This window comes from Hydrotalea sp. AMD (genome assembly GCF_004100315.1).
GTDB classification, from domain to species: domain Bacteria; phylum Bacteroidota; class Bacteroidia; order Chitinophagales; family Chitinophagaceae; genus Hydrotalea; species Hydrotalea flava.
This window is the reverse complement of record NZ_SCKY01000001.1, coordinates 1-57,671: the sequence shown is the minus strand read 5'-3', so window position 1 is coordinate 57,671 and position 57,671 is coordinate 1. Positions and strand designations below refer to the sequence as shown.

Genomic DNA, 57,671 nt, shown 5'->3' with positions numbered 1-57,671 from the left:
TTTTCTATCCATTTATTTTTAATATCTAAACTTTGTGAATGCAGCGGCTTAAATGCAATCGTGCCATCATACACCATGTCGCCATTTTTATTCATCTTAAAACTTTCCAAATTCATCAATAACATATAACCCAGCGCCTCATTACTCACCATGAGGGGGCCATCAGCCAGCACATCTAAAATTTGTGTAGAATCGTTCCATTTAAATTTCAATGCATCAGAATTCAAAATTTCACATTGAGCAGCATAGTCCGCATGGCCCATAAAAAAGTTTTGGAATAACTGAAACCACTCTTTCCCATTTGCAGTACCGGAACCTATCCATACATTAAAACGGGCAGTATCCAACTGCGTCATTTCAAATCGGATTTGCGTTGGAATTTTTTGAGTGGTAATATGATAAGTTAAGGTTTCAAAACCTGCTTTGGTAGCAATCAAATCAGCTTCAATACCAGTAATATTATCCAAATCAAACTGACCGGCACTATTGGTGATGGTAAGATAGGTTGACTGATTCACATAAATATATACACCACTAACTGGCTGATGTGTAACAGCATTGATAACTATACCTTTAAGGGTATAGGCCAATGCATTCCGGCTGATTATACAACCTAAAATGATACAAACTACAATAGCAGCAATACGTTTCATAAAAAATTTAAGTATTGTAGATGCTGAAGCTCGCAGGTAAGCCTGATTATCCGTTTGCTACCATCATCTGTTCCTCATATCGTGGTGATGATATTAGTACAACATTCTCACTTTAATGGTATCTTTTACCTCTTTTAATAATGCCGCTGCTTTATTAGATAATTTTTTATCTACATCCAATACAACATAACCAATGGCATCATTTGTTTTTAAGTATTGGCCAACGATATTAATATGATGACTCGCCAAAGCACTATTGATGGCACTTAATACACCAGGTTTATTTCTGTGAATGTGTAAAATACGATGTGCGCCATCTATAGGAGGCAAACTAATGGCAGGAACGGTATGTGAGCCATTGGTAATACCTCTTTCAAGGTAATTAAACAATTTAACACTTACATCTTCACCAATGTTTTCCTGCGCTTCTTCGGTGGAACCACCAATATGTGGCGTTAGAATTACATTGGGTAACCCCTGCAAAGGCGTTTCAAAATGATCGCCGCTTTTTTCTGGTTCCCATGGGAATACATCAATGGCAGCTCCGCCAACTGCACCGGCTTTTATTGCTTCTGCCAACGCTTTCAAATCAACCACTTCACCACGTGCATAATTAATTAAAATGGTGCCCGGTTTAAAATTTTTAATGACCGCTTTTGTAATCAGATTTTTGGTTTGTGGTGTTTCCGGAACATGCAGGGTAATAATATCGGCTATACCCACCAATTCTTTCATGCTTTTACAGGCAATGGCATTACCTAATGGCAACTTGTTTTCAATATCATAAAAACGAACCTGCATACCCATTGCTTCGGCCAAAACGCTTACCTGCGAACCAATATTTCCATAGCCAATAATACCCAATGTTTTACCCCGTAATTCAAAACTGCCCTTCGACTCTTTGAGCCAAATACCTTCATGAGCTGCTTTATTTTTATCCGGAATTCTTCTTATCAACATAATTGATAATGCAATTACCAATTCGGCCACACTTCTTGTATTGCTGTAAGGCGCATTAAACACTACTACCCCATTATCGGTTGCTGCTTTCAGGTTTACCTGATTTACGCCAATACAAAAACATCCTATGGCCTGTAATTTTGTTGCGGCTTTTAATACATTTTCTGTTATTTTGGTTTTAGACCGAATGCCTAACAGATGTACATTTTTTACCGCATCTATTAATTGTTCTTCACTTAAAGCACCATTTAATTTTTTAACGTTTACATACCCGCTTTGTTTAAAATATTGCACTGCTTTATCACTGATGTTTTCTAAAAGCAGTATGTTAATTTTTTCTTTGGGGTAACTGGTTGGGTTGGTTGTTTGCTTATTCATAGCTGCTAAATTAAATTATATTCTCCAATTAATAGTTGATGCAAATTTTACTTTTGTTTTTGCTTAACGAAACTCGGCACATTATCCTTTATATTTGCGCCTTTTGAAACCATTGAGGCATGCACAAATTATTGATACTTTCATCTCTGTTTACATTGTTGTTTTTATCCTGCAAATCGCAGAAAGAAAAAAATGCCATACAGCAAGCTATTGCACCAGTTACTTTTCATTTCGATACACTGACCCCGCAACAGAAACAAGCCTATGCAAATGCCATTTCCTCATTGTATAAAAAAAATTTATTAGATAAAGATTTTAATGGCGCCATTTTAATGGCGAAGAACGGCGAAGTGGTTTTTGAAGATTACAATGGTTATTACAATTTTAAAACAAATGAAAAAATAACACCCGATGATCCTTTTCATTTGGCCTCAATTTCAAAAACTTTTACTGCCATGACACTTCTGCGATTATGGGAGCAAGGCAGAATTGAACTAACCGATACCATACAAAAATTTTTCCCAAGTTTTCCTTATCGTAATATAACCGTAACTGATTTACTATCGCACCGAAGCGGACTTCCCAATTATGTTTATTTCATGGATGAAAAGAAAGCAGTGGTTTCTTATGCAAGAAACAAAAGAGGGAAAAGAATTAAAATTGTACATCTGGTTCCTTCCGGGAATGAAGTAAAAGGCTTTCAAACCAATCAGGATGTATTAAACTATATGATTGCACATCAACCCGCTATCCTTTCCTTGCCCAATAAAAAATTTCATTACTGTAACACCAATTATGCACTACTGGCATTGATTATTGAAAAAATTACCAAAATGCCTTTTCCGCAATACATGAAAGACAGTGTGTTTAATGTTTTGGGCATGAAGCATACGTATGTATTCAGTATTGCAGATACCAATCGGTATATACCTTCTTTTCAACCCAATAAAGCACCATTTAAATTAGAAAAATTAGATTGTATTTATGGTGATAAAAATGTGTACAGTACGGTAAGAGACATGCTTTTATGGGATAAAGCCTTGTATGAAGGCAGTTTTGTAAAACCACAAACACTCTCAATGGCATTTGAGCCAAGAAGCCTTGAAATTAAATCGAACCACAATTATGGTATGGGATGGCGTATGTTGTTAGATGGCAGTAACGGCCCCATTATATACCATAATGGCTGGTGGCATGGCAACAATACCGTATTTACCCGATTAATTAATGATACGGCCACTTTAATTATATTAGGAAATAGGTATAATCGAAACATTTACAGTGCCAGAAAAATGACTTCAGTTTTCTCCGGCCAGTCAGACACTTCCCGCATTGAAGAATAATTTGATGATTTAGATTGTTTGTATTTGATTCTCATCAGATTATTGTTTTTCTGTAGATAGTTCCCTGAATTTATAATACATTCGGGTCTGAATAATAATGAAGCTTCGCCTATTCATTTTAGTAGCATTTCCTTTTTTCTTTGTTGCAGCATCAGCACAACAAAGACCCTATTATACGCAATACATTTTAAACAATTTTATTATTAATCCGGCAGTTGCCGGAATTGAAAATTATACCGATGTAAAATTGAGTCACCGTATTCAATGGGAAGGTTTAACAGATGCACCTGTTACTACTTATTTCACCATTCAGGGGCCATTGCATAAAAGCAGCTTTCCTGAAAAAACTGCAACCGGCTATCATACCCCTGGCGAAAACCCTCGTGGCAATGCCTATTGGCGAAATTACACCAGCGCACCCGCCCATGCAGGCGTTGGTTTAACCATTCTGAACGACAAGGCCGGATCACTGAACCGTTTTGCTGCTTATGCTACTTATGCCTATCATGTAGGATTAACTCCTAACACCAATTTGTCTGCCGGAATATCAGCCGGCATTTCGCAACTCAGTTTAAATACGTCCAACCTAAATTTTGCTGTACCGGTTGATCCGGCAGTAACCAATGCCAACACCATTAACCGGATAAAACCGGATATCAGTGCCGGTTTGTGGTTATATGCAGCCAATTATTTTTTGGGATTATCTGCACAGCAAATAATTCCCGACCAGATTTATTTTTCCAATCATCCTGTTGGTATTGTTCCGGGCAAATTGGTGCCCCATTTGTTTTTTACCGCCGGCTATCGGTATAGCCTTTCTGACGATATCAGTGCACTTCCTTCCTTCCAAATCCGATATATTCTACCATTGCCATTGGGGATAGATGTGAATGTAAAATTGCAATACAAGGATTTATTGTGGGCAGGCGTATCATTGCGTTATAAAAATGGATTTGCAGCCATGTTAGGCATCAATTTAAATCAATCGGTAAATATTGGTTATTCATACGATTACACCACCTCAGCATTAGGAACTGTTAGTAGTGGTACCCATGAAATTTTGATTGGCTTTTTATTAAACAATCGTTATGCTGACTGGTGCCCCAGAAGACTGTGGTGAGCATTATTAAATTTTATCATTTAATTGAATGAAACAACATCACAGGCAGTATCATTCATGATGGGCAATGGCTCTTCAAACCCATCAGATTGATTAGAAAACCAATACACATAATCCTCTTCAGGCATTTCATTATTAGCAGGATTCATAATCAGTAACATAAAATAGCCAGGCTCAAATTCTTTGCACCAATTGCTTTTTTGTACTTGAACCAAAAACATCTGACATGCAGAAATATTTAAAATACAGGCATTTTCATCGGAAATGTATTGATGAGCCATAACGGGAATGAATTGATGTATGGATTGTAACTCAATCTGTTGCTGTTGCATTTGATACAAGAGTGCTTTCATCCACCATTTCAGAGCAGTAGTCTTTATTAAATGCCGTTGATGTTGAATACTTGCGAAAAATTTCAGTGCATGCTGGTTTATATCATCTGCGGCAAACAATTTTAAAATGGATTGTGAAGTAGTGAGCCTGAATAGATTAAAATATATTTTAGCACTATTTTGTTGATTTGAATTTGAAGAAAGCAAATTTTTTGTTTGAATGAATGTAGTGCCTTCAGGCAATGTTGATGCTGCTTTATTTTCTGTTTGAACAACAGGCAAAGACTGGTCAATAATCAGGTTTGAAACAGGTACAGTTGCTTTAGGCAAATAGGAAGTTGCAGATTTTGAAACAGCAATCATTTTCTTGTCTGAATGTAGCTTTATTTTTTGTTTTTTGTATGTACGATGTACAGGTTCCATTGAAATTTTAAAGGGCTGAAGAATACTATTCTTATCAGCAACTGTATGAATAAATAGTTGATTTTGCTGCACCATCTCATTCGGATGCAATACCAATAAAGGCTGCTTTAATTGCATGGTATACACAAATACAAACCCTGCCATCATGAAAACTAAAACAGACAGCCATCTAAATACCAAACGACCTGAATATACTGCACGCTTATTTGCATACAATATATGTTTAATTCGAAACAACAATTCACCCTTATGCTGCACAGCCGGCATCGATAAAACGGGCAAGGAATAATTTTGTGATATTCGGGCTAATTGCAACAAGGTTTCAGCATACAATAACGGTTCATACTTTTGTTGCAACACATATTCATCACAACAAATTTCTCTGCTGCGTTCCATTTCCTTCACCAATAATCTGGCAAAAGGATTAAACCAGATGATTGACTGTAACAGCTGAACTAAGATATTGATGAGATAATCATTCCGCTTAATGTGTGCCAACTCATGCAACAAAATTGCTTCAACCGCTGTAGTTGACAAATGTGTAATTCCTGCAATCGGCAATAAAATAAATGGTTTAAAAAATCCAATAGTCATGGGGCTTTTAATACCTGAAATTATAAAAAGTCGAATGGATTTTTTTAAATGCAGCCACTGTTTTTTTGTTTCAATAAACTTTATAAATTCTTCCGGTAACGGTTGCAATGTATTTGCTAATAAATTTTTATGCTGCCGAAAAATTAATGGCCATCTAATCAGCTGTACCACCAACCATACTATATAGATTCCTGCTATTGCATTAAAAACATAATAAAAAATGGGTTTATTTGCTGCATGGGTTACCCCTTTTAAGGACTCAACAATAAAAACAGACAGTATTAATTGTTGATTAGCAACCGGATCAGCAATTGAAAGATAATGTATAAAAGAAAAAATAAAGAGAATGAAAACACCTGCAATGGCCATTATCGCAACATTGTAATGCATTGCAACTTTGTTGGGAAATAATATTTTAAAGAGCATAAACAATAACCAGACAATACTACCCTGCAGTACATTCCAAACAATAGCTGCTCCTAAATTGGTAAAAATAGCAGGTAACATGCCCATTATTTTGCACTTTTCAAATTATCCAATAAAGTTTGTATTGCCTGTAATTCTTCTGCATTTGGCTTATTTGTACCCAAAGCCTGCATAACCAAAGCAGTTGCCGAACCCCCAAATAAACTGTGTATCATTTTTCCTACTAACTGTTGCTGGGTGTTTTCTTTGCTTACATTCGGCTGATAGATATGTGTCTTATTTTGATCATTTCGAATCACCAATCCTTTCTCATACATAATTTGCATGAGTTTTAAAGTAGTAGTGTATCCCGAATCTTTGTGTAAACTTAGCACTTCATGCACTTCTCGAACGGTGGCATTACCCTTTTGCCATAATATCTGCAAAATTTCTAACTCACTTTCGGTAGGTTTTATTTTTTTCATATTTACTTGAGAATTTTGGGTGTAAAAACGAACAATCCAACAAAATCTATTGAACTGATAACTTTATCACTAAAACTTGGTATTCAATTTCACAATCATTGAAGTTGGTACGATTTCATTCGTAAGCAATTTACACAGCTTCGCTGTAAAAGAAAAGATAAAATAAGTTTAAAGCTTTTTTTCGGCAGAAGTCTGCCTTTTACGCAATTCGCTGGTAGTTTGGCTGTTGCCATCATGGCTCCAACCTGGAAGACCGAATAGATATCCCAAAATATGTTGTAAGCGGTGCGATTTTCGAAGATCACCCACAATTTTAATCCATTCAAAAAAAGCAATTCTAATTGGGTTAAACGTATTTACATTTTTGGTAAGGCCAAAAGTTGAGGTAAAAACTTCTTCCTGAAAAGTACCAAACATACGATCCCATATAATTAATGTACCGGCATGATTTTTATCTAAGTACAAAATATTGCTTCCATGGTGCACACGATGATGAGAAGGTGTATTAAAAATATACTCTACCCATTTGGATAATTTTTGAACGGTTTGGGTATGAATCCAAAACTGATATAACAAGCTTATCGATTGCATTAGTAAGATCATGACGGGATGAAATCCTACCAGTGGCATCCACGACCAAAAAATGAAAGAGCCGGTTAAATTACCTGTCCAAGTTTGTCTTAAAGCAGCAGCCAAATTATAATGTTCAGAAGAATGATGTACTACATGGCTTGCCCAAAACCAACGTACGGTGTGTGCCATTCGATGAAACCAATAATAGCTAAAATCATCTGCGAAAAATAACAACACCCAAGCCCACCATGCCGTATAGGGTATGGTAAAAATACGATAGGTGTATAGCCAGGAGAAAAATAAGAGTATAATGGCTTTGGTGAGAATACCGGTAAATAGATTCCCTAAACCCAATACTATACTGGTGGCAGTATCTTTAACATGGTATAATTCCTTTTGTATATGATATGCATACACCACTTCTACAATAATCAGCAGAATAAATGCAGGAACAGCGTGTAATAATATATTAGGGAATTGCGGCATAGCATACAATCAAATCAACTTCTAATATACACATATCACGGCAAAAAAAATTTTGGGTTAGTTATTTTAGAAATGCCTTATATTTTTCCATAATAGCTTCAGATTGCTCCTTGCCATTGATAAATATTTTGCTGTTGCGAATTTCTAATTTAACATCATTACCTTGTATTACACCATCATTACGCAATTGCTGCATCAATGCATTCATTGTGTTATCACTTCCGGTAGAAAACGAACCCTGCCCTAAAATTTTTTGTGTACTGTCTGAGATGGAAATTTCAATGGTTTGCGCTTTAACTGTATTGGCGTCTGACTGATGCAAATGGGCCAATGTAGGTGCAATCACCAAAGAAACAATGGACATCAATTTAATTAAAATATTCATTGACGGGCCTGAAGTATCTTTGAACGGATCACCAACTGTATCGCCGGTAACTGAAGCCTTATGAGGCTCAGATTTTTTATAATGCATTTTACCATTTATTTCAACTCCTTTTTCAAAAGATTTTTTAGCATTATCCCAAGCTCCACCTGCATTGTTCTGAAACATACCCATTAAAACACCACTTACAGTAGCACCCGCTAAAAATCCGCCTAAAGCTTCAGGTCCTAAAATAAACCCAATTAACAAAGGTGCAATAATAGTAATTGCTCCGGGCAACATCATTTTTTTAATGGATGCTTTGGTAGAAATGGCAACACATTTATCATATTCCGGCTTACCGGTTCCTTCCATAATGCCTGGAATATTCTTAAACTGACGACGAACCTCTTCTACCATAGCCATGGCAGCCTGGCCCACCGCACGAATAGCTAAAGAAGAAAAAATAAATGGAATCATGCCGCCAACAAATAAACTGGCCAACACTTTTGCTTTATAAATATCAATACCATGCATTTCATAACCATTGTTGTTAATCACTCCAACATAGGCTGCAAACAAAGCCAGCGCAGTTAAAGCAGCCGAAGCAATCGCAAAGCCTTTTCCGGTAGCTGCCGTTGTATTACCCACTGCATCCAACACATCTGTTTTTTCACGAACATCGCCCGGTAATTCGCTCATTTCTGCAATACCCCCTGCATTATCTGCAATTGGTCCAAAAGCATCAATGGCTAATTGCATGGCCGTAGTTGCCATCATGCCTGCAGCAGCAATGGCTACACCATATAAGCCCGCACAGGCATAAGCACCCCAAATACCTCCGGCTAAAACCAAAATGGGTAAAAATGTACTTTCCATTCCTACGGCTAACCCGCCAATTACGTTGGTTGCATGTCCGGTAGATGACTGTTTAATAATACTAAGCACCGGTCTTTTGCCCATTGCAGTATAATATTCAGTAATAATACTCATTAAAGTACCTACCAATAATCCTACACCAATTGCACCCAAAACACCCCAACGGGTAAATTCAAGTCCGCGTAACACCATTGTTTCCGGTAAAATATAAGTTACCAAACCAATACAGGCCAATGCAGTTAAAACAATACTGCCCCAGTTGCCCATATTTAGCGCTTTTTGAACATTGGCGGTATTTACGCCGGCATGTTCACTTATTTTAACAAAGAAAGTTCCGATAATTGAAAATAAAATTCCCACACCAGCTATTACCATTGGTAATAGGATGGGGCCATATCCACCAAAGTTGTCGTGTGAAATGGTTTCCTGACCCAGTACCATTGTAGCCAAAACGGTAGCAACATAAGAACCAAATAAATCGGCACCCATACCAGCCACATCACCCACATTATCACCCACATTATCAGCAATAGTTGCCGGATTGCGTGGATCATCTTCAGGAATACCAGCTTCTACTTTACCCACTAAATCGGCGCCAACATCTGCTGCTTTTGTATAAATACCACCTCCTACACGGGCAAATAATGCAATACTTTCAGCACCTAATGAAAAACCGGTTAACACCTCAATGGTTTTAATCATTTCAAGGCTGGTTGAAGCAGCATCTGGCGCAAAAATTTGCTTTAAAACCAGAAATAAAGCACCAAGACCCAATACAGCCAATCCTGCTACGCCTAATCCCATTACAGATCCGCCGGTAAAAGAAACTTTTAATGCTTTAGCAAGGCTGGTTCTGGCTGCTTGAGCAGTTCGAACATTTGCTTTAGTAGCAATACGCATACCAATAAATCCGGCTACAGCACTACAAACAGCACCTAAAATAAATGCAATGGCAATACTCCAATTGCTATTTGCGTTACTCTGTGCCATAAATGCCAATAAAATGGCAACAAAAGCAACAAAATAACCCAATACCTTCCATTCTGCCTTTAAAAATGCCATAGCACCCTCAGCGATATACGTGCTGATTTCTTTCATTCGGGGTGTACCGGCATCTTGTTTGGCTACCCATTTAAATTGAATAAGGGTATACAGCAAACCTATAATACCCATGATTGGAACTGCATAAAACAAATTGTTCGTCATTAGCTTTGGTTATTAGTTTAAGTAAAACATATTTATATGTTAAGGGCAACAAAAATAGGGGAAAACAATAAAAATTATTTAAAAAACGGCATAGTATTCCCTCTTTTATCAAAAATCAGATAATAAAATTAGCTGCATACTCCCAACACAATATTCAAAATTTTTGCTATATTATCTTTTTCATTTCGTTAAATAATATTATTTTAATAGTTAATATATTACCAAAAAAGTAAAAACCTACATTTGCAGCACAAACATTTGCCATGATGAATATTAAAAAAAATGTGTTAGAAACCATTGGGAATACACCAATGATTCAATTGAACAAAATTGTAAAAGATTTTCCTTGTACTGTTGCTGCCAAAGTTGATTATTTTAACCCCGGTAATTCTATCAAAGACCGTATGGCTTTAAAAATGATAGAAGTAGCTGAGCAGGGAGGCAGATTAAAACCCGGAGGAACCATTATTGAGGGTACCAGCGGCAATACAGGTATGGGTTTGGCATTAGCGGCCTGTGTAAAAGGCTATAAATGTATTTTTGTTACCACCGATAAACAAAGTAAAGAAAAGGCAGATATTTTAAAAGCCGTTGGTGCAGAAGTAATTGTTTGTCCTACCAATGTTTTACCCGAAGACCCTAAAAGTTATTACAGTGTTGCCAAAAGACTAAGTCTTGAAATTCCCAATGCCTGCTACATGAATCAATATGATAATTTGGCCAACAGACAGGCACATTATGAAAGCACAGGCCCTGAAATTTGGGAGCAAACTGATGGGAAAATAACTCATTTAGTATGTACGGCCGGAACAGGTGGCACCATTACCGGAACGGCTATGTATTTAAAAGAAAAAAATCCAAATATCCAGGTTTGGGCAATAGATGTATATGGTTCGTTGCTGACGCATTATTATCTAACGGGAGAAGTAGATATGTCGTATGTACACCCTTATATCAGTGAAGGTTTTGGAGAAGATTTTGTTCCCAAAAACTACGATATGCGTTTCATTGATCATTTTGAGCAGGTAACAGATAAAGATGGTGCTATTATGGCCAGAAGAATTGCCAAAGAAGAAGGATTATTTTGTGGGTACAGCGCCGGCAGTTGTTTACAGGGCCTCATGCAATTAAAAAACCGATTGAAAAAAGATGATTTTGTGGTGTGTATTTTCCATGATCATGGCAGCCGGTATGTAGGTAAAATATACAATGATCAATGGATGATGGAGCGCGGTTTTTTAGAAGTAAAAACATGTAAAGACATTATCAATGGCAGGGCACACAAAAAATTAGTAACCATATCTCCGCAACAAACAGTTGCAGATGCTGTTGCATTGATGGAAAAATACGATATTGAACACATTCCTGTGATGGATGACAATCAAATTAAAGGCGCTGTAAGTGAAGGAGGATTATTTATCAAAATGTTTTCGAATCCGGAAATCAAATCGCAAATGGTTGAAACAGTAACAGAACCCTCCTATCCTATTGTAGACATTGCCACACCCATTGAAAAATTAGGAGCACTCATCAATAAAACCAACGGTGCCGTATTGGTGAACGATGAAAAAGGAGATTATCACATCATTACCAAATATGATATTTTGCAAAGCCTTGGCCGTTAATCACTTTTTAAAATTATATTATGCTCTCAGCACAGCACGAAGTTTTTTTAGAAGTTGCCAAACAGAAAAGCTTTTCGAAAGCTGCTGAGGAAATGTATATCTCTCAACCTGCCATCAGTAAACATATAAAGCAACTCGAATTTCAATATAAAACCAAATTATTCGATCGGCGCGGAATGTATATTGAACTAACCCCAGCCGGTGAACTTTTATTTGAAAGGTTAACAGAAGTAAAACGTATTCAGGAACAAACACTTTTCGACATCACCACCCTTTCCAAAGCAATGGAGGCAGAAGGGGTTTTAAAATTAGGAGCCAGTACCACCGTGGCTTTATATATTTTACCAAAAGTATTATCCATATTTCATGAACAACATCCTAATTTAACCATCAGTTTATTGAACCGAAATACAGAAATTGTTTTGGATGCCCTCCTGAATAAAGAAATTAATCTGGGTATTATTGAAGAAAAAGGACAATTAACCAATGTAAGTTATTTGCCTTTTATAACCGATGAAGTGGTTGCCGTTTGCAGTCGGCAAAGTATCTGGGCCCAAAAAAAGAATTACCAGGTAAAAGATTTATATCAGATGCCTTTAGCCATCAGAGAACGTGGAAGCGGTACTTTGGCAGTTTTAAAAAAAAATCTGGAAAAACATAAAATACAACTCAACGATTTAAATATTAAAGTAAGATTAGGCGGAACTGAAGCATTGAAGAATTTTTTAATTGAATCTGATTGTCTGGGTTTTCTGCCACATCGGTCTGTTATCAAAGAGTTAAAGTATGGTGAGCTGAAACAACTGCACTTTGAAGGACTCAGTATTGTACGTAACTTTTATTTCATTCAACGTAAGGGAGAAACCAGCAATTTGAACAAATTATTGATTAAAACAGCACAATCTGTTTATCACAAATAGTTATAGCATATAACGAATTTGCATTCATTTGGTTATAACATACCTGTAGTTTTACAGTGTGAAAACAGTTAGTGAAACAATTTCAGGAGCCAGCCATCTTACCTGTTCCAATTGCGGTAAAATATACAATATACACCAGCAGCAAACCTATGCATCCTGCTGCAATCAACCTTTATTTACCCAATATAATGGCATCCATCCTGCTAAAGAAAATTTAGTCAACCAACCCCATCATTTATGGCGCTATGCTGCCATGCTGCCCGTATTTGATGCAACCAACAGAATTAGCCTGGAAGAAGGATTTACACCCATGCATACCCTCCATAAATTTTCCGCAAAATATGCAGTAAACCGGCTTTATTTAAAAGATGAAGGTGTAAACCCAACAGGCTCTTTTAAAGCAAGAGGTTTAAGTGTTGCCATCTCTAAAGCAAAAGAACTGGGCATTGAACATTGCATTATACCAACGGCCGGTAATGCAGGTGGTGCCATGAGTGCCTATTGCGCAAAGGCAGGGATACAAGCTACGGTGGTCATGCCAAAATCGAGTGCCATGTTGATTAAAGAAGAGGTTCAAATGTTCGGTGCCAAATTGATTGAAGTAAATGGCTTTATTCATGATTGCGGAAAATTGGTACAACAAATAGCAGCCGAAACCGGCGCATTTGATATGAGCACCATGAAAGAACCTTATCGGTTAGAGGGCAAAAAAACCTTAGGTTATGAAATAGCCGAACAACTCAACTGGCAATTACCCGATGTCATTATTTATCCCACCGGTGGCGGTACCGGATTAATTGGTATGTGGAAAGCTTTTGCAGAGATGCAGCAAATGCAATGGCTCAATTCCTCCAAAAAGCCACGAATGGTTATTGTACAAACAGAAAATTGTAATCCCATGATACAAATGATTGAAAAAGGCAAAAAAAATGAATCCTTTCAACCAGGTTATTCAATTGCCAATGGTTTGGTTGTACCTACTCCTTTTGCAGAAAAAAGCATGTTGCGGGTTATTCATGAAAGCAAAGGCACCGGCGTTACTGTGTCTGAAAATGATATACAACAAGGTATTCGGGAGATAGCCCGAACTGAAGGTTTGTTACTTTCACCGGAAGGGGCTGCCGCCTTTGCAGGATTTAAAAAATTAGTAGAAAAAAATTGGATAGAAAGCCAGGAAAATGTTTGCATTGTGAATACCGGAAGCTGGTACAAATACCATTAACGGCTTATCAAAATCAACTATTTTGAAACTAAGTAATGTTTAAAGAAGATAGGCATTTGCTTAGTTTTGTTGCATGTATTTTTTTTTAAACAACTCGGCACTTCCTTTACCGGGATTAATTGCTCCCAAACGAATTGTTTCGCTGGTACCCTCGCAAACAGAACTATTATTTCATTTAGGATTAGAAAACGAAGTTGTAGGGATCACCAAATTTTGCATACATCCGGCACATTGGCGTAGCAGCAAAACAATAGTTGGTGGAACAAAAAAACTGCATCTTAAAAAAATAGAGCAATTATCTCCCGATTTAATTATTGCCAATAAAGAAGAAAATGAAAAGTCGCAAATAGAAGCTTTTAGCCATATTGCTCCGGTTTGCGTTACAGATATCAACAATTTGCAAGATGCCTGTTCTATGATATTGCAATTGGGTACTATTTGTAATAAAGCAGATCCTGCTAATATATTAGTGATGCAAATTCAACAAAAATTTGCGCAAATTGTAGCCATTACGCCTGCCTTAAAAACAGCCTACTTTATTTGGAACAGGCCATTTATGGTTGCTGCATCTAACACATTCATCAACGAAATGCTGATGCAATGCGGATTTGAAAATGTGTTTGCAGACCTCAACAGATATCCTGAAGTTTCAGCCGAACAAATAAAAGCTGCACGACCTCAATTAATACTACTTTCTTCAGAGCCTTACCCGTTTAAGGCAGAACATGTTCAATATTTTCAACAACTCATTCCATCTGCTTTGATATTACAGGTAGATGGGGAAATGTTTAGCTGGTATGGAAGCCGATTGCTGCAAAGTGCACCCTATTTTCAGGCACTTATTCACCAAATACAAAAAAAATAATAAGATGATTGAATGCTGTATAGCAATGCTAACAATTGTTTTTATGAACTATCAGTATCTTTGCCCAAGGATGAAAAAAAACGGTAGTATTGAAAGTATATTTATCATCCATAATACGTAAAAAAGAACGTTATACAAAATTGATTGAACAAACTAACCAACAACAAACCATTTAAAATGAAAAAGTATCAACCCGGAGTACTATTTGGCAATGCGCTTGCAGCATTATATCAGGATGCAAAAGAAAATAAATTTGCAATGCCGGCAGTAAACTGCATTGGCACCAATTCTATCAATGCAACTTTAGAAACAGCCGCAAAAGTAAATTCACCCGTAATCATTCAGTTTTCCAACAGTGGCGCTCAATTTATTGCAGGAAAAGGAATGCCCAACGATAATTATCAAGCCAATATTGCCGGAGCTATTTCTGGCGCATTACACGTACACAATGTTGCAAAATATTATGGTGTTCCGGTTGTTTTACATACCGACCATGCTGCAAAAAAATGGTTACCATGGGTAAGCGGATTAATAGATGCAGGCGAACAATTTTATAAAGAAAAAAAACAACCGCTTTTCAGTTCACACATGCTGGATCTTTCAGAAGAAGCATTAGATTATAACATTTCCACTTCAGTTGAATATTTTAAAAGAATGCAACCACTCGGTATGAGCCTTGAAATTGAGCTGGGTGTTACAGGTGGTGAGGAAGACGGTGTGGATAATTCAGATGTAGAAAACCACAAATTATATACTCAACCCGAAGAAATTGAACAGGCTTATGTAGCATTACATAAAGTAGGTAGCTTATTTACCATTGCTGCCGCATTTGGTAATGTGCATGGGGTTTACAGTCCGGGTAATGTTCATTTAAGGCCGGAAATTTTACACAACAGTCAGGTATACATTCAACATCAACTGCATACTGCCGAAAAACCGGTTTACTTTGTTTTTCACGGTGGCAGCGGCTCGCCCAAATCGCAAATACAAGAAGCGATAGGGTACGGTGTAATCAAAATGAATATTGATACCGATATGCAATGGGCCTTTTGGGAAGGTGTTTTAAATAATTACAAAAAGAACGAAGACTATTTGCAAAGCCAGTTAGGCAACCCAGAAGGTCCAGACATGCCTAACAAAAAACATTATGACCCACGTGTTTGGTTAAGAAAAGGGGAAGAAAACTTCATTCTCCGTTTACAGGAAGCATTTGAAGATTTGAATTGTATTAACCGAAATGCATAATTGAATAGCATTGCAGTAGCCACCTGAAATTCGGGTGGCTATTGTTGTTTTTAGGCCTGTAAACATATTTTATGTAAGATTGCCACAACCAAATAAGCACTGTTTCATGAAACAACCTTATTTTTGCTACCTTCACCCACCCGATTGAAGTACATACTATGCCCATGATTTACGTTTCCTTCTTCAGGCGGGATAAATATTTCATGGGCATTGTACGTAACAAAAGCAGATATTAAAATGATAGCCATGAAAAAAGAATTTGAAGAAAATATAGAACAGAACCTTACCGGAGATGAAGATAAAATGAAAGATGACGAGAGCATTAAACGAAGTTGGTTTAAAAGAAGGAAAAAAGGAATTTTAACCTCTACAGCAGACAAAAAAGAAACCCCGGAAGGTTTATGGAGCAAATGCCCCAATTGTAACTATATATCTACCACAAAAGATTTAGAAGAAGAATTATACGTTTGTCCCAAATGTAACTATCATCACAGAATAGGAAGTGATGAATATTATGATATTTTATTTGATGAACAACAATTCGAGCCACTTTTCGACAATATTATCAGTAAAGATTTTTTAAACTTTACCGATTTAAAAAATTATCAACAACGTTTAGACGAAATCAGGTCAAAAACCAATTTAAAAGATTCGATGCGTGTGGCTGTGGGTGCAGTGAAGGGTAAAAAAATTGTAATAGCCTGTATGGATTTTGAGTTTATTGGCGGTTCATTAGGTAGTGTAATGGGCGAAAAATTCAGCAGAGCAGTTGATTATTGTATTGCACACCAATTACCTTACATGGTTATTTCAAAGAGTGGTGGTGCACGTATGATGGAAAGCGCATTCAGCCTGATGCAGTTAGCCAAAACAAGCGGCAAACTTTCGCAGCTTAGCAATGCCAAACTACCTTATATTTCATTGTTAACCGATCCCACATTTGGGGGTATTTCTGCCAGTTTTGGAATGCTGGGCGATTTAAACATTGCTGAACCGGGTGCTTTAATTGGTTTTGCCGGCCCAAGGGTCATAAAAGAAACCATAAAAAAAGACTTACCTGAAGGCTTTCAAAGAAGTGAATTCTTATTGGAACATGGTTTCCTCGATTTTATTATTGACCGGAAAAACCTGAAAGACAGAATTGCTGAATTAATTACACTGTTTAACAACTAACATCCATTATTTTACTGAATAGCATACCTGCTTTTACTGAACAAGCTTGCAAAAAGAAAGATAGATTATGGCGAAAGAAATGACCAACAGGCAGGCCTATTTTAACTACTATATTGAAGACAAACTAGTAGCAGGTATTGTTTTACTGGGTACTGAAGTAAAAAGCATTAGAGAAGGAAAAGTTAGTTTTAATGATGCCTTTTGTGTTTTTGATCATGGTGAATTATGGCTTAGGGGTATTTATATTGCAGAATACAGATTGGGAACCCATAATAATCATTTGGCGGTACATGACAGAAAATTGCTATTGAAAAAAAGAGAATTGAAAAAATGGGAAATGAAGTTAAAAGACAAAGGTTATACCATCATTCCACTCCGCATATTTTTGAATGAAAAAAATCTGGTTAAAGTAGAAATTGGTTTGGCAAAAGGAAAAAAATTACACGATAAAAGAGACAGCATTAAACAAAAAGATGCAGAAAGAGAATTGAAAAGGTACCTGAAATAATTTCCTCAACTATATTTTCGCTGGGGTTTATCATCCGGCTCTTTTAATTGTTCCAATCTGCTTTCTTCCGTAGGATTATTGGTTAAAAGAACTGCAATACCCCATAAAACAACCGCAATAATGATAGAACCTGCTATTTCATCCCACTGCAGCCAATATCCCCACCATGCATAAATGGCAGCCCGTTGTGGCATGGTAGTATCATAAATCACCGCAACTTTTTCTCCCTCCCGTAAATTGCGCAAAAAATACGCTGCATTTACATGATAATTTGATTTCCCGAGATCAAAACTTGCAAAGAGGGTTTGCCGGTGCGTAATACTATCTGTTTGCATATGAATGGTTCCAACCGTCATTTCACCATCAAAATAATCGGGCTGTCGGGTAAACAGCATATACAGCACCAATATAACTACATACAAAATAATGACAAGCTTATACAATAATTACTATTTAAATCTTCAAAAAAATAAATTCCAAAATTGTAGTGAAAATAGAAAAGCCATTCCTTTTTTTATAGAAACCTCTAAATCATCATTACAAAATTTCTTATTCCTGCCCCACAAGCAATACCCTGAAGCTGCCCGGCAGCATTGCTGGTCTTTTTCCGGGTACAGATTTATGATCAATTGCTGCGGCAGGCAGAAAAATATGATGTGTTTTTTCGCTTACTGCAATGGTTCTGGCCGTTTTCATGGTTGGAATGGTATTCAACACCGCATAGGTATCTGCCGACACAATAGAAAGCATTCCATCTTGTCCGTTTGAAGCATATACCTGCCTCCAGGTTTTATCGAATGCAACCCCATCACAGCCGGCACCAATGGGTACCATTTTTTTTACAATGCCATTTCTGGCATCTACAACTGCCATCATTTTATTACCGCATCCGGCAAATAAAGTATGTGTGGCTGCATCATACACCAATCCCGTAGGTTCTTCTGCCGGGGCAATACTCCAATGATGCATTACTTGATTTGTAGCACCATCAATCAACACAATTTCACTTTTATCTTCAATATTTACATATAAATTTCCTTTTTCATCAGAAACTGCAGTTTCAGGTTTACCGCCAACAGGAATGGTAGCAATTACTGTATTGGTAAAAGGATCTATTACAGAAATATCTTTACTTCTTCCATTACAAGTATAAATTTTTTTGGTAATTTCATTATAAAAAATGGCATCAGGATTTTTACCGGTTGCAATAGAATCTTCTACTTTCAGTGTATTTAAATTAAACACATACACATTATTCAAACGTCCATTGCTGGTATAGCCCTTATTCAATGCATTTACAAAAGCAACACCATGTACCCCAATTGTGTTTGGAATAATCCCAATGGAATCACCCGATACTGCATTTAACACATTGACTTGTATACCGTGTGAAACAAATAAACGTTGGGTTGCATCATGAATGGCTATATAATCCCACCCGCCTGTACTTTTAATGGAATATGCTTTCAGTACCTTTAAATGTGTATGTTGTGCCATACCTAAGTTGAAAAAAAATAAGATGGCAATAACAATACCTCCTAATTTTACAGAAAATTTATTTTTGCGGTGATTTAAAACAATTGGGAAATTCATATCTTGTAATTTGTTGTAAAAATCAGATTTTACAATTGATTTATCTAATCCATTTTAAAAAAGCAGAAATAAATTTTCATAAATACAGACTTATTGAAAATTTTAAAATTTATTTTATTTTCGTGTCAATATGAAGAAAATTGAATTGGAGATTGTTGCTTTATCTCACAGCATTACACAAACACATTCGTATGCAGTTGTTTTAGGTGAAGTGAATGGTTTGCGAAGACTGCCCATTGTAATTGGCGGTTTTGAAGCACAGGCCATTGCTGTTGCATTAGAGCATATGAAACCCAGCCGTCCGTTAACACATGATCTCATGAAAAACTTCATGAATGCATTTAACATTGAATTACAGGAAGTGATTATTAATGATTTACAGGAAGGAATTTTTTACTCCAATCTGGTATGTTTTACTGAACACGATACCATTGAAATTGATAGCAGAACCAGCGATGCACTGGCTTTAGCCGTTCGGTTTGGCTGCCCCATTTATACTTATGAACACATTTTACAAAATGCAGGTATTTTAATGGATGATACCGCATCAGAACCGAAAAAAATGGAGGCAGTTGGTGTGGAAGACAACAGCAATGTTTCTGAAAATGATTTATCTAAAATGGGGCTTGAGGAATTGCACCAATTATTAAAGGAAGTGTTAGACCACGAAGATTATATAAAAGCCATAGCCATTCGTGATGAAATAAACAGGAGAAAATAAATCAACATGCAATTGCGCTTTCAAAAAAACTAAATCAATGGTTGTTTTTCCAAATTGTAAAATCAATTTAGGTTTATACATTACAAAAAAAAGGGAAGACGGCTTTCATGATATAGCTACCATTTTTTATCCTATTCAATGGAAGGATGCTTTAGAAATCATTCCAAACAATGCAGCTTCGGATAATTCTATACATTTCACAACGTCTGGTTTACCAATACCGGGCAATCAGGAAAATAATTTATGCATCAAGGCTTATGAATTATTAAAGAACGATTTCCCAAAAATCCCTCCCATTCACTTACATTTACACAAAGCCATACCTATGGGTGCAGGTTTGGGCGGCGGTAGTTCAGATGCAGCAGCGGTTTTATGCCTGCTGAATGAATATTTTGAATTGAATATTACCCAACATCAGTTAAGTAAATATGCTTTACAATTAGGTAGTGATTGTCCTTTTTTTATTTTCAATCAACCCGCCCTGGCTACCGAAAGAGGTGAAACCTTGCAACCCATTCACCTTCATTTAGAGGCTTACAGCATTGTTTTGTTGCACCCGTCTATTCATATCAGCACAGCCTGGGCATTTCAGCAAATAAAGCCACAACTGCCCGAAACAGATTTGTTGTATGCCATTGACCAACCGATTGAAGCATGGCCAAACCAACTTTTTAATCAATTTGAAGCGCCGGTTTTTAAAGCCTATCCGCAATTAGAGCAATTAAAAATGGAATTGTATGCTAATGGCGCATTATATGCAGCCATGAGCGGCAGTGGCAGTACCATTTATGGCATATTTAAAAAAGGAACCATTCCAAAGCTAAACATACCGAAAAACACTTTGGTTAAAATTGCATAAATATTTTTTTCAAAGCAATTTTGCCACTGAAAATAAATTTTCCGGTTTAAATTCATGCTTCAATCTAAAAAAAATATTACAAAAAAATCCGGAGCCATTTCACAGCATCAATATCAATTGTACATGAAGAAAATACTTTTAGCCATTTATTCTGTTTATGCGCTCATTGTATTTATTATATTAATGTTCTTTGCATTTCCCTTTGTAGCCATTGCTTCTTTTTTTGGTAAAGAAGGAGGTGATGGGGTGTATACAATTGCCAAATTGTGGGGCATTATTTGGTACGTATTGATTGGCATACATCATAAAAATTATTATGAATTAACCTCTACACAAAAAAGGCAATATATTTTTGTGGCCAACCACTCCTCGTACATGGACATCCCTGCTTTGGTGCGGTGTATGCAACAACCCTATAGGGTATTGGGCAAATATGAAATGGTTAAAATTCCCGTTTTTGGTTTTATTTATAAATGTGCCGTGATTTTGGTTGACAGAAGCAGTGCAGAAAAAAGAGCCAAAAGTTTTCAGGAATTGAAACATGCATTAACACAGGGCCTTTCTATTTTTATTTTTCCGGAAGGAACCTTTAATGAAACAGGAAAACCGCTGAAAGAATTTTATGATGGCGCATTTAGGATAGCCATTGAAACCCAAACACCCATTCAACCTATTATTTTTTTAGATACTATTAAACGATTGCCTCCTGAACATTTATTGCAACTAACACCCGGTAAAAGTCGCGCTATTTTTCTGGAACCCATTGAAGTAAGCAACTATACCACAACAAATGATATTAATATATTAAAAAAAATAGTGTATCAAAAAATGGAGGCTGCAATTGTGCAATACAGAACACATCCGCCAATGTTCTAACCATGAAATCGCATAAATGAATTAACTTTATTGTTTCCAGATGAGATATTTTTTATGAAACGCTAAAAGTAACAGCGAGGAAAAGCCATGAGTGAATTTGATCCATCAAATAATATTCCGTTCTCTTCTATCCCATTGGTTTATTGTGATGTAATTATTCCAATAAACCTACCCAACACATATACCTGGGAGGTTCCGGAACACATTCAAAATACCATACAAATTGGCATTCGTGTAGAGGTTTCATTGCGGAATAAAAAATATGCAGGCATTGTAAAAAGAATTCATCACAAAAAGCCGGAATTATTTCAACCCAAACCCATTATTAATATTTTAGATGAAAACCCCATACTTTATCCCATACAACTGCAATTCTGGGAATGGATGGCACAATATTATTTGTGCAGCGAAGGCGAAGTAATGCAGGCTGCTTTACCTGCACATTTAAAATTAAGCGGAGAAAGTATTGTTATATGGAATGAAGGTTTTGAAATGGATAGTACACAGCTAACAGACGATGAATTTTTGGTTGCAGAAGCATTGGAAATTAGAAAAGAATTGCGTTTGCAGGAAATACAACAAATTTTATCCTCCAATCATGTTTATCCGGTCATCAAAAAATTGATCGATAAAAAAGTATGCTTTATTTGGGAAACACTGCAGGAAAAGTACCGTCATAAAACTGAAACTTACATTACACTTCAACCACAGTACCAGGCTGAAGCAGACCTGGAAAAATTATTGAATGAATGGAATAAAGCACCCAAACAATTGGAATTGCTGCTGGCTTATATACATTTATCCGAAACCGAAGGGGAAGTTACACAAAGCAATTTACTCAAAAAATCAGGTGCAACTGCTGCACAGTTAAAGGCTTTGATTGAGAAAGGAATTGTTCAGGCACAAAAAAGGTCGGTAGACAGAATCAGGCAATTGCCCCAAAACATTTATATAGATTTTACATTATCTATAGCACAGCAACAAGCACTCAATTCCATTCAAAAAAACTGGGAAGAAAAACAGGTTTGTTTGCTGCATGGGGTAACCTCCAGTGGCAAAACTCAAATCTATATTCAATTAATAAAAGAAGCTATTGATGCGGGCAGGCAAATATTATATTTATTACCCGAAATTGCCTTAACAGCACAAATCATCAGAAGATTGCAAAAAAATCTGGGCGGATATATTGCGGTATATCACTCAAAATTTAATGCGAATGAAAGAGTTGAAATATGGAATAAAGTAAAAAATGGTGAAATTGCTGTAGTATTAGGTGCACGATCGGCTTTAATGCTGCCCTTTAAAAATTTGGGATTAATTATTGTTGATGAAGAACAGGATTCCAGTTTTAAACAACAGGATCCTGCACCACGATATCAGGCAAGAGATGCTGCTATATTCTTTGCATCGTTATGTAAAGCAAAAGTATTGTTGGGAAGTGCAACTCCATCTATTGAAACCTATTATAATTGTAAACAGGGTAAATATGGTTTAGTAGAATTATTGGAAAGATTTGGTGATGTAGCCTTACCAAAAATTCAAATAGTAGACATCAAAAAAGCAATGGCAGAACAAAAAGGAAAAGTAGCATTCAGTGCAGCATTAGTAAACCAATTGCAACAAACACTCATTGAAAAAAAACAAGCTATTATTTTTCAAAACCGGAGAGGCTATTCTCCTTATTTAATGTGCCAAACCTGCGGCTGGATTCCGCAATGTAAACACTGTGCCGTTACCCTTACCTACCATAAAGCTAAAAACACGTTAGTATGTCATTATTGCGGAAGCAATTACCCGGTAATGCAAACCTGTGTTGTATGCGGCAGCCATGCATTTACACAGAAAAATTTTGGAACAGAAAAAATAGAAGAATTACTGGCAGAAGCTTTGCCTACCGCTAAAATAGCCAGGATGGATTTGGATTCAGTAAAAGGAAAAAATGATCATGACACACTGATTAAACAATTTGAACAACACAAAATTGACATTTTAGTGGGTACGCAAATGGTAGTAAAAGGTTTAGATTTTGAAAATGTGCAATTAGTTGGAATTATTGACGCAGATAGTATTTTAAACTTTACTGACTTTCGGGTAAATGAACGTGCCTTTCAATTAATGGAACAGGTAAGCGGTCGTTCAGGCAGAAAAGATGGTAACGGCATTGTATTGGTGCAGGTAAGCAATACACATCATCCTGTATTGGCTTTTGTGCAGCAACACCAGTATGAAGCTTTATATCAATTCGAGATTGAGAGCAGGAAAGTCTATCACTATCCACCCTATTCAAGATTAATTAAACTAATATTCAAACATAAAGACAATCCGATAGCGAAACAGGCATCTTTTGCAATGCTACAATTATTAGACCCTACTTTTCATCCTTACATCAATGGGCCTGCAGTACCTGTAATAGAACGCATCCGAAATCAATATATTTGGGAAATACTATTAAAGCTACCCAAAAACCAAACCATCATTTCACAATGTAAACAAGCTATTATGCAGTATTCAGGAACCATTCAGGCACAAAAACAATTTAGAAGTGTACAAATAATTGTGGATGTAGATCCATACTAAATGCGCATTTATTTAAAACTTAATACACCAATAATGCCATACACAGAGCATTAAAAATTTATTAAACTCACCTGTTTATAAATAGGATTGGTAGTGTAGAAAATGCTAAATACTTTTACAACTTTTTAAAGCCATACTAAAACCCTCTCAAAATGATTAAAGCCGTATTTATAGATATTGATGGAACATTATTAAAAAGCGACCATACCGTTAGCGAAGTCACCATTCAAACCATTAAACAGTTGCAGGAAAAAAATGTGTTGGTGGTATTGGTTTCTGCAAGGCCACTGCATGGTATTTTACCCATTAGTAAAATTGTTGGATTAGAAACTGCACCCACCATTAGTTTAAACGGTTCTTACATAGCACAAAACAATAAAGTTATTTTTCAATCTTCCATATCCACATCGGTTACATTAGCATTGCATGATGCAGTACAACCCTACCATGTAACAACACTTTATTATCAGGAAAACAATTGGTTTGCAGAAAACAGTTCACAATATACCATAGCTGAACAAAAAATTACCGATGTTCCGGTAACCATTCAGCCGCTTTCGCATACAATTGAACAATGGAACCGCGAAAACACAGGACCTAATAAAATTATGATGATTGCTGATGCAACCACCATTCAAACCATTCAGGAAAAACTGAAACCATTATTTGCTGAAACCTTAAATATGTTTACCTCTAAACCCATTTATTTGGAAGCCATGCAAAAAGATGCTTCTAAAGCAAAAGCGATATTACAATTAATTCAGGAATATCATATTACAACTGATGAAATTATTGCAATTGGTGATAATTTTAATGACCTGGAAATGATTGAAATGGCCGGTACCGGCATTGCAATGGGTAATGCACCGGATGCAGTAAAAGCAGTAGCAAAATATGTTACTGACACCAACAACAATGATGGTGTGGCTAAAGCCATTCAACATTTTTTAAACCAATGGTTCTAACCATTAAAATACAAGTATAATCTATCAATTTTTTATGCAAATCAGTCGCAATATTTCACTACAACCCTATAACACATTTGGTATTGAAGCATTAGCTGAAAATTTTGCAGTAATTGAAACCATTGAAGATATTGCAACAATATCTAAACTAACAAAGCAATACCAACAATGGCATCTACTGGGTGGCGGCAGTAATATATTATTTACAGATAATTTAAGCGGACTTACCCTCTACAATCAGGTTAAAGGAATTTTCATTGTTCAGGAAGATGAAACCACAGTTTTGATAAAAGCATTTGCCGGTGAAAAATGGAATGATTTGGTTCAATTTTGTTTGCAACACAATTTTGCAGGGGTAGAAAATTTAAGTTTAATTCCCGGAAGTGTGGGAGCTGCTCCTATTCAAAATATTGGGGCTTATGGAGTTGAATTAAAAGATGTATTGGAGTATGTGGAAGCCTATCATTTAGATAAACACGAAACAGAAATCTTTTCAAATAAAGCATGCCGGTTTGGCTATAGAGACAGTATTTTTAAGCAACAATATAAAAACCGTTTATTAATTGTAGCCATTACACTTCGTTTAAATAAAATACCCAAATTGGTAATTGGGTACGGAAGTTTGCAACAGCAATTAGAAAAAATGGGCATTGTAAAACCCACTATTCAACAAGTAGCGGAAGCTGTGAATATAATTAGAACGAATAAATTACCAGACCCCGCTAAAATTGGGAATGCCGGCAGTTTTTTTAAAAACCCCACTATCTCAAAATTCAGGTTACATGTATTGAGTGAGCAATATGCTGATATTCCCGGTTTTGCTTTAGATGAAATGAATTTTAAAATTTCTGCTGCCTGGCTGATAGAACAAGCCGGATGGAAAGGAAAGCGGGAAGGAAATGTTGGGTGCAACCCATTACAACCATTGGTGATTGTAAACTATGGCGGTGCAACAGGAAAAGAAATTTACAATTTTTCAGAAGCCATTATTCAATCGGTAAAACAAAAATTCGGAATTGAATTAGAACGGGAAGTCAATATCTGGTAAGCATTTACCGAATAATCAATACCGAACCGGAACGCAGCGGTGTTCCGTTATTTAAGTTGATGATGTAATAGTAGGTGCCTATCGGTACCGGCTTGTCGTTATAGGTGCCATCCCAGGGTTTACCATAACCTATTGTATGAAAAATCATTTGCCCGTTTCTATCAAATACACTTACATCTGCTGTAGGATAAGTATATAGGTCTTTTATTTCCCAAAAATCATTAATGCCATCCCCATTGGGCGAGAATGCATTGGGCACACTTATTTTATTATACACCCTTATAAATGTTTTACTGACAGCTTCGCCACAACCCTGCTGCGATACTACATGAAGTGTATAAGTAGTATCTTTAATGGGATAAACCACCGGATCCAAAATATTCGTATTTGAAATATTATAATCCGGAGTCCAGAAATACTGAATGTCATCACCTGCAGCACTTCCATTCAATTGTACCTGATCTCCTTCAAAAATGGTAAAGCTTTTACCCGCTGCTGCCACCGGTAAATGTAAAATATTCACCATTACACTGTCGGTTCGGTTGCAATTACCATTGCTTACCGTTAAATAATACATGGTACTATCGGCAGGCGTTGCAGTGGGTTGTGGTATGGTATCAGAAGATAAATTAGCAGCAGGCACCCATTTGTATTTTTCTCCCCCACTTCCTCTTAACACAACACTACTGCCTGCACAAACCGTTTGCGAAGAACCTGCATTAGCTAACGGTATGGGGCTTACGCTTACAAAAACTGAATCGGTATTGGTACATCCCAAAGCAGTAGTAGTATTTACATAATAGTAACCTTCATTTTGATTGGTTAATGGAAAGATAGAGAAGGATGGTTGTGTTGTTTGAAAACCGGAAGGACCTGACCATCGAAATTGATTACCGGCGCTGCTGGCAGATACCTGTAACTTATCGCCCAAACAAGCAGCATTATTGGTTTGTATGGAAATGGAAGGCTTAGGTTCAACCCCAATGGCATAGGCATTAGAAGCCACTCTGCATGCCGGCAGTTGAATATTATTACCCTGTGCTACCACAACGCGGTATTGATAATTTCCTGCAGGTGTTGGCAAACGAACATAATTGTTGTTATTAGCTCCTGCAATATCCTGCCAGTTTCCATTTACATAAGTTTGCCATTGGTATTGGGTATTATTAAAGCCGGAAGAAACGGTACTATTCAGTAAAATATTTCGCTTGTCGGTATCACAAATATTGGTATTAGTAGTTTGGCCATTATTGGTAACAGTAATTAAGGGGCCACAAGGTCTAAAAGTAATATCATCCAAAGCCAAATCATTACCACAGCCACCAGGTGCATTATTACGCATACGAATCACCACATTACTGGTATTATTAGGCGTTGAAAAATAAAAACCATATTGCCGCCATAATGGTGTAATGGAAGTAGGAATATCGCCTGTTGAGTATTGTTGCAATACTGTGCCGGTTGTTGTTTCAATACTAAAGGTAACATTGGCTAAAATTGAATTGCCATTGCATGCAATACCTGTATTTAAATTCAATACCCACGATGCAAACTCATAGGTTGTGCTGCCGCATAAACCCTTTACGGTATCTACATAAAAATCGCCGGGATCATAAGATGCGTTGATGAGCATCATATAACCATTTACATCATTGGAAGTATGGTCTTCAGTTAAACGAAACCAGGTATTGCCAAAACAACCATTGGTAGCATTTGCAATGGTATAATAGCCGTCTTTCGGACAATCGTTCGGAACATAAATATAATTGGTAACACCAAAGGGCAAGGCAGTACCCGGATTATTGCCACTGCCAAAAGTGATGTTGATAACAGGATCACCCAAACTGCCCGAACACAATTGTGCATGTAACCCACCGGCAAGTAATGTAAAAAAAATAAAATATACAATCTGTTTGATGGGCACGAAAAATTTTATTTATATGCAAATTTGCATTATTAATTAAAATCATCCTCATTCAAATCGTCATCATCTCCAAAATTCATTGCATTTAAATTCATGATACTACCCATTAAATCTTTAAACTCAATTTTTCCATCCAGCATTTTCTTACTAATGAGCGAATAGCCTGCCAGCCCATGCAATACAAATTCCATCAATAGTGCATTTTCTTTTTCATTGGCATAATGAAAATATTTTTTTATCAAAGCATACAAACCATCCACTTTGTATAATTCTGCAATTTTTTCACTATCTTTCATATCTGTCAATAGATCTATATGGTTACCTGCATCAAACCAACGGATAATGGCTTTATAGGGATTTTCTTCTGTTTTTTCTTCCGTCGATTTTTTACCGGCGGGCTTTTTCTTTTTTAACATTTCCGGGTTAGGGAAGTATTGAATAAACTGGCTACGAATTGCTCTGTCAATTAAATTCAGTGCAACCTGATAAGGCCCTTCCTGTTCACCTTCATAAACCAATTCAATTTTACCTGTGATAGAAGGAATGGTTCCCATTAAATCACTAATCCATACTTGTGTATGTTTTTCATTAAAAATAATAGCACGTCTTTCAGCGCTGCTTATTGCATTTTCAAAAGCGGCAATGGTTAAACGGGCACTCACCCCACTTTTTTTATCTACATATTCATTGTTTCTTGCTTCAAATGCAATTTGTTCCAATAATCGTTTCATTAAATCGCTAACGCTAACTTTTTCAACCTGTTCGGGTAAAATTGCAGCCTCCTGTTCGGTAATGGCCAATGCGGTTTCAATATTTTTAGGATAATGGGTTAAAATCTGGCTTTGTATTCTGTCTTTTAACGGTGTAACAATGCTGCCGCGGTTAGTGTAATCCTCCGGATTTGCGGTAAAAACAAATAAAATATCCAGTGGCATTCTTAATTTAAAACCGCGTATTTGGATATCGCCTTCTTCTAATATATTGAACAAAGAAACCTGGATGCGTGCCTGTAAATCAGGAATTTCATTGATGACAAAAATACCCCTGTTACTTCTAGGAATGATACCATAATGAATCACTCTTTCATCCGCAAAATTCAATCGAAGATTGGCCGCTTTAATAGGGTCAATATCACCAATTAAATCTGCAACACTTACATCAGGAGTTGCTAATTTCTCACCATATCTTTCAGATCGATGTAACCAGACAATGGGCATATCATCTCCATATTCTGCTAACTGATCTTTGGCATATTTGCTGATGGGGTGCAGTGGATTATCATTAATTTCACTACCTGCAACTACTGGAATATATTCATCCAGCAATTGCACCATCTGCCGGGCAATTCTGGTTTTGGCCTGCCCTCTTAACCCTAAAAATAAGATATTGTGGCGCGATAATAACGCCCGTTCTGTATCTGGTATTACCGTATCTTCATAGCCATAAATACCGCTGAATGGATTTTCTTTGGAATGAATTTTAGCAATTAAGTTTTGCCGAACTTCTTCTTTTACTGATTTAGAAATGTAAGCTGATTTTTTAAGAGCACCAAGTGTTGTAATTTTTTTATAATCTGTCATCTGCTATTTTTTTCCTATTGTATGAAATCAATTAATATAATGTTTTGTTTTTCCCACTTTCAAAGTCTTTAAAAATAAAGGCACCCAGTTTATCTAATCCTGCAAAGAATGCCTTACCCTGATTCATTTCGGTAAACTCCTGCACAAATTTTTGCAAATAAGGGTCAGATGCAATCATAAAAGTGGTAATTGGAATTTTTAATTTTTTACACTGTGCAGCAAGATTAATGCAGCGATTTAAAATTTTTCGGTCTATCCCAAAACTATTTTTATAATATTTTTTCCCAACTTTTAAACAGGTGGGTTTTCCATCGGTAATCATGAAAATTTGTTTATTCGGATTCTTTCTTCTGCGCAATAAATCCATCGCAAGTTCCAATCCTGCAACGGTATTGGTGTGGTATGGGCCTACCTGCAAATAGGGCAAATCTTTTATTTCCACCGTCCACGCATCATTGCCAAATACAACAATATCTAAAGTATCTTTTGGGTATTTGGTAGTAATCAATTCGCTTAATGCCATGGCTACTTTTTTGGCCGGTGTTATTCTGTCTTCTCCATATAAAATCATGGAGTGAGAAATATCAATCATTAATACGGTAGAAGTTTGCGTTCTAAAATCGGTTTCTCTGATTTGCAAGTCATCTTCATACATTGAAAAACTTTCAATACCATGATTGATTTGTGCATTGCGAATACTTTGTGTAAAATCTATTTGCTCTAACATATCTCCAAACTGAAATGGGCGGGTTTGGGGATTAATCTCATCGCTCTGTCCGGGTTTGAAAGTAGTGTGGTTGCCCGACTTAGATTTTTTTAATTTTCCGAAAATTTCTTCCAGACTTTTTTTACGAATGGTTTGTTCACTTTTAGAAGTAATTTTAAAACTACCGGTAACTGCATTTTCTTCCAGATAACCATTTTGTTTCAAATCTTCAATAAAATCACCCATACCATATTCGGGGTTGGTAAGCTGATATTGTTTATCTAACTCATTCATCCATTGCAATGCTTCTGCAGCATCACCATTGGTATAGGTGAGTAACTGCATGAAAATATTGAGCAATTGTTCAAAAATTGATTGCTGATTTTCGGAAGGATTGAACCCGATAAAACGATGACCTTGCATGTGTTGTAAACTACTTAAAAAAACGTTACAAAAATATTAATACATGTAAATGATTCTCATCTAAAAGCCCCATCAGAATACTATCTATTATGAATTAACAATTTAAAAGTAATATAGTTAAAAAAAGACCGGCTTTTGGAGCGGTCTTTTCAATTTATTTAAAAGAATCAATCTATTTTTCGGGTACAGCTTGTTTTAACTTCCCGCTATCCATTCCGGGTAATTTTCCATTTTCCAGTACCGGTAATTTAGGATTGTACATTTCTTTTAACTGTTCTAATGCTTTCAAATAGCTTTCGGCTGTTTGTTTATCATCGGCCATATTTTCTGCATTATTTCCCGATAAACCGTTGTAGAACATAATTTGCTGTTCTAAATCTTTTTTAACGGAAGCACTCACTTTTGCGGCCAGGGTAGTATCGCCGGCACGGTAACAGGCATCTAAGAATTGTAATGAAATTCTATCATGGTAATTAGCTCTGCTTACCATACCATAAGGGAAGTTTTCCTGTAACATGCCCTTATCTGCTTTTTCCAATACTTCTCTGGCTTCCGCTTTACGGCCTTTATCGGCCAAATCGCTGGCTAATTCGGCATAAGCCTGACGGATGGTTAGTAAATGCCTTCTGTTTTCTTCATCAAAATAAACATTCTTTACATCAGCACCACCAAATGCAAATTTATGCAACAAGTTATTTTCCATGGTATCGGTATTGATGTATTGGTTCTCAACAGGAACCAGTCTATACGATAAGCCATCCTTTCTTAAATACTTTTGGAAACCCAAGTCGCTGAAGTAGCCGGTAAAGTAAATGGGGCGCTTCCATTTATTGGCTGCGATGATATTCAGCATGGCAATATCATTCTTCATTAAAGTGCCACGTGGTATTTCAAAACGAAGTTCTGAAACAACTGTATCTCCCGGGTTAACGGTACCGTTTTTATGCACCAATGCTGTATCAACCGGAATTGATACTTTGCGAACCGGGAAAGTATTGATAACATCTCCACCACCACGATCCACCATTTTATCGGGATCATTACTGCCCACATAATTCTTCATTAAATCGTACAAATCATAATAACGATCTTGCGGAATGTTGGGTTTGGGTTGGTATACAATATAATCACGCTTTCTGCCTTCAATTTGATCAGCAGTATATATTACATCAATGGGATTACTCTCATTAATTTTATAACGCAACTCATTAATATACCAGTCAATGCCCAGCAGACTATAGTTAATAACACGAATGTCTTTTCTGATTCCTTCCACCTCTTGTGCATACCAAAGCGGATAGGTATCATTATCACCAAAAGTGAATAAAATGGCATTGGGTGCACAACTTTCCAAATAATCTTTGGCCAAATCTCTGGCTAAAGTTTTTCTGCTCCTGTCATGATCATCCCATTCCTGTTGCGCCATTACGGTAGGTACGGCTAATAAACATAGTAAGGTAGCGAGAATAGCGGCAGTTGATTGTGGTAATTTTTTACTGAACCATTCAATCACCTTCATAACACCCAACCCAATCCATACAGCAAATGCATAAAAACTGCCCACATATGCATAATCTCGTTCACGAGGCTGATTACCTGCCTGATTCAGATAAATAATAATGGCAATACCGGTAAAGAAGAATAATAAAAAGTTGCTGATAGCATCATCCCCTCTTTTTTTGAAATGGTAGAATAACCCGATTAATCCTAAAATAAAGGGTAATGCAAAAAGTGTATTATGGCCTTTACTGTTTTTAATGCTATCGGGCAATAAACTTTGGTTACCATAAATCAGGTTATCAATAAAACTAATGCCCGTAATCCAGTTCCCATCTCTTACATTTCCAATAAATACGCCCTGTACATCATCTTGTTTGCCAATAAAATTCCAAGCAAAATAGCGGAAATACATCCAATAAAACTGGTATTGCACTAAAAAGCGGAAATTATCTAATTGATTTGGAGTTCTGTCATATTGTACTTGTCCGTTTTTATCCCTGTATTTCTGTATGCCTAAAAAACTGGCATAGTAATCGGCATGATATTGATCGTTACTGGCATCCCAAACACGGGGAAATACCATTTTATCATCGGGCATGTACACATAATGACCATCACGACCAATAGTCACGTATTTATCCTTCCCTTTTTGGTATTTCATAGCCCCTTCTTTATAATCAACAGGGCTGGCAGTAAATTTTTGTCCGTATAACAATGGAAAATCACCATACTGATCGCGACCCAGATAACCAACCAGACTTAAAGGATTGTCTACATTATACATATCAATGGCAGGATTGGCATTACTGCGAATCATAGTAGTTAAATAAGTACTGTAACCCAATAAAACAAATGTAAAGCACCACAAAGCCAATCGTAAATACGCCCAGTTTTTCTTTTGTGCAAAACGCAATCCCCACCAAATTAATCCGGCTAATGCAATAAAAAAGAAAGTAAATCCGCTAAAAAATGGCAAGCCTAAATTGTTCACGAAAATCCGGTCAAATACACCGGCATATTTAATAGAATATTGAATTACAAATATTTGTACCACACCTGTTAAAATACAGCCGATCAGGAAAAAGATATAAATGCCTGCATAATATTCTTTTTTCTCTTTGTAAATTTTTTCTACTAAATACAAAATACCAATGGCAGCCAGTGTACCTACAATCATTAAAGCTGCAACCGTATTATCGGCAGGTACATTATCACTTGCATCGGCAGATGCGCCAATTAAAGCAGCAATAAATGCTAAAAAGCCACCGGCAATAACCAATATTAAAAACCATTTGCGAATAGCTTTAAAATTAAACTGCTCTCTTCTGCGGAAATAATAAACCATTACCACTGCAGGAATATTGAGTAAACACAACAAGTGTACACCAATAGATAATCCAATTAAAAAGAAAATCAATACTAACCAGCGATCAGCACCAGGTTCATCGGCAACGTTATCCCATTTTAAAATAGCCCAGAAAACGATTGCACTAAAAAATGAACTCATCGCATATACTTCACCTTCCACGGCACTGTACCAGAAGGAATCGGTAAATGTATAGGCCAATGCCCCCACTACACCTGCACCCATAATACTCCATATTTGAGTGGTAGTCATTGTATCATTTACACCAACTTTGGCAATTCTTCTGGCAAAATGCGTAATGGTCCAAAATAAAAACAAAATAGTAAATCCACTGGCCAATGCACTCATTACATTCACTGCTTTAGCAGCTGTAAGTGGGTTGTTACCAAATAAAATAATGAAAAGGCGCCCCAACATCACAAATAAAGGAGCTCCGGGTGGATGCGGGATCTGTAACTTGAAGCTGCTACTTACAAATTCGCCACAATCCCAAAAGCTGCCATTCGCTTCAGTAGTTAGCACATAAACAGTACAGGCAATTAATGCAACTGCCCAGCCTACCAAATTATTGGTCTTTTTAAAATTCATGGGTTTCTATTTTTTTAGAGCGGAGCAAACATAGCTTTTTAATAGGAAAATTTAAAATGCTTTGTATAATACATGCTACTTTATTATGAAATTTAGGTTTAAATAGTTTGAATGGATGTTTTTATACTGAAAAAAATGCACTTACCACACAACTTTTAGTTTTGAACACAATGAGTTTTAACATATTATTTTTAACCTGAGAGATGGGAATAGCACGAAACATTACTATTTTATTACATTAAAACTAAACAAAAGAGTGGTAATGAAGAGTAATGATAACCCCGAAATGAAAACAATATCTGCAATATTTTCGTAGAACTGACTTCTTTCTGTTTTATTTCGGATAGAAATGAACGATAAAATACAACTGGCCATAAATAACACAATGGCAATGGTGGTAACTTCATCAATAAAAGTTTTATCTGAAATATTCATCACTTTTAAAGACGCCAGTAGAATAAAACAAATACCCAATAAATTAGAAGATGCATTGAGAATATGTGGTGATTTTTCACTGTTACTCACTCAAAACTGATTTATATCAAAGCAAATTAAGCTATTTTGAACTTTAATAAAAAGTTATTTATCGCCATTCTAACAATACAATGAGAGGCTGATTGCAGTATAAAACACCTGAAGAAAAATATTTCCGGCAGCTTATATTTGCGGCATGGAAAAGCAGCGCTCGGTAGCCTTACACACATTAGGCTGTAAATTAAATTTTTCTGAAACCTCTACCCTCTCCAGAAGGCTGGAGCAGGAAGGTTTCCAAAAAAAATCGTTTGATGACATAGCGGATGTTTATGTCATTAACACCTGTTCAGTTACTGATAATGCTGATAAAGAGTGTCGGCAAATTGTGAGAAGAATACAACGGAAGGCGCCGGATAGTTTTGTAGTGATTATTGGTTGTTATGCTCAATTAAAACCGAAAGAAATTGCTGACATACCCGGGGTAGATTTGGTGTTAGGCGCAGCAGAAAAATTCAATATTGTGCAACATATTGAACAACTTACAAAAAACACCGGATCTGCTACCATTTACAGTTGTGATATAGAAACTGTATCCGGATTTAATGCAGCATTCTCTATCAACGATCGCACCCGCACTTTTTTGAAAGTACAGGATGGATGTGATTATAACTGTTCATTTTGTACCATCCCTATGGCCAGAGGCATTAGCCGAAGCGATACCATTGCTTCCGTAATTAAAAATGCTGAAGCCATTGCCGCAAGTGGTATTAAGGAAATTGTGTTAACCGGTGTTAATTTGGGCGATTTTGGGAAAGGGCCGGATGGCAAAAAGAAACAGGAGAATTTTTTTCAGTTAATTCAGCAATTAGATCATATTGAAGGAATTGAAAGATTTAGAATTTCTTCTATTGAGCCCAATTTGCTATCTAACGAAATTATTCAGTTTGTTGCAGGCAGCAAAAAATTCATGCCGCATTTTCATATTCCATTACAAAGTGGAAGTGATAACGTTCTCGGATTGATGCGCCGCCGTTACAAAAGAGAAATATATCGTGAAAAAGTTCAGGAAATTAAAACCCTGATGCCGCATTGTGCCATTGGTGTAGATGTTATTGTGGGTTTTCCCGGCGAAACGAATGAAGCCTTTCATGAAACACACCAGTTTTTGCATGAATTAGACGTGAGTTACCTGCATGTATTTACCTATTCAGAAAGGCCCAATACTTTAGCCATAACAATGGATGGCATTGTTCCCATACACATTAGAAATGAAAGGAATAAAATTTTACGTAACTTATCCTTTAAAAAATTACAATACTTTATCGCCCAACAAAGTGGTGCCAAACGAAAAGTATTGTTTGAAGATGCTGAAAAGAATGGCATGATGGAGGGCTATACCGATAATTATATCCGCATACAAACACCTTACAGAAAAGAATGGGCCAATCAAATTGTTGATTGGGAAATATAAAAACCATAAGCTGATAGATACACTTGCATTCTGCGTATGGTTATTATTGAATAACAGGCAAATTATATCAGCTCAATTACCATGGCACTTGCCCCTCCACCACCATTGCATATACCCGCTGCTCCAATTTTACCCTGATGTTGCTTTAAAACGTTCAATAATGTAACAATAATTCTCGCACCACTGCAACCCAACGGATGCCCTAATGATACTGCACCACCATGTACATTTACTTTTGATGCATCTAATCCCATTTTTTGGATATTCACCAAACCTACTACTGAAAAAGCCTCATTAATTTCAACAAAATCAATATCCTTCATGGTTAAACCGGCTTTTGCAACAGCTTTAGGAACTGCCAGACTGGGTGTGGTTGTAAACCATTCCGGCGCCTGTTCTGCATCAGCATAAGAGCGAATGATGGCCAATGGTTTTATACCCAATGCATCTGCCTTTTCTTTACTCATTAACACCACTGCTGCAGCACCATCATTCATGGTAGATGCGTTGGCAGCCGTAACGGTACCCTCTTTTTGAAAGGCCGGTTTTAAAGAAGGTATTTTATCGAATTTAACGTTAAAAGGTTCTTCATCTTTATCAATAATAACAGGATTGCCATTGCGCTGCGGTATGCTTACCGGCACAATTTCATCAAAAAATTTACCTTCCTGTATGGCAGCCTGACTTCGATGATAGCTTTCCATAGCAAATGCATCCTGTTCACCTCTTGAAATATGGCATTCTTTGGCACATAGCTCAGCTGCATTACCCATGGCATAATTATGGTAAACATCCACCAGTCCGTCTTTGGCCAAACCATCTATTAAAGTACTATCACCATATTTGTTACCCCAACGCATATTGGGTACATAGAATGGAACGTTACTCATGCTTTCCATTCCGCCTGCCACTACCACATCAGCATCGCCCAATAAAATATCCTGAACACCTTGTGCAATAGCCTTCATACCACTGGCACAAACTTTATTTACAGTAGTACAAACCACTTTGGGTGGCAAACCTGCAAATATAGCAGCCTGCCTTGCCGGTGCCTGGCCAACATTGGCTTGTAATACATTCCCCATATAAACATGTTCCACCGTATCGGGGGCAATGCCTGTTTTTTCAACTGCAGCTTTAATAGCAATGGCACCTAATTGTGTGGCAGATAACGACTTTAAACTTCCACCAAAGCTACCTATCGGCGTTCTTATAGCCGATACAATGTATACTGTTCTTTTTTCCATGTTGCAATATTTGCACAAAGATACAATTAGCTAACAAGCGTTAGTAAATAAATCATAAAAATTTTGAACCTCACAGCAACACAATATTGAATTAATCATTAAATAATTCCGGTTGTTGCTGATCGGCAGGTGGTGCTACCTCCCAATGCATTTGAATGGCTTTTGCATAATCCATCAATTTTGCGCCAACTGATTTCCAGCCGGTTACTTCTACCATTTTAGAAATCTTAAATTTTGCTTTTCGCACTTGAGCCCCCTTTCCGGTTTCAACAGTTAAAATGGGCTCCTCTTCAGTTGTTACAGTTTCAATATAATTATCATCGCCCTCTTTGATAAATAAAAATTTGGTTTGAAGTGTTGATGTTTCAATCCTAAAGCGCTTTACCGTAAATTGGTTTTTTGTTGCATCTTTATAGATAGCGGTAATGATTTTGTTGGGATCAAACTTTTCAATCAAAATTATTTTCTCTGTATCAAATCTTTGGTTGAGCTCGGTATTGGTAATTTCATAATTACCATCTTTATAAATCACCAAAATATTTTCATCTTCAAAACTGCCTAAATACAATCCTTTTTCATCAGTATTTAACCGGCCAAATTGCTGATCAAACCAAAGTTTGCGCCCTTCTAAAGTGCTTTTTCCGGCTTCTTTAAATTTAACGGTACGTATGGGATATTTGGTTACAATATTTCCCTGACTGGATCTTCCTTTGATTTCAATTTCTGCAAAATAAAAATCTAATTCTTTGTTACGGGCACTGCAGTTGGGGCTTAATATAATTTTAACCACTTCTGCTTCACCATTGGGATTAGCAGAAAAATATAGCACCTTACTTTTATCGCTTCCTTTCGTTAAATCATATTCTTTATCTCGGGTAATGCCGGTAACATTAAAACGTTTGGCATAATTAACACCACTTTCACCATCAACATATATCATGTTGTAAGTAGTGCGTTCATCGTTTTTAGTAAATACGGCTGCATGTAAAATATCTTTACCTATAAAGTTTTTTTCACCTACCCGAATTACCTTCATGATCCCTCTTCGGGTAAACACAATAATATCGTCAAAATCTGAACAATCGAACAAATATTCATCTTTTTTAAGGGATGTTCCAATAAATCCTTCTGCACGATTCATGTACACTTTGGTATTAGCAATGGCTACCTGTTGTACTTTAATAACATCGAAGGGTTTTATTTCGGTTTTACGTTCTCTTCCCTTACCAAATTTTTTTAATAAATTTTCGAAATACTGAATGGTGTATTCGGTAAGATGTTCTAAATGATATTGTACCTGATTCATTTCTTCCTCAATGGCTTTAATTTGACGGATGAGTTCATCAATATCTAATTTGTAAATTCTTCTAACCGGCTTTTCGGTTAATTTAATCACATCTTCACGTGTTACGGCACGCTTTAATTGTTTTGAATAAGGCACAAAAGCTTTTTCAATAGCCAGTAATACATGTTCCCAGGTTGGATATTTTTTCTCTAATTCCTGATAAATTTTCTGTTCAAAAAATATTTTTTCAAGTGAAGTGTAATGCCATTTATCATTTAATTCACCCAGTTTAATTTGGAGTTCCTGTTGTAATAAATTTTTGGTATTGTCAACCGCTTTCTTTAATAATTCAGTTACAGAAATAAATGCGGGTTTTTGATCAACAATAACACAGGCATTTGGAGAAATACTCACTTCACAATCAGTAAATGCATACAAAGCATCAATGGTAATATCAGGCGAAATACCGGGAGCCAGATCAACCTGAATTTCAACATTTTTGCCGGTGAATTCTGTTAACTTTTTAATTTTTATTTTACCCTGATCATTGGCTTTGGTAATACTTTCGCAAAGTTGTGAAACTGAAACGCTATAAGGCACATCGCGAATGATGAGTGATTTTTTATCAAGCTCTTCAATTTTACAACGCACTCTAATTTTGCCACCGCGTTTGCCATCATTGTAATTGCTTACATCAATCATCCCACCCGTTTGAAAATCGGGATAGAGTTCAAATTTTTTTTCTTTGAGATATTTAATGGATGCCTCACAAATTTCGCAAAAGTTATGGGGTAAAATTTTGGTAGATAACCCTACCGCAATACCATCAGCACCCTGCGCCAATAATAATGGAAATTTCATAGGCAGGGTAACGGGCTCTAGTTTACGTCCATCATAACTTAATTGCCAATTGGTTGTTTTGGCATTGTATGCAATTTCAAGCGCTAATTTACTTAATCTGGCTTCTATATAACGGGGTGCCGCTGCTGCATCGCCGGTACGAATATCGCCCCAGTTACCCTGTGTTTCAATCAGCAAATCTTTTTGCCCCATATTTACCAATGCATCGCCAATAGAAGCATCCCCATGTGGATGGTACTGCATGGATTGCCCGATGATGTTGGCAACTTTATTAAAACGCCCGTCATCCATTTCTTTCATGGCATGTAAAATACGCCGCTGAACGGGTTTTAAGCCATCCTCCATTGCCGGTACTGCTCTTTCCAAAATAACATAAGAGGCATATTCTAAAAACCAGTTTTTGTATTGTCCTTGTATGCCATTATCGTTTTGATATACTGTGTTTTCTGTTTTTTCATTTGCCATAATCTTCCCTACAAGCTTTTAACAATTGATTATTTACTTAACGCTTTATTCATTTTTATTCAAAACCATTACAACGATTCACTTTCTGTATGCACTGTTTGCATCTGCATCACTTCAATATCTTTCCAGCACTTTTCCCAATTGCCTTTTGCAGCAAGTTTTTGTTCTTTCATCAGCTCTCGTAAACGCCATACAAAAAATGTATCGGCAATTTTTAATTTAGATTTTGAATAAAACTGTTGCAATAATTTCAGCAGTTTCTGCGGCTCAACACCAACAACCGACAAAATGTCCTTATCATAATAACTCACTTCTTTGCTCACAATTTTTTTACCACCTTCTAAAATTCGTACAAGACCATTTTCACTACCGGTTTTTTTCCATTCATCAGGGTCTACTTCAAATTCGCTGAGTGTAATGGGACGGGCTAATTTTTTTGCTTTTAAAAATTCTTTTGGCTGTATTTCATGTAAATAAGCAGGATAAAATATACCCCCTTTTTCGTTGATGAATGGCAGATTATTCATGTATAAAACAAACACTTGCCCCTGAAATGCACTTAATTGAGACATTAACCAATAATAGCCGCACACATCATGCGCGTTTTGGCCCATCCAAATCCAAATATGCAGTGTTTTATCTTCATTTAATTGATTACACAAATTGTATACCGTTAATTTATCATCAACAATATCTAATTGATGGGCATAAGGTGAATATTCCAGTACTTTCTTCCACCAGTCTCTCCGTAGCTGATAGCCATAGGTTTCATAAATATCTGTAACGGGGCCTACAGAAAAATCGTCTTTAATTTCAATTATATCGCCTTGCAAGGTTTCATCTAATTCCATTGCTTTTTTTAAAACCTCAACATCGGCAGTGTTAAAAACAACATGCATCATGCTTCTATAGTTTTACTTAGTCATTATTTTTTAAACGGCTTCTACCAAATCTAATTCTACTCTTAAATTATCAATAATAAATTCCTGTCTTTGTGGTGTGTTTTTGCCCATATAATACTCTAATAGTTGTTGTATATGATCGCCTTGTTCCAATAAAACAGGTTGCAGGCGAATATCATCTCCAATAAATCGTCCAAACTCTTCCGGCGAAATTTCACCTAGCCCTTTAAAACGGGTTATTTCAGGCTTATTACCCAGTTTTGCAATAGCAGCCTGCTTTTCAGTTTCGTCGTAACAATATATGGTTTCCTGTTTGTTACGCACTCTGAATAAAGGCGTTTCTAAAATAAATACATGGTTTTGCTTTACCAGTTCCGGAAAAAATTGCAGAAAAAAGGTCATTAATAATAACCGAATGTGCATCCCATCTACATCTGCATCTGTTGCAATTACAATGTTTTTGTAACGCAGCCCCTCCATTCCTTCTTCAATATTAAGCGCATGTTGCAATAAATTAAACTCCTCATTTTCATACACAATTTTTTTGGTAAGTCCGTAGCTGTTTAAAGGTTTACCCCGCAAACTGAATACAGCCTGTGAATCTACTTTTCGTGATTTTGTAATGGAACCACTGGCGCTATCACCTTCTGTAATGAAAATGGTAGACTGATTCATTAATTCAATATACTCCTGTCTGTTTTTAGTGGGCGGTTCATCATTAAAATGGATACGGCAATCGCGTAATTTTTTATTGTGCAGGTTGGCTTTTTTTGCCCGCTCATTGGCAATTTTTTTAATGCCTGCTAATTCTTTTCTTTCCCTTTCGCTTTGCTCAATTCTTTTTTTAAGCGCATCTGCAATGGCAGGATTTCGATGCAGATAATTATCTAATTCTTTACCTAAAAACTCTTCGATGAATTTTTTAACGGAAGGGCCACCTTCAAACATGTGTTGAGAGCCTAATTTTGTTTTGGTTTGGCTTTCAAACACGGGTTCCTGCACACGAATAGAAATGGCAGCAACAATACTGGTTCTGATATCGGAAGCCTCATAATCTTTCTTGAAAAAATCTCTGATTACTTTTACAAATGCTTCCCTGAAACCTTGCTGGTGTGTACCACCCTGTGTGGTAAACTGACCATTTACAAAAGAATACAAATCTTCTCCATAATCGTTATTATGCGAAATGGCTACTTCAATATCTTCTCCTTTTAAATGTATAATGGGGTACCGTAATTCATCAGAATTGGTTTTATGTTCTAATAAATCGAGTAATCCGTTTTTACTTACAAATTTTTTATTATTAAAATTGATTACAAGTCCTGCATTTAAATAGCAGTAATTCAAGATCTGATTTTCAATAAAATCGAATCGGAAATGATAATTTTTAAAAATTTGCTCATCCGGAATAAAGCTTACCAGCGTACCATTGGGTTCGGATGTTTTTTCTTCTTTGGTTTCTTTTATTAATTTCCCCCTTTCAAATTCGGCTGTTTTCATTTTTCCATCGCGAAAAGCCGTAACGCTAAAATAACTACTTAGTGCATTTACAGCCTTGGTACCCACGCCATTCAATCCTACACTTTTTTGGAAAGCTTTACTATCGTATTTAGCGCCAGTATTAATTTTACTGACTACATCCACCAATTTTCCCAATGGTATACCCCTGCCAAAGTCGCGAACATGCACCGTTTTCCCATCAATATTAATATTGACATTTTTACCAAAACCCATGGTATGTTCATCAATACAGTTATCTACAACTTCCTTAATTAAAACATAAATACCATCATCAGGTGCAGAACCATCACTTAATTTACCGATATACATACCTGGCCGGAGGCGAATATGCTCTTTCCAGTCTAAACTTTTAATATCATCTTCTGTATATTTTCCTGCTTGTTCAACTGCCATAATGCACAATTTTTAATGTCTAAAATTAGCACAATAGCCCAATCCATTGCCCAAAGGTGAAAATTGAGCTGGTGCATCAGAAGATATCAACACAAATTATTGAACGTGGTGTTCCTTCCTACCAACCGCAAATCTAAGCCTGTGCGGCACTTATAAAAGTTTGTTTTTCTACATTTTAGTTTTTTGTGGATAAAATATAGTTGAAACACCGGTTTTCAGCCAAAATTATTTGTTTATGTTTGCCGCATCAGTCAGCCACTTCATATTGAAACCAGCCTATCTCAAATTGTTTCTTTTACCCATGAAAATGAAGGAAACAATCGGCGTTTCATGGCTTTTTTAAAAGCACAAACCCCACAATTGGTAGACGATAAAGTACAGCAGCTGAACAATGAAATTAGCCCCAAAATTGATTGCAAGGCCTGCGGCAATTGTTGCAAAAGTTTAATGATCAATGTTTCTGAAGAAGAAGCCAGTCATGTTGCAGCACATTTAAAGTTGCAACGCAACGATTTTGATGCACAATATATTGAAAAAGGCAGTTCGGCTACCTTATTAATGAACAGCATCCCCTGCCCTTTTCTGAAAACAACGCAATGCAGCATATACGAACATCGATTTCAGGGATGCAGAGAATTTCCAGGCTTACATGTTCCGGGTTTTAATGACCGAACTTTTACTACATTTATGCATTACGACCGATGCCCCATTATATTTAATGTTGTAGAACATTTAAAAGTGGCATTGGATTTTATTTAAAACCAGCTTGTTTAAATAATGGCCACTGAATCAGGAATTGATGTATTGGTTCGAGCAATTCCGGCATGGAAGCACAAGCGGATTGGTTTTGTTACCAATCATGCAGCTCAAACAAAGGAAGGTATCCCATCGCGAAAAGCCTTGCTTCAAAAACAATTTAATATTGTTAAACTTTTTTCTCCGGAACATGGTTTAGATGTAAAAGGAGCCGATGGGGTTTTGATAGATAATGGAAAAGATGCACTAACAGGTTTGCCAATCATTAGTTTATATGGTGCAAAGCTGAAACCAGATGCAGCCGATTTAGAAGACATTGACCTGTTGTTGTTTGATATTCCTGATGTAGGCGCCAGATTTTATACTTATTTGTGGACACTTTCCTATGTATTGGAAGCGGCAGGTGATTCTCAAAAACCTCTGATCATTGCAGACAGGCCCAATCCTGTTTCTGGCAGGTTTGATCTGGCTGAAGGGCCTATGTTACAAACAGCCTGCGCTTCATTTATCGGCAGATGGGCTATGCCAGTTCGTCATAGTTGTACATTGGGTGAACTGGCACAATATTTTAACAAAGTGCTGCAATTGAATGCGCCACTTACCATTGTTCCCTGTAAATATTATGATAGAAACAGCTTTCAGCCCGATTGGGAAACAGCATTTGTACCCACATCGCCCGCCATTCGTTGCTTTGAAGCTGCTTTATGCTATACCGGCACTGCATTTTTAGAAGCAACCAATATTTCTGAAGGAAGAGGAACACCTTATTCATTTTATGCAGCCGGCGCACCATGGATGAATGCTGCACTTGTAGCTTCTACCATTAACCAACTGTTATTTGACAATGTAAGCGCAGCAACCACCTGTTTTATACCCGAGACCGGCAAATATATGGGCCAAACCTGCAATGGCATTGTTCTAAAAATTCACCATCAGGAAAAATTCAGGCCAGTTTATACGGGGTTGATATTAATAAAACTGATACATGATTTGCACCCAAACCATTTTGCCTGGCAAGGTTATGTAACCCATGTAAACCCAACCGGGGTAAATCATTTAGATAAATTATTGGGCATCCCTTCATCAGAAAATTTATTTGAGAGCGATATGGAAAGCTATTTGCAACACTTACACGCTTTACTTAATATTAGCGAAAGCTGGCAGCAAACCATGTCGCCTCATCTCCTTTACTAATCAGTTGAAACACCCAATATATCTCTAATAACAATACTGGATAACATACAACCAAAAATAGCCGGCATATAACTAATAGTGCCAATAATTGATTTTTTAGGCTTTGCATTTTCGGTAACCTGCATACTTCCATGCAAAACGGGTTCGGGACTAAACACCACTTTAATACCCGAGTAAATTTTTGCACGGCGCAATTTTTTGCGAACATATTTAGCCAAATCGCACTCATAAGTTTCAGCAATATCGCAAATAGTTACGGCTGAGGGATTTATTTTTCCACCGGCCCCCATTGAACTTACAATTGGAATTTGATGCTGATGGCAATGCTGCAATAAAAACACTTTAGGCGTTAGAGTATCAATACAATCAATTACATAATCAAATTTTCCCGGCACAATATATTCCTGAATCCATTGTTTATCTGCAAACACCTGTACAATTTCTGCTTGCAAAGCCGGATTAATATCTTGTAAACGTTGCAACCACATCTCGGTTTTTGGTGCGCCAACAGTGGAGTGCAGTGCAATCAACTGGCGATTAATATTACTGGCATCTACCTTATCATTATCTACAATGGTAAGATGACCAATTCCAGCCCTAACCAACATTTCAGCACAAATACCACCTACACCACCTAAACCCACTAAGAGTATTTTTTTGAATTGTAATGTTTCAATGGCATTTTCATGTAATAATAAATTTGTTCTGCTCATCCAATACGGAATCATATATTCAGCATTTTAGATTATTTTCAAAATGCAAAATTGTAATAAAATGGCTTCATGGAAACTGTTTTTTATCACTTGTATGCTCTTTACCTCACAAATACTATTTGGTCAGCATCTTGTTATACTAACGGATAGCAGTGTAACAACTTCCATTAGAACTTTAAGTGCAGTTGGTAATCGCATTATTTGGGCTGCTGGTAGTAATGGACAGGTAGCCAAAAGTACAGATGGAGGCCAACATTGGCATTGGTTAACTGTGAATGATTTTGCAACAAGAGATTTTAGAGCCATACAGGCATTTGATGAAAATGAAGCCATTATTATGGCAGTTGGTGAACCGGCCTTATTGTTAAAAACTACCGATGGTGGTTTACACTGGAATACAATTTTTACAAACTGTACCAAAGGAATGTTTTTAGATGCTTTATTTTTTATAAACAGTGAAAAAGGTTGGGTGATTGGTGATCCGGTTTCAGGGCAACATCCTTTCATGGCCACTACAATAAATAGAGGCAATACATGGGATACACTAACAAAAGGATTACCTGTTTTTGAGAATGGAGAAGCATTCTTTGCATCCAGTAACAGCAATATTTTCATTTGGACAAACACTAACGAAAGATGGATGATAAGTGGCGGAACCGCATCCAAACTATATATCAATAATATTTCAGCGTATCCCTTACCCATGCTTCAAGGCACTTTTTCACAAGGGGCTAATTCAATTGATTGTTATGATACCACTTGCATTGTAGTAGGAGGTGATTTTATGCAGGATAAAATTGCAAAAGGCAATGCTGCTATTGTTAAAATCAATAAAACCATTCGAATAGATAACCCCATTCAATTACCAAATGGTTATCGCTCCTGTGTAAAACATGTAAGCGATAAAATATGGATATGTTGTGGCACATCGGGTGTCGATATTAGTCATGACGATGGGTTACACTGGCTACCCATCAGCAAAGCTTCATTTCACACTATTTGTGTAACAGAGAATAAAAAAGTTTTTTTGGCGGGGAATAAAGGCAGAATAGCCCAACTAATTTTATAGTGAATATTTATCAAAGAGTATTTGGTTATTGAACTCGGATTATTTTTTAAAAGCAAAATAAACTGCCCCCATTACTAAGCAGAAACTAACCAAGTAATTCCAACGCAATGGTTCTTTCAAATACAAAACGGCAAAAAATGAAAAAATAATCAATGTAATTACTTCCTGAACAATTTTCAACTGAAACCCATTCCATCCCTCTAAAAAACCCATTCGGTTTGCGGGCACGGTTAAGCAATACTCAAAAAAAGCAATCGACCAGCTAATAACAATCGCTTTCCATAAGGGTATTCCGGTTGCTTTTAAGTGCCAATACCAGGCAAAAGTCATAAATACATTAGAAACGATGAGTAAGCCAATTGTTTTCATACATTAAAAAAAATAGTTGAAAATAATATTTTAATTTACTTGAACTGTTATAATATCAGTTAATTTAATGTGCAATATAGTTGTTCTGCCAGAGTTGAAAATAAAACGGTTGACAAAATGCCATGAAAACAATAAATGCACAAAAATTGTTGTAATTACTATATAACAGAAAAGAAACAGAGGTTGTAGAAATTATAAAAAAATGTGTATGAACAAATATCAGATAATTGTGCATTTTACCATGGATGATGATTTTATGGTATTACTACCGGCACACAGAACGTATATTGATTTTTTAATGAATAAAGGCATCATAGAAACCTATGCAGTAAGCATGGAAACACAAACCGTATGGATTACCATGAACGCTGAAAACAAAGAGCAGGCCGCAAAGTTTATGGATAAAATGCCTTTATACAAATACTGGCAGTATAGTATAGAAACCCTTTTTATGTATGATAGTACACAATATAGATTGCCTACTTTGCAACTTAATTAAAAAAAATTTTTGGTAGTTATGAATCACACCCTATTTTTGCACTCCCAAACAACGAAAGGGAAGGGAGTTTAGCTCAGTTGGTTTAGAGCATCTGCCTTACAAGCAGAGGGTCGGCGGTTCGACCCCGTCAACTCCCACTAAAAAAGCGAAACGTCATGTTTCGCTTTTTTTCTTATCAAGAAATTCAATTATCCTATATTCCTCAAACCACCCATACCACCATACATTCCCATTCCAAAAATGGCTATAATGATGGATGAAAGGATAGCGCTTATAACAAAAAACACTACCATTAATACAATAATAGATACAATCAGGTAACCTGCTTTTTTATCCTCCGGAGTATTTTTAATGGGGCCCAAACCCAAGTACCACAAATAAATACCGTACAAGCCAAACAAACTTCCAATAATAGATAAAGCAGGAATAATGGTTAAAAATGCGCCAATTAAAGATGGTGTGTAGGAATAAACCACTAACTGAGCCGATTTATTTAAATTTTTCTCTGAGCCAAAACTTGTGGCCAGCATATCTACAATGTAGGTTGATAAAATAACAGTAATAATAACCGCTATGAAATGAACAACCGCCATATTAATGCCCCAGCCCATTCCTGCCATATGTAATAACATTGCTGTTCTACCCACAAAACCATAGCCAATAAATGCGGCCAAAGCACCAATAATAGCCAAGGGCACTACATAGGCACTAATAACACCCGGCATAGTTTGTGTTTCATCGGCAATGATTGCCCATTCTTGTTTGGGATTGGTGATGATACCTTTAACCCTGTTAACAATATTCATACAGTGTACATTTTAGAACAAAATAGAAAACCGTAATGAAATATGCAAGCATTTCGTTAAATTAACAAAGAACTTATATTCATAAAAGAAGAAAAAAATGAAGCAGCCTGAATAAACTACCAACCTGTTTAATAAAACAAGCATTTATTTCCGTTCCACTTTCTCCCATAGTACAGTATGTTTACCACTAAGAAAGAGTGCAATTCCTGCTAACATAGAAAGGTTCATAAAACAATAATAAAATGGAATATACAACCATTTAATACTCATACGCAATAGTTCTGCCACCCAGCCAATCAATGCTAAACTATAAAATAAAATTTGCGTAACACTGCTTAACCAAAAAATAGTGGCATGTGTATGATACCAGAGAAAAATTGAAGTAATAAATAATACAGGCAATAACAATGGTATTAATAACCATCGAAAAACTTTGTGACTGATGTACTGAAACGCAATGGAAGGGTACTTAAATGGGCTACACAAATGCAAAGTTTGTAGTAAAGTTTGTATACTTCCGGCTGCTATTCTTTTTTTTCTATTAAATTCAGCAGCAATATGAATGGATGGGTTTTCTGCAGCAATTGCATTGGGCTCATAACGAATAATATAACCTGATGCAATTACCTGCATGGCAATTGAAAAATCTTCCGTAATGGTATTGGGTGGCAATAATGGATATAACGATTTTCTAATAGCAAACAATTCGCCCGGCATACCAATCACCGTTTTAAATTGCGATTCCATTTTTTTTATGAAGGATTCATACTTCCAGTAAATACCTTCACCAATCATTGCATCGGCATCGGTAGGAATCAATATTTTTTTTTCACCTGACACGGCTCCTGTTCTGGCATTACTAAAATGTGGAATCATATAATGCAGGCAATCCGAATTCAAAATAGAATTGGCATCTGTAAATACTAAAATATCAGCTGTACTTTCGTTTACAGCCCTGTTCATAGCATGTAACTTACCCAGCCTTTCTGCATGATGCAATAAACTTATCTGAGAATATGTGGCAACTATTTTGTTGGTGCCATCGGTTGAGCCATCGGTCACCACTATCCAGGAAATTTTATCGGCAGGATAATTTAAAGCAATTGAATTTTGAATTTTTGCATTGATACAATCTGCTTCATTGTATGCAGAAATGATGACAGTAACATTCGGAATATGATTTGTACCAATAATCGTATTGCTTTCGGTTTGAATATTTTGTTTCATCTGTACAAACAGAAACAATATAACCGGATACAAAACATAAGTATACAGCATTACTGCAAAAGAAAACCAAAACACCCATTCAATCATAAACAATCCTATAAATGGGGCTAAATATACTAATCTGACAGCAATGCAAAAGAATTAATATACCCTGGTAACGGTTTGAAAGTCTTTACTAACACGGCAGTGCATGGTACCAACGGTATCTATTTTAGGAATATTGGGAATTAAAATATTTGGATTGTTTTGCATGTGTACTTTAAAATCGCAGATATAGTATTTTGCATCTTCATAATAAGCAACACTGTTCACGATAAATAATACTTTATCACTATCACGTTGTTGTGTTTTTTGCAAATAATCCTGCATGGCAGTGATTAAATGCTGTTGCACTTCAGCCGGACTGGGATTTTTAATGGTATTACATGCCAGTAGCAAAGCAAAAAAAATAGAAGCAAATAAAAAATTTTTTTGCATAATATATTATTTATTTTATATAAATTTTGTTTTTATGAGGCAAACTGTCTTTGCTTAAAGTTGCATCAAATTGTAATTGATGAAAGATTCCATTAGATGTGTTTGATTTTACAGTGATATATTTTTTAACAGGTCCAGGAAATCCTTCGGTGGTGTATTTAGCCTGTAATATTCCGGAATTACCTGGTAAAATTGCATTTCTAGGATAATCGGCAACCGTGCAACCACATCCAGGCCTTACTTCTGTTAAGTAAAGAGGACCATTTCCCGTATTTTTAAAGGAATAATTGATTAAAATAGTATCACCATAAAAAAGATGACCTAAATGGGTAATAGTATCTTGCCATTGAATAGTAGTATAATTGGTTGTATCTAATTGTGCAATAGTAGCAGGACGAATACCTAAATGATTTTCATACGGGTTTTTATTGGATTGGTTATTACAAGAACCCAATAGCAGTATTAGAAAAGCCGCAAATAACATACTTCCATTCCTTTTTACTTTATTCATTCAGCCAATATTTAAAACGAAATTATTAAATAAATTTAATTTACTTTTTCGGTACGGTGTTTGCCATCCTGCTGATAAATATCAACAGACTGAACCATTGGCCCTACTGAAATAAAACGCCCCGATTGCGATAAAAATGAGGCTCCATAATTACATTCTACTTTTTGCCGGTTACCATTTTTGTAGTTAATAATGGCATACATGTCCTCTTTGAATAAAGGTATATTTTGTACTGGTTTGTTTAATGCATATAACTGCAGTGCACCCCTGTTTTGAGAAGCAGCAATCATGTATTTTTTGTTAACACCCATCAATTTCACCAATGCCTTACCGTTACCAGGAACAAAAATTCCACTTTGCAATATGGTATAAGCAGTAAAATTGCCTTTCCCGTCGCCTTTCAAGAATACACCGTTGAGTGCATCATAACGTCCGGTACCTACTTCTGTACCAAAATCATTGGTATTCATCAATACATCTAAGTTTCCATCTCCATCAAAATCATCTGCCACCATTCCATTCAACATCGACAATTGAGCCTGCATTGGTAAGGGAATAATTGTAAAATGTCCTTTCCCGTCATTCTTCAACAATACAGAACGCATGTCATTGGCCGTTAAACGCAATGCATTTTTGCGCTCATCGGGAGTTAATATCTGATCCATGGTTGCAATGGCGAATGATTTGTATGTTTTAAAACGCATCCGCATCACAATCATTTGCTTGATGGCATCATCTCTTGTTAATGCAGGGTATTCCAACATTTTACCAATACTGTCGGGCAAGTACAAAGAGGTGAATGCATCATAACTGCCATTCTTATCAAAATCGCCGGCAGTGATATGCATGGGAGATTGATGGGATGCTTTATAAAATGTATTTAGACCCAGGTTACTTACAATGTAATCCATATCGCCGTCATTGTCAAAATCGCCGGGTACTATACTGTTCCACCATCCTAAATTATTTTGAACACCCGTACCGGCAGTTACATTTTTAAAAATTCCATGTTCATTTTGTAAAAAAATAATGGGCATCCACTCTCCTGCTAAAATCATATCGGGTTGGCCATCATTATTAAAATCTGTAATCACTGCATCACTAATCATCCCAATATTGGTTAAATCTTTAGCCACTGTTTCGGTTACATCTGTAAATTTTACCTGTCCGTTTTTACTATCATTTCTTAAAATAAAACTACTTACTGGTTTAGGATAATGCCAGGGATCAACCCTGCCTGAAACCAATAAGTCAAGCTTCCCATCTCCATTGTAATCAAATGCACGAACACAGGATTTGCTTGTTAAATTTTGTGGTAATGCCAGTGTATCTAATGTAAAGTTGCCATTACCATCATTCAGATAAAATCTATCCTGATAGGCTTTTGTGTTTGGTTCATTTTCATATCCGCCGCTGGTGATATACAAATCCAAATCACCATCTCTGTCTGCATCAAACAATAACAAGCCCATATCTTCAGTTATTTTGGCCTCCGCATCGGTTGCATTTAAAAGGTTTTTCTGTATAAATTTTCCATTAGGTTGTTGTAATAATATTGTTTCACTGTATTTATAGGCACCGCCCAATATTATATCTTCTAACCCATTCCCATCTATATCCCCCACAGCCATTGCAGGGCCATATTCCGATAATTTATGTGGCAATAGTTTTTGTATATTAAAGTCAATAAAATCATGCTCCTGATGTACATATTTTATTTGCAGTGAATCTGTAATGTTTTTAAATAATGCATTTGTTGCAATAATTAGGTTTGTATAATTTACGGGTATAGTAGCATTTGATTGTTGTACATTAATTGATTGGTTTGCCTTCAGGTAGGTAATTATTTGCTGTTGATGATTAGGCCATATAATTTTTAAAGAATCAATTGCTTTTATATTACCTAAACCAAAATGCGCTTTGGTTTGTACGGAGGAAAGATATCCCCGATAAGGTGTATTTTCCCATATCTGCTGTTGTCCGTTATTATAATAAATTGCTGCAGTGGCACCAATTCCATTTACATTATTTTTATCACCATGAAAAATAATATCAATATAATTCGAGTTCAAGCTGTCTTTATCCCGAGCAGTGTTTTTGTACACCAATGCCTTATCGTTAATATTATTTATCACTAAATCCAAGTCGCCATCATTATCTAAATCAACATATACGGCACCATTTGAAAAAGTTGGTATTTGCAATCCCCAGCTATTGGTTGCATTAGAAAATTTAACGTCTCCATCATTTTTAAAGGCATAATTGTGCAGTTTAACTACCGGTATTTGTGCCAACAATTCTTTTTTACTGGCCAAAAAATAAGCCTCACTTCTGTAAGCCATAAAATCATGATCGGTAACATCTTTTGGAAATCCGTTGGTAATGATGATATCACGTTTTCCATCATTATCAAAATCGGCTAATAAGGGAGTCCAGCTCCAATCGGTTTCGGCCATACCAGCATAGTAGGCCACATCACTGAAAATAGGGTCACCAATTGAATCATTATTGGTAATACGAGGGCCTTGGTTTAGTTGCAAAACATTGCGTACATACTGATAATTATACCCATATTTATCGCTGTTTTGGTAACGTTGATAATTATTGGCATTCATCATCATTTTTTTCCGATAGTTATCTTCCGGGTTCATATCGAGTGTAACCACATCTGGCAAACCATCATTATTCATATCTGCCACATCACAACCCATGGCATTAGCAGATGTGTGTTTAAAGTAGTGTGAAAGTTGTTCCGTAAATGTACCATCATGGTTATTTATCCAAAGTAAATCATTCGTAACAAAATCGTTGGTAACATAAATATCTTTCCACCCATCATTATTAAAATCTGCAATAGCAACGGAATGCCCGTAGCCTTCTGTTTGTATACCTGCCTGTTTAGAAACATCCGTAAAAACAGGATGGTGCAAACTGTCATTCCAATCATTTCTAAACAATTGCCCGGTACTTGGGTTTTCGCCATTTTTTAAAATAGTATGAAAACCATCCGGAAATTTATCTTTATTAATTTCATTATTCACAATATATACATCCAAATCGCCATCATTATCATAATCAAAAAAAGCTGCCTGCGTGGAATGGGCGGTATCATCCAATCCATATTCTTTGGCCATTTCCTTAAAATGTGGAATCCCATTTTTGTCTAACCCCTGATTAATGTACAATAAGTTTCTTCTTTTTTCCGGATCTTTCGATAATGTGGCACAAACATAAATATCTAACCAACCATCATTATTTATGTCTATAACTGCTACGCCCCTGCTCCATCTTCCATTACCTGATACACCAGCCTCCTCAGTAATATCTTTAAACTTAAAATTGCCTGTATTCAGGTATAATTTATTCGATACCAAATTACCGGTGAAATACAAATCCGGTAATCCATCATTATTAAAATCGCCTACCCCAACGCCACCACCGTTGTATACATTTTCAATATCTACCGAGTTGATTGAATCATTTTCTATAATCGTATTTTCAAAATCAATTCCGGATTGATTGGCAGCTATTTTCTGAAAAAGGGTATTATTTTTTTTACAGGAAAACATTACAAAAGCAAACAAAGAAACAGCAATACAGCGACTGAAATTCATGAGTGTTAAGGGTTTGTGATACATGAAGAAACAAGCAGTAATTTACTCTTTAAAATTAAATTGGCATCAATTGTACAATTAAAATGAAATAAAAAAACCTATTGCCATTTCACTTGATTTGGCAATAGGTTGTTGAAAATGAAGCTACATCCATTATCAAAAAAGATACTAATAGCCTGGATTTTGTTTTAAATGTGTTTTACCATCGGCATTTAAGATATCAATTTGTGTTTGCGGAATGGGGAATAATTCTGATTTACCACTTACAAACTGAGCACCCACCGGTAAAAGTGTTGCTTTTGCAATTCTGTCAGTAGCAAAATAATTATTTAAAACAGTTTTAGCAATTCCCCAACGCACCAAATCAAAAAAACGGTGGCCTTCCATAGCCAGTTCCAAATAACGTTCCATTTGAATGGCTTTTAAGGCTGTTGCCTGATCAGGAAATGCTACATAAAGTCCTATTTTATAGTTATCGGCCGGAGTAGTTTGTGGAGAATATGTAGAACTGGTTGCATCGTAACTGGCATTTTTATACACCCATCCGGTAGGATCAGCAGCACGGGCACGTACCCTGTTTACATATATTAATGCTGTTGGTAAATTCCCTAATTGTGTTTCACATTCAGCAGCTAATAATAGTACATCAGAAAAACGTATCAGGTTTACATTATTGGCAACTAATTCAGTAGCACCCCAATAATTTTCAGTACTTGAATAAATTCCCTTTTGACTTTGTGCATATATATTCTTTTTAGGGCTAAAAACACCATCTGCAGAAACGTTTCTAATCCATGCAGCACCTGGATGTGGACCCCAATCTAAGTAAGGAATACTTGGACGGCCCATTACCCAATCAATTCTGGGATCAAGCGTACCAGTGTATAAATTGGTGGAATCACTAACATTAGGGGCATTAAAATAAGTGTTCAATAAAGGCAAACCAGTTACCGGATCTGTTTTATAGGCATTAGCCAAACTTTGAGAAGGATTAAAAAATCCGCAACAAGCACCAGGACCACCGCCATAAGGGAAGTTCAAAATATCTCCATAATTACCATTAGGAGAACCTGCGCTGGTACCGGAGCCATCATTTACAGCCATTTGCACAGCAAATACTGATTCTGCACTGTTTCTGGTAGCAGGATTAAAATTGCTGTAATATTTTACCAAAGCGTATTTAGTACCGCTTGAGGTAACCCCATTGCTGATTAAATCATCAAACAATGGTTTTGCTTGCGCATATTTACCTTCAAACATATACACTTTGGCTAGAAAAGCTTCAGCAGCATATTTATTGGCACGGCCAATTTGAGGTTGTACAGCAGGTAAATTCTGCATTGCATACTGAAAATCGGCTTCAATTTTTGGCCAAACATTAATATAATTACCGGAAGCATCAACATTATTAACAGTATTGCGTGACGTTGTATCCGTAACTGTTTCATCAATAAAAGGAATATTTCCAAAAACCTTTTTTAATTCAAAATGATAGTGACCTCTTAAAAAACGAGCTTCAGAAGTGAATTCAGTTGCATCTGCAGCAGAGATACCTTTAGCAATTTTAAGTACTCTTAAAACCTCATTGGCTCTTTGAATACCATCATAACAAGCAGCCCATTTATTGGCAACATAACCGTTTGTTGAAGTGCCGGTGAAAGTTTCTAGTGAGAGAATATCACCTTGATCCGAAGGATCTGATCCTTTATAAGCATCATCAGAACATACACTGCCATATACCCAGTTACTGGCTGCTGAGCCCCATCCTGTATTATTGCCACCCTCACCATCTAACAAGGCATATGCTCCAATTAACAAACCCTGAACTCCGGATTGATTAGCAAGAATATTTTGATTTAGAGTACCAACAGGTGGCTTATTTAAAAAACTTTGTTTACAGGCAAATAATACTACTGTCAGCGCTAAAACAGACGGTATTAAATATTTATAATGTATCTTCTTCATATTATAATGTTTTAAATTAATTTTTAATAGATTGAATGGTCATTTTAGAATGATACATTTACTCCAATGTTGAAATTTTTCTGATTGGCAGGATAGTTACCAAAATCAATTCCGAAATTACTATTGTTATTCAAATCAGATCCCTGTAATTCAGGATCTAACCCGGTATATTTGGTAATGGTAAATAAGTTAGCTGCCTGAACATAAAAATGTAATTTCTGAATACCCATTTTCTCCAATTTTGTAGATGGAACTGTATAACCAATCATTAAATTTTTACACCTCAAATAAGATCCTTTTTCCATATAGAAAGAATTAAACACGGTAGTATTACTAAAGTTAGCAGATTGTTCAATTCTTGGAATTTTAGCATTCAAATTGGTAGGTGACCACGAATTTTGCAACAAACCCTTACTTACATTTCCTTTAAATACCTGATAGAAATCTGTCCAGTATTTCACATAATTAATTACATCATTTCCTGCTGAACCATAAAAGAACATAGACAAATCAAAGTTCTTATATGTTGCATTGATGGTGAACCCATAGGTAAATTTCGGATTGGGGTTACCAAAAAACACTCGATCGTCAGGAGTAATTTTACCATCACCATTGGCATCTAAGTATTTAAATCTGCCTGGAGCTGCTCCATCCTGTGTGGCTGATTTGGCAACATCATTGGCATCTTTAAATAAACCTAATACCTGATAACCATAAAATGCACCTACCGGATGGCCGGGTTGTAATCTGGAGAATGCTCCTATACGGCTTGAACCGGCACTATATTCATCTACATATTTTACACCGGGAGGTAAACTCACTACTTCATTTCTGTAAGCAGAAATATTTCCACCAATATCTATTTTAAAATCTCTACCAACAGTACCATGATATGTTGCCGAGAAATCAACTCCGGTATTTTTAACATCGCCTAAATTTACAAAAGGCTGACGGGCTCCACCCTGATAATTACCAATAGCAGATACACTTGGAAATAATAATCCGCTAATGGCTTTTTTATACCACTCAATTGAGAAGTCTAATTTATTTTTCAAAATTGTCGCATCTAAACCAACATTTGTAATAATGTCTTTTTCCCATGTAGTATTCACATTACCTAATTGGCTATTATAAAAACCCAATGTGGAAGAGTTAGCAGCTCCTGTAATTGGATAATAAGAAATACCGGCTGCAGAAGAATACAAAGAATAAGCATTGGTTGGATTAATATTACTAGAGCATGTCTCAAAAGTATGTTTTTTGTAATAAATTGAATGAATTTGCCGTTTATAAGAGAAACGACATTTATGGATATCACAAACGAACAATGGGACTTGATCTGTGGGTTGATTGAAAAAAATATTCCGGCC

The 57,671-nt window shown here is 36.3% G+C and carries 46 protein-coding genes and 1 tRNA gene (1 of these 47 running past the window's edge); 21 read left to right on the top strand and 26 right to left on the bottom strand.

Going from position 1 to position 57,671, the window contains the following annotated elements:
* On the bottom strand, nt 1–653 hold the 5' portion of the coding sequence (locus tag EO766_RS00235) for a carboxypeptidase-like regulatory domain-containing protein (protein ID WP_074417903.1). 532 nt of this gene lie to the left of the window's left edge; the window shows 653 of its 1,185 coding nt (coding positions 1–653); it begins with the start codon at nt 651–653; the stop codon falls past the left edge of the window.
* A gap of 93 nt (nt 654–746) precedes the next feature.
* Nucleotides 747–1,991, bottom strand: coding sequence for a phosphoglycerate dehydrogenase (gene serA / locus EO766_RS00230; protein WP_074417902.1), 1,245 nt, complete (start codon nt 1,989–1,991; stop codon nt 747–749).
* Nucleotides 1,992–2,110: 119 nt separating this feature from the next.
* On the opposite strand from serA, the gene EO766_RS00225 reads away from it, so the two are divergent.
* The gene (locus tag EO766_RS00225) at nt 2,111–3,334 is read left to right on the top strand and encodes a serine hydrolase domain-containing protein (protein WP_141676752.1); all 1,224 of its coding nucleotides are present in this window, start codon (nt 2,111–2,113) and stop codon (nt 3,332–3,334) included.
* Between the two features lie 97 nt (nt 3,335–3,431).
* On the top strand, nt 3,432–4,454 hold the full coding sequence (locus EO766_RS00220; RefSeq protein ID WP_074417901.1) for a PorP/SprF family type IX secretion system membrane protein: 1,023 nt from the start codon (nt 3,432–3,434) through the stop codon (nt 4,452–4,454).
* 20 nt (nt 4,455–4,474) lie between these two features.
* Here the strand turns inward: EO766_RS00220 and EO766_RS00215 are convergent, their stop codons facing one another.
* The 4 genes from EO766_RS00215 to EO766_RS00200 form a co-directional block, all read right to left on the bottom strand.
* On the bottom strand, nt 4,475–6,310 hold the full coding sequence (locus tag EO766_RS00215) for a M56 family metallopeptidase (protein WP_176712988.1): 1,836 nt from the start codon (nt 6,308–6,310) through the stop codon (nt 4,475–4,477).
* Between the two features lie 5 nt (nt 6,311–6,315).
* On the bottom strand, nt 6,316–6,693 hold the full coding sequence (locus EO766_RS00210) for a BlaI/MecI/CopY family transcriptional regulator (RefSeq protein WP_074417899.1): 378 nt from the start codon (nt 6,691–6,693) through the stop codon (nt 6,316–6,318).
* A gap of 168 nt (nt 6,694–6,861) precedes the next feature.
* The gene (locus EO766_RS00205; protein ID WP_074417898.1) at nt 6,862–7,752 is read right to left on the bottom strand and encodes a sterol desaturase family protein; all 891 of its coding nucleotides are present in this window, start codon (nt 7,750–7,752) and stop codon (nt 6,862–6,864) included.
* A gap of 61 nt (nt 7,753–7,813) precedes the next feature.
* Nucleotides 7,814–10,198, bottom strand: coding sequence for a sodium-translocating pyrophosphatase (locus EO766_RS00200; RefSeq protein WP_074417897.1), 2,385 nt, complete (start codon nt 10,196–10,198; stop codon nt 7,814–7,816).
* Between the two features lie 263 nt (nt 10,199–10,461).
* Here EO766_RS00200 and EO766_RS00195 point away from each other — a divergent pair, with 263 nt between their 5' ends.
* The 7 genes from EO766_RS00195 to smpB all read left to right on the top strand — a co-directional run bounded on the left by EO766_RS00195 (nt 10,462) and on the right by smpB (nt 17,756).
* Complete coding sequence (locus EO766_RS00195) at nt 10,462–11,823, top strand: pyridoxal-phosphate dependent enzyme (RefSeq protein ID WP_074419856.1); 1,362 nt, start codon at nt 10,462–10,464, stop codon at nt 11,821–11,823.
* A gap of 20 nt (nt 11,824–11,843) precedes the next feature.
* Entirely contained in the window at nt 11,844–12,743 is a 900-nt protein-coding gene (locus EO766_RS00190) for a LysR substrate-binding domain-containing protein (RefSeq protein WP_074419857.1), read from the top strand.
* 58 nt (nt 12,744–12,801) lie between these two features.
* On the top strand, nt 12,802–13,965 hold the full coding sequence (locus EO766_RS00185) for a threonine synthase (protein ID WP_074419858.1): 1,164 nt from the start codon (nt 12,802–12,804) through the stop codon (nt 13,963–13,965).
* Between the two features lie 73 nt (nt 13,966–14,038).
* Nucleotides 14,039–14,830: an ABC transporter substrate-binding protein gene (locus EO766_RS00180; RefSeq protein WP_074419859.1), complete on the top strand. Its 792-nt coding sequence runs from the start codon at nt 14,039–14,041 to the stop codon at nt 14,828–14,830.
* A 177-nt stretch (nt 14,831–15,007) separates the two neighbouring features.
* A complete protein-coding gene (gene fbaA / locus EO766_RS00175) occupies nt 15,008–16,075 on the top strand; it encodes a class II fructose-bisphosphate aldolase (RefSeq protein ID WP_074417892.1) in 1,068 nt (355 codons plus the stop codon).
* A gap of 246 nt (nt 16,076–16,321) precedes the next feature.
* Nucleotides 16,322–17,248 (top strand): acetyl-CoA carboxylase, carboxyltransferase subunit beta, encoded by a 927-nt coding sequence (gene accD / locus EO766_RS00170; RefSeq protein WP_081299098.1) that lies wholly within the window; start codon nt 16,322–16,324, stop codon nt 17,246–17,248.
* A 67-nt stretch (nt 17,249–17,315) separates the two neighbouring features.
* On the top strand, nt 17,316–17,756 hold the full coding sequence (gene smpB / locus EO766_RS00165; RefSeq protein WP_074417891.1) for an SsrA-binding protein: 441 nt from the start codon (nt 17,316–17,318) through the stop codon (nt 17,754–17,756).
* Nucleotides 17,757–17,761: 5 nt separating this feature from the next.
* On the opposite strand, the gene EO766_RS00160 is transcribed toward smpB, so the two are convergent.
* Nucleotides 17,762–18,199, bottom strand: coding sequence for a DUF3592 domain-containing protein (locus EO766_RS00160; RefSeq protein WP_141676751.1), 438 nt, complete (start codon nt 18,197–18,199; stop codon nt 17,762–17,764).
* Nucleotides 18,200–18,305: 106 nt separating this feature from the next.
* Nucleotides 18,306–19,349, bottom strand: a complete 1,044-nt coding sequence (locus EO766_RS00155; protein WP_081299097.1) for a YncE family protein — start codon at nt 19,347–19,349, stop codon at nt 18,306–18,308.
* 130 nt (nt 19,350–19,479) lie between these two features.
* Between EO766_RS00155 and EO766_RS00150 the strand changes: the two genes are divergently transcribed.
* The 6 genes from EO766_RS00150 to murB all read left to right on the top strand — a co-directional run bounded on the left by EO766_RS00150 (nt 19,480) and on the right by murB (nt 26,395).
* The gene (locus EO766_RS00150) at nt 19,480–20,070 is read left to right on the top strand and encodes a bifunctional nuclease family protein (RefSeq protein ID WP_068241142.1); all 591 of its coding nucleotides are present in this window, start codon (nt 19,480–19,482) and stop codon (nt 20,068–20,070) included.
* Nucleotides 20,071–20,107: 37 nt separating this feature from the next.
* The gene (gene ispE, locus EO766_RS00145; protein WP_074417889.1) at nt 20,108–20,929 is read left to right on the top strand and encodes a 4-(cytidine 5'-diphospho)-2-C-methyl-D-erythritol kinase; all 822 of its coding nucleotides are present in this window, start codon (nt 20,108–20,110) and stop codon (nt 20,927–20,929) included.
* A 123-nt stretch (nt 20,930–21,052) separates the two neighbouring features.
* On the top strand, nt 21,053–21,805 hold the full coding sequence (locus EO766_RS00140) for a lysophospholipid acyltransferase family protein (protein ID WP_074417906.1): 753 nt from the start codon (nt 21,053–21,055) through the stop codon (nt 21,803–21,805).
* A gap of 87 nt (nt 21,806–21,892) precedes the next feature.
* Entirely contained in the window at nt 21,893–24,382 is a 2,490-nt protein-coding gene (gene priA / locus EO766_RS00135) for a replication restart helicase PriA (protein ID WP_074417888.1), read from the top strand.
* Between the two features lie 152 nt (nt 24,383–24,534).
* Nucleotides 24,535–25,347, top strand: coding sequence for a Cof-type HAD-IIB family hydrolase (locus EO766_RS00130; RefSeq protein ID WP_074421051.1), 813 nt, complete (start codon nt 24,535–24,537; stop codon nt 25,345–25,347).
* A gap of 34 nt (nt 25,348–25,381) precedes the next feature.
* Entirely contained in the window at nt 25,382–26,395 is a 1,014-nt protein-coding gene (gene murB / locus EO766_RS00125; RefSeq protein WP_074421052.1) for a UDP-N-acetylmuramate dehydrogenase, read from the top strand.
* Between the two features lie 4 nt (nt 26,396–26,399).
* Here murB and EO766_RS00120 read toward each other — a convergent pair whose 3' ends face one another.
* The 5 genes from EO766_RS00120 to EO766_RS00100 form a co-directional block, all read right to left on the bottom strand.
* Nucleotides 26,400–28,319, bottom strand: coding sequence for a T9SS type B sorting domain-containing protein (locus EO766_RS00120; RefSeq protein WP_074421053.1), 1,920 nt, complete (start codon nt 28,317–28,319; stop codon nt 26,400–26,402).
* A 32-nt stretch (nt 28,320–28,351) separates the two neighbouring features.
* A complete protein-coding gene (locus EO766_RS00115) occupies nt 28,352–29,899 on the bottom strand; it encodes a sigma 54-interacting transcriptional regulator (RefSeq protein WP_075051674.1) in 1,548 nt (515 codons plus the stop codon).
* Nucleotides 29,900–29,930: 31 nt separating this feature from the next.
* Nucleotides 29,931–31,028 (bottom strand): vWA domain-containing protein, encoded by a 1,098-nt coding sequence (locus EO766_RS00110; protein WP_074419655.1) that lies wholly within the window; start codon nt 31,026–31,028, stop codon nt 29,931–29,933.
* A 172-nt stretch (nt 31,029–31,200) separates the two neighbouring features.
* The gene (locus EO766_RS00105) at nt 31,201–34,482 is read right to left on the bottom strand and encodes a glycosyltransferase family 117 protein (RefSeq protein ID WP_074420153.1); all 3,282 of its coding nucleotides are present in this window, start codon (nt 34,480–34,482) and stop codon (nt 31,201–31,203) included.
* Nucleotides 34,483–34,707: 225 nt separating this feature from the next.
* Nucleotides 34,708–35,007, bottom strand: a complete 300-nt coding sequence (locus EO766_RS00100; RefSeq protein WP_074419592.1) for a hypothetical protein — start codon at nt 35,005–35,007, stop codon at nt 34,708–34,710.
* Nucleotides 35,008–35,152: 145 nt separating this feature from the next.
* Here EO766_RS00100 and mtaB point away from each other — a divergent pair, with 145 nt between their 5' ends.
* Nucleotides 35,153–36,427 carry a tRNA (N(6)-L-threonylcarbamoyladenosine(37)-C(2))-methylthiotransferase MtaB gene (gene mtaB / locus EO766_RS00095; protein ID WP_074419593.1) on the top strand — a complete coding sequence of 425 codons (1,275 nt, stop codon included), beginning with the start codon at nt 35,153–35,155 and terminating at the stop codon, nt 36,425–36,427.
* Nucleotides 36,428–36,489: 62 nt separating this feature from the next.
* Here mtaB and EO766_RS00090 read toward each other — a convergent pair whose 3' ends face one another.
* The 4 genes from EO766_RS00090 to EO766_RS00075 form a co-directional block, all read right to left on the bottom strand.
* Nucleotides 36,490–37,674, bottom strand: coding sequence for an acetyl-CoA C-acyltransferase (locus EO766_RS00090; protein ID WP_074419594.1), 1,185 nt, complete (start codon nt 37,672–37,674; stop codon nt 36,490–36,492).
* A gap of 91 nt (nt 37,675–37,765) precedes the next feature.
* Nucleotides 37,766–40,285 (bottom strand): DNA gyrase/topoisomerase IV subunit A, encoded by a 2,520-nt coding sequence (locus EO766_RS00085; protein WP_074420151.1) that lies wholly within the window; start codon nt 40,283–40,285, stop codon nt 37,766–37,768.
* Between the two features lie 68 nt (nt 40,286–40,353).
* Nucleotides 40,354–41,187, bottom strand: coding sequence for a DUF1835 domain-containing protein (locus EO766_RS00080; RefSeq protein ID WP_074420150.1), 834 nt, complete (start codon nt 41,185–41,187; stop codon nt 40,354–40,356).
* A gap of 30 nt (nt 41,188–41,217) precedes the next feature.
* Complete coding sequence (locus EO766_RS00075; RefSeq protein ID WP_074420149.1) at nt 41,218–43,101, bottom strand: DNA topoisomerase IV subunit B; 1,884 nt, start codon at nt 43,099–43,101, stop codon at nt 41,218–41,220.
* 330 nt (nt 43,102–43,431) lie between these two features.
* Here EO766_RS00075 and EO766_RS00070 point away from each other — a divergent pair, with 330 nt between their 5' ends.
* Together EO766_RS00070 and EO766_RS00065 are read left to right on the top strand one after the other, a co-directional pair.
* Nucleotides 43,432–43,860 carry a YkgJ family cysteine cluster protein gene (locus EO766_RS00070; RefSeq protein WP_074420148.1) on the top strand — a complete coding sequence of 143 codons (429 nt, stop codon included), beginning with the start codon at nt 43,432–43,434 and terminating at the stop codon, nt 43,858–43,860.
* An 18-nt stretch (nt 43,861–43,878) separates the two neighbouring features.
* Nucleotides 43,879–45,051: an exo-beta-N-acetylmuramidase NamZ family protein gene (locus tag EO766_RS00065; protein ID WP_074420147.1), complete on the top strand. Its 1,173-nt coding sequence runs from the start codon at nt 43,879–43,881 to the stop codon at nt 45,049–45,051.
* Here EO766_RS00065 and EO766_RS00060 read toward each other — a convergent pair.
* Nucleotides 45,048–45,779 carry a tRNA threonylcarbamoyladenosine dehydratase gene (locus EO766_RS00060; protein WP_074420146.1) on the bottom strand — a complete coding sequence of 244 codons (732 nt, stop codon included), beginning with the start codon at nt 45,777–45,779 and terminating at the stop codon, nt 45,048–45,050. The genes EO766_RS00065 and EO766_RS00060 overlap by 4 nt on opposite strands.
* A 46-nt stretch (nt 45,780–45,825) precedes the next feature.
* On the opposite strand from EO766_RS00060, the gene EO766_RS00055 reads away from it, so the two are divergent.
* On the top strand, nt 45,826–46,833 hold the full coding sequence (locus tag EO766_RS00055) for a WD40/YVTN/BNR-like repeat-containing protein (RefSeq protein ID WP_074420156.1): 1,008 nt from the start codon (nt 45,826–45,828) through the stop codon (nt 46,831–46,833).
* Nucleotides 46,834–46,872: 39 nt separating this feature from the next.
* Here EO766_RS00055 and EO766_RS00050 read toward each other — a convergent pair whose 3' ends face one another.
* Nucleotides 46,873–47,202: a DMT family protein gene (locus tag EO766_RS00050; protein WP_068241180.1), complete on the bottom strand. Its 330-nt coding sequence runs from the start codon at nt 47,200–47,202 to the stop codon at nt 46,873–46,875.
* A 208-nt stretch (nt 47,203–47,410) separates the two neighbouring features.
* On the opposite strand from EO766_RS00050, the gene EO766_RS00045 reads away from it, so the two are divergent.
* Both EO766_RS00045 and EO766_RS00040 read left to right on the top strand, forming a co-directional pair.
* A complete protein-coding gene (locus EO766_RS00045; RefSeq protein ID WP_074418552.1) occupies nt 47,411–47,701 on the top strand; it encodes a hypothetical protein in 291 nt (96 codons plus the stop codon).
* Nucleotides 47,702–47,763: 62 nt separating this feature from the next.
* Nucleotides 47,764–47,838, top strand: a tRNA-Val gene (locus EO766_RS00040).
* Between the two features lie 51 nt (nt 47,839–47,889).
* On the opposite strand, the gene EO766_RS00035 is transcribed toward EO766_RS00040, so the two are convergent.
* The 7 genes from EO766_RS00035 to EO766_RS00005 form a co-directional block, all read right to left on the bottom strand.
* Nucleotides 47,890–48,507 (bottom strand): Yip1 family protein, encoded by a 618-nt coding sequence (locus EO766_RS00035; RefSeq protein WP_074418551.1) that lies wholly within the window; start codon nt 48,505–48,507, stop codon nt 47,890–47,892.
* Between the two features lie 144 nt (nt 48,508–48,651).
* Nucleotides 48,652–49,821: a glycosyltransferase family 2 protein gene (locus EO766_RS00030; RefSeq protein ID WP_081299108.1), complete on the bottom strand. Its 1,170-nt coding sequence runs from the start codon at nt 49,819–49,821 to the stop codon at nt 48,652–48,654.
* Nucleotides 49,822–49,875: 54 nt separating this feature from the next.
* Complete coding sequence (locus EO766_RS00025) at nt 49,876–50,211, bottom strand: hypothetical protein (RefSeq protein WP_074420145.1); 336 nt, start codon at nt 50,209–50,211, stop codon at nt 49,876–49,878.
* A gap of 10 nt (nt 50,212–50,221) precedes the next feature.
* Nucleotides 50,222–50,722 carry a DUF1573 domain-containing protein gene (locus EO766_RS00020; protein WP_074420144.1) on the bottom strand — a complete coding sequence of 167 codons (501 nt, stop codon included), beginning with the start codon at nt 50,720–50,722 and terminating at the stop codon, nt 50,222–50,224.
* A 35-nt stretch (nt 50,723–50,757) separates the two neighbouring features.
* Nucleotides 50,758–54,360: a VCBS repeat-containing protein gene (locus tag EO766_RS00015; protein WP_287100598.1), complete on the bottom strand. Its 3,603-nt coding sequence runs from the start codon at nt 54,358–54,360 to the stop codon at nt 50,758–50,760.
* A gap of 144 nt (nt 54,361–54,504) precedes the next feature.
* Nucleotides 54,505–56,301: a RagB/SusD family nutrient uptake outer membrane protein gene (locus tag EO766_RS00010; protein ID WP_074420143.1), complete on the bottom strand. Its 1,797-nt coding sequence runs from the start codon at nt 56,299–56,301 to the stop codon at nt 54,505–54,507.
* Between the two features lie 44 nt (nt 56,302–56,345).
* Nucleotides 56,346–57,671, bottom strand: a 1,326-nt coding sequence (locus tag EO766_RS00005; RefSeq protein ID WP_502697224.1) for a SusC/RagA family TonB-linked outer membrane protein, incomplete at its 5' end; no start/stop codon positions are given.

Excerpts from the sequence above, each read along its gene's own strand:
- EO766_RS00020 (WP_074420144.1), bottom strand. The coding sequence starts at position 50,722 with ATGAATAAAGTAAAAAGGAATGGAAGTATGTTATTTGCGGCTTTTCTA.
- smpB (WP_074417891.1), top strand. The coding sequence starts at position 17,316 with ATGGCGAAAGAAATGACCAACAGGCAGGCCTATTTTAACTACTATATT.
- EO766_RS00010 (WP_074420143.1), bottom strand. The coding sequence starts at position 56,301 with ATGAAGAAGATACATTATAAATATTTAATACCGTCTGTTTTAGCGCTG.
- EO766_RS00190 (WP_074419857.1), top strand. The coding sequence starts at position 11,844 with ATGCTCTCAGCACAGCACGAAGTTTTTTTAGAAGTTGCCAAACAGAAA.
- EO766_RS00045 (WP_074418552.1), top strand. The coding sequence starts at position 47,411 with ATGAACAAATATCAGATAATTGTGCATTTTACCATGGATGATGATTTT.
- EO766_RS00105 (WP_074420153.1), bottom strand. The coding sequence starts at position 34,482 with ATGAATTTTAAAAAGACCAATAATTTGGTAGGCTGGGCAGTTGCATTA.
- EO766_RS00085 (WP_074420151.1), bottom strand. The coding sequence starts at position 40,285 with ATGGCAAATGAAAAAACAGAAAACACAGTATATCAAAACGATAATGGC.
- EO766_RS00050 (WP_068241180.1), bottom strand. The coding sequence starts at position 47,202 with ATGAAAACAATTGGCTTACTCATCGTTTCTAATGTATTTATGACTTTT.
- EO766_RS00150 (WP_068241142.1), top strand. The coding sequence starts at position 19,480 with ATGAAGAAAATTGAATTGGAGATTGTTGCTTTATCTCACAGCATTACA.
- fbaA (WP_074417892.1), top strand. The coding sequence starts at position 15,008 with ATGAAAAAGTATCAACCCGGAGTACTATTTGGCAATGCGCTTGCAGCA.
- EO766_RS00180 (WP_074419859.1), top strand. The coding sequence starts at position 14,039 with ATGTATTTTTTTTTAAACAACTCGGCACTTCCTTTACCGGGATTAATT.
- EO766_RS00065 (WP_074420147.1), top strand. The coding sequence starts at position 43,879 with ATGGCCACTGAATCAGGAATTGATGTATTGGTTCGAGCAATTCCGGCA.
- EO766_RS00070 (WP_074420148.1), top strand. The coding sequence starts at position 43,432 with ATGGCTTTTTTAAAAGCACAAACCCCACAATTGGTAGACGATAAAGTA.
- EO766_RS00225 (WP_141676752.1), top strand. The coding sequence starts at position 2,111 with ATGCACAAATTATTGATACTTTCATCTCTGTTTACATTGTTGTTTTTA.
- EO766_RS00205 (WP_074417898.1), bottom strand. The coding sequence starts at position 7,752 with ATGCCGCAATTCCCTAATATATTATTACACGCTGTTCCTGCATTTATT.
- EO766_RS00195 (WP_074419856.1), top strand. The coding sequence starts at position 10,462 with ATGATGAATATTAAAAAAAATGTGTTAGAAACCATTGGGAATACACCA.
- EO766_RS00130 (WP_074421051.1), top strand. The coding sequence starts at position 24,535 with ATGATTAAAGCCGTATTTATAGATATTGATGGAACATTATTAAAAAGC.
- EO766_RS00030 (WP_081299108.1), bottom strand. The coding sequence starts at position 49,821 with ATGATTGAATGGGTGTTTTGGTTTTCTTTTGCAGTAATGCTGTATACT.
- EO766_RS00080 (WP_074420150.1), bottom strand. The coding sequence starts at position 41,187 with ATGATGCATGTTGTTTTTAACACTGCCGATGTTGAGGTTTTAAAAAAA.
- EO766_RS00075 (WP_074420149.1), bottom strand. The coding sequence starts at position 43,101 with ATGGCAGTTGAACAAGCAGGAAAATATACAGAAGATGATATTAAAAGT.
- accD (WP_081299098.1), top strand. The coding sequence starts at position 16,322 with ATGAAAAAAGAATTTGAAGAAAATATAGAACAGAACCTTACCGGAGAT.
- EO766_RS00220 (WP_074417901.1), top strand. The coding sequence starts at position 3,432 with ATGAAGCTTCGCCTATTCATTTTAGTAGCATTTCCTTTTTTCTTTGTT.
- mtaB (WP_074419593.1), top strand. The coding sequence starts at position 35,153 with ATGGAAAAGCAGCGCTCGGTAGCCTTACACACATTAGGCTGTAAATTA.
- EO766_RS00090 (WP_074419594.1), bottom strand. The coding sequence starts at position 37,674 with ATGGAAAAAAGAACAGTATACATTGTATCGGCTATAAGAACGCCGATA.
- ispE (WP_074417889.1), top strand. The coding sequence starts at position 20,108 with ATGGTTGTTTTTCCAAATTGTAAAATCAATTTAGGTTTATACATTACA.
- EO766_RS00200 (WP_074417897.1), bottom strand. The coding sequence starts at position 10,198 with ATGACGAACAATTTGTTTTATGCAGTTCCAATCATGGGTATTATAGGT.
- EO766_RS00215 (WP_176712988.1), bottom strand. The coding sequence starts at position 6,310 with ATGTTACCTGCTATTTTTACCAATTTAGGAGCAGCTATTGTTTGGAAT.
- EO766_RS00210 (WP_074417899.1), bottom strand. The coding sequence starts at position 6,693 with ATGAAAAAAATAAAACCTACCGAAAGTGAGTTAGAAATTTTGCAGATA.
- murB (WP_074421052.1), top strand. The coding sequence starts at position 25,382 with ATGCAAATCAGTCGCAATATTTCACTACAACCCTATAACACATTTGGT.
- EO766_RS00140 (WP_074417906.1), top strand. The coding sequence starts at position 21,053 with ATGAAGAAAATACTTTTAGCCATTTATTCTGTTTATGCGCTCATTGTA.
- EO766_RS00015 (WP_287100598.1), bottom strand. The coding sequence starts at position 54,360 with ATGTATCACAAACCCTTAACACTCATGAATTTCAGTCGCTGTATTGCT.
- serA (WP_074417902.1), bottom strand. The coding sequence starts at position 1,991 with ATGAATAAGCAAACAACCAACCCAACCAGTTACCCCAAAGAAAAAATT.
- EO766_RS00035 (WP_074418551.1), bottom strand. The coding sequence starts at position 48,507 with ATGAATATTGTTAACAGGGTTAAAGGTATCATCACCAATCCCAAACAA.
- EO766_RS00155 (WP_081299097.1), bottom strand. The coding sequence starts at position 19,349 with ATGAATTTCCCAATTGTTTTAAATCACCGCAAAAATAAATTTTCTGTA.
- EO766_RS00060 (WP_074420146.1), bottom strand. The coding sequence starts at position 45,779 with ATGATTCCGTATTGGATGAGCAGAACAAATTTATTATTACATGAAAAT.
- EO766_RS00115 (WP_075051674.1), bottom strand. The coding sequence starts at position 29,899 with ATGACAGATTATAAAAAAATTACAACACTTGGTGCTCTTAAAAAATCA.
- EO766_RS00110 (WP_074419655.1), bottom strand. The coding sequence starts at position 31,028 with ATGCAAGGTCATCGTTTTATCGGGTTCAATCCTTCCGAAAATCAGCAA.
- EO766_RS00055 (WP_074420156.1), top strand. The coding sequence starts at position 45,826 with ATGGCTTCATGGAAACTGTTTTTTATCACTTGTATGCTCTTTACCTCA.
- EO766_RS00025 (WP_074420145.1), bottom strand. The coding sequence starts at position 50,211 with ATGCAAAAAAATTTTTTATTTGCTTCTATTTTTTTTGCTTTGCTACTG.
- priA (WP_074417888.1), top strand. The coding sequence starts at position 21,893 with ATGAGTGAATTTGATCCATCAAATAATATTCCGTTCTCTTCTATCCCA.